This window comes from Butyrivibrio sp. MC2021 (assembly GCF_000621605.1).
Lineage (GTDB): Bacteria > Bacillota > Clostridia > Lachnospirales > Lachnospiraceae > Butyrivibrio.
On sequence record NZ_JHXX01000001.1, the window covers coordinates 1,095,758 to 1,153,428 of the forward strand.

The following is a 57,671-nucleotide window of genomic DNA, read 5'->3' on the forward strand; positions in this document are numbered from 1 at the left end:
GTAAACCTGTCCTGCGCTCAGATCCTCCCTGCCAAAAATATTGCCATCAAGAAGCTCCATTATCCTGTGATAGGCTGTTCCTCTGTCCGCACCGGAAAGCCTCTTTACAGGCTTATTCGCTGTCTGCTCCGTATTAGCTGCAGGTTCATAGTCTGCTCCTTCCGCAAATTCCGCCTCATGGCCAAAGACTTCTCCCATCTCTTCAAGCATATGCTTTTTAAGCTCTGTAACCGTGGTCTTGGTATATAGCCCCTTAAGGTTCTCAAAGCCATAGCGGCTTTCGAACTTTTCCTTAAGGCGCTGTGCCAGTTCTCTGTCATAGCCTGACTCTACGCCCTGTTCAAGCTCTTCCTTCCTGAGATTTCCAAGGACATCACTGACCATCATCTTTTCCTTGAGGTCCTTATCGCAAAGAGCCGTGAGCTTAAGTGCGGGCACATCATCTTTTACCCCGAACTTATCAAAGTTTTCGGGATCCAGATAATATTTCTCTATTACCTCCCTAAAGGCCGGATGCCCCGCCAGAGCATTTATGGTCCAGTCAAAATAGCTGGATGCTCCCAGCCTTACGGAAAACGGAAGAAGAAGCTGCTCCTGCACCAGAGGAAGTCGTGATAAAGCTTTGTTCAGCTTTCCCTCAAGATTTTTAACGGAAGCGGTCATAATGAGCTTTTCCTTGGCTCTTGTAAGGGCAACATAAAATACACGAAGCTCTTCACCAAGGCTGTCTTTAGTCATCTTGTCCGCGATCATAAGGCGCTTTAAGGTGTCATATTTAAGCCTGTGCTCCAAATCTATGCATTTAACCCCAACGCCCATATCCACATCTGCGATGAGGTCTCCCTTGGTATCCCGGAGGTTGAAGTTCTTGTTCATGCCTGCCACAAAGACCACGGGGAATTCCAGTCCCTTACTCTTGTGTATACTCATGATCCTGACCACATCGGCATTTTCGTCGATGATGCCCGCTTCGCCGTAGTCCACCTGGATGAGCTTGATGTGCTCGATATATCTTACAAAATGGAACAGTCCCTTAAAACTGCTCTTTTCGAAGGCAACAGCCTTTGATAAAAGCTGTTCCAGATTGGCCTTTCTCTGACTTCCTCCCGGCATGGCGCAGATATAGGCATCAAAGGAGGTTTTGTCTATTATATACTCCAAAAGCTCATGAACAGGGGTATAGACGGACATGTCCCTGAGTTCTTCGATAAAATCCGTGAAGGCTCTGAGCTTTTGAATCTCGCTGCTGCCAGCATCTTCTTTCCCAGTGATGACTCTTATAGCCTCATAAAATGAATCCTTTTCCCCGGCCTCTTCGTCCTCTTTTACCAGAACTCTGATCCCGGCCAGCTCCTCATCGGAAAAGCCGCCTATGCAGGAGTGCATGACACTTACCAGGGGAATATCCTGGGTGGGATTATCAAGAAGGCTAAGAAGATTCAGCATCACCGCCACTTCATAGGCCTCGAAATATCCGCTTTTTGACTCCACAAAGGCAGGAATCTGCTGGCCCTCAAGAACTCTCTTAAAGCAGGTGTCCCAGCCGCTGGTGGATCTAAGAAGGATGACGATATCCTTGAACCTGAGGCTGTTATCCTCCTGCATGAGCTCATGGATCCTCTCTGCTATGGCCAGTGCCTCTTTCTCCCTGGGGCTGTAGCCGTCATAATCAGAAAGGTCAAAGCTCTCAGTGTTTTCCTCCTGCTCCGGAGCGTCAATCACCTGCTCAGTGCCCTCGGTCTCGGAAACAGTATCAGTATCGTCAAAAGCTCCTCCCGATGTATCTACCATAATAAGCTCCGGGGTCACATCATAGGTTGAGGGTCCGTAGCTCTCTTTGGCGCCGTACACGAGCCTTGCATCCTGGTCGTATTCAACTCCTCCCAGGTCCTTGCCCATGATCCTGTCAAAAATGTAATTGGTTATATAAAGAACCTCTTTGCGGCTTCTGAAGTTCATGTGAAGATCTATTCGTCTGTCGGATGCTCCCGGGGTCTTATCATAGGTCCCCAGCTTTTCCATAAATATCTCAGGTCTTGCCAGCCTGAACTTATAGATACTCTGCTTCACATCGCCAACCATAAAGCGCTCCGAAACATCCGGGGTCTCACCGGAAATGGACTTAAGGATGAGCTCCTGAACATTATTGCTGTCCTGATACTCATCGATAAGAACCTCCCTGAAATAGTTCCTGTACTCCAGGGCCACCGCTGTGGGGGTGCACATTTCTATTATCTCTTCGCAGGTCTTTCCCGCACACTCTTCCTCTCCGGGGTGATCCACAAGGATTCTCAGGGCGAAATGCTCCATGTCGGAGAAGTCAATGAGGCCCTTTTCTCTCTTTTTCTCATCAAATAGGGTCTTGAACTTCAGGGTCAGTCTGCAGAGCTCCTTCACGGCGCTGTCGCAGAGCTTCATCTGTTCCATGACTGTTCCGGAGGGCAGAGCCAGGTACTTTTCCATCATATCCTGGCGCTTTTTCTTGGCTGCGTTTCTTATCTTCTGAACCTCTTCCCTCTTTTCCTTGGAGACACTGTCGTCCTTGGTCCTGGGAAGGGTCTTGAAATCAATGCATCTAACCGCATCAAAGAGCTCGTCGTAGGTCTCCTTTTTAAGTACGGCTTCAAACTGCTCTGTCTCGTCCTGAAGATTGTCACCGTACATATAAGGTCCCTGAGGCTCGCAGCAGATTTTCTCCGCAGCCTTAAGGTCATCCCTGCACTCGGAAAGAATCCTTTTTACCGTGGAGATGCAGTCCTTAACCCAGGGAAGCTCCTCAAATTCTCCGTTGCACTCATAGTCCCTCATTCTGTCATTTATATAGTCCTCAGGCCAGGGCATACTCATGGAAAAATCGTAAATGTCCATGATATAGCCAATGGCAGCCTCATCGCTGCTGCCGGTGCCGAAGTAATTCATGCAGTACAAAAAGTCAGGGTTCTCCCCCTCCCCTGCAAGAGCGTATTCCTGCTCCAGCATGTCCTGCATAACCTCCTCCTGGATAAGCTTCAGCTCTCCCTCATCTCCCACTCTGAAGGAGGGATCCAGGCCGATATTGTTGAAATTGTTCTTAACAACATATTGGCAAAATGAGTCAATGGTGGTTATCTGGGCATTGTGGATAATGGTCTCCTGCTTCTGAAGATGCTTGTTTTCCGGCTCTTCCAGGAGCTTATTCTGAATTGCCAGTGTTATTTTTTCCTTCATCTGGGAGGCTGCCGCCTTGGTAAAGGTAACCACCAGGAGATGGTCGATATCAAGGCCCTGGCCTATCATCTGAATAATCCTCTCCACCAGAACCGCTGTCTTTCCTGAGCCTGCTGCCGCAGAAACCAGTATATTTGATTGTCTGGCGTCAATTACCGCCTGCTGTTCATCTGTAAACTTAATCGCCATATTACCACCTTAAGTTTCCTGTTCCTTGTATTTATTTCTGATGGCCTCAAGAGCTGCCTCATTGTCCATATCCAGGGTCCTTTTTGAATATCCCGGGATCTTGTCGTCGTAGCCGCAGACAGACCTGTAGTCGCAATAGGTGCAGGAGCTCCTGTTTCCGGCTTCGTAGGGGTTAACGGAGATATCACCCTGAAGGATCCGCTTTCCGTACTCTCTGACCTTGTCATTTACATATCTGGAAATGTACTGATAATCCTCACTTCCGGCCACGCCTGAATCCTTGGAATAGCCCCCCTTCTTAAGGAGCTTCACCGGGATCACATCGGATCTGCCATCCAGGCCCTCATGGAGCAGCTGAACCACGGTATCATCCGCATTTACAAGGCCTGTGGTCCTGAGTTCATTTCTGATGAGGTCATTGATAGCATCCGGTTGCATATCTTCCTGCCCTCCGATAATAGGATCGTCCACATGGTAGTACAGGACTGCTGCCGGCACGATTTCCTTATCAGGATTTTTTGCTTTTTCCATTGCCCGGGCCACATTCATATACATCACCAACTGCAGCGAAAGCCCGTGGTAAAGCGACGCGATGCTGAATTTCTTTTTGCCGGATTTAAAGTCTATGATCTTGATGTAAACATGATCCGGATCTTCGTACAGATCAACCCGGTCAATTCTTCCTCTGAGCTTCATTTTTTGGAGAATATCGCCCTTTTCTTCCTCTGAAAGCTCCACGTTGATATCCGCTATATCACCGGCCTGGCGGAAGTCCATTTCCACAAATGCAGGCTCAAAGCGGCCTTTGGACAGCTGATATTTTAATGTATCAACCGTTCTCGAAAGAATCCTGTAGATACGGTCTATCAGGAACTGATTTCTGGCGCTGCTGTACAAAATTGTATTTCCGTATTTGTCAGCACATGTTGTTAAAGCCTGTTTTAATATTTCATCAGAATCCTCTTTTGACATACTCCTAAAGTCCAGCTTCCTGCTGATGACTTCAGAGGTATACTTCTCCAGAACATCGTGGTACACCTCTCCCAGGTCCGCCACGTCGAATTTGTACTCTTTTCTCTCCTGAAGATCCAGGCCGTACCTGAGGAAATGGGCGTAGCAGCAGGAGGCAAACTTCTCCAGGCGGCTTACGCTGTTTTCCAGGATGGCTCCGTAGAGAGCCCTGGCCAGCTCTTTTGCCAGAGGTTTATCCTCATAGTGTGAAAAGGCCGCATCTTTAAGCCTCTCCAGCAGCTGATTTTTGTCGGAATAATCCTGAAGCACCTTGTAAAGGGTATAAAAATCCCGGATCTTGTCCTTATAAAGTGTCCCCGCAGCGTAGCTTCTGAGCATCTCGGAGAGCGTATCGCAGCTGTCTGCCACGGACACGTTCTGGGACTCAAAGGAGCCCTCCTGGGGTCTTTCCACGGTAAGTCCCTCAAACATCTGCATAAGCTTTGGAATAAGATATGCAGGGCGAAGGGATTTACCCTCCTTGTCGATCTCCGAATACGACAAGAACAGCTTGTCCGTGGGCTTGGTCAGGTTCATATAAAGATAAAGTCTCTGAATATACATTTGCTGCCTGGGTGTGGGCGCCAGCTCAATGCCGGTGTCCAGCTCCGACAGAAACTGCCTGTCTATATCGGACAGAATTCCGCCGCCCCCGGCGCTTTTGGGGATCGCGCCGTCATTGACTCCCATAAAGAACAGGACCCTGATCTCCTTGAGACGGCTTCTTTCTATATCTCCCACGATTATCCTGTCAACGTCCTGGGGAATGGTTCCCACCTCTATCTTGCCAAAGCCCACCTCGAGAATATCCCTGTACTCAGGCAGAGTCAGGGTCTCTCCTCCGATGAGGCTGTCCATCTGAAGAAGGAGGTTCATGATCTTTTCATAGATCTGGTCATACTCCCTGGCTTTTCTGTTATTGCCGGCTTTCTTGAATCTGTCCGCGTATTGCTGCAGCTTCTCCTCTGACCGGTTCTTTTCAATGACTGAGATAATAGCCGAGGTTATATCCTTCACGGTGCCGCTCTTTTGGTCAAAAAGTGGCTTTAGCTGCTCCGTGATCCTTGATCTCATATCCTCAAGCCTTGCCAAAAGCTCCACTTCCTTCAGGTCCTGATCCTCGTTCTTTGGCTTAAAACGTCTTGGCATGCGGCGAAGGAACTTGTCCTCCCACTGCTTTGTCCCGCTTATTCCAAGGGCCCTGACGTAATTCTCCAGGATATCCGTATCCTCCCTGGAAAAATCAGTCATTCCGCTTCTCATATAGTGGAAGACGTCCTCGTACTTATAGCCTGAGATAACGATATTTATTGCACTTGTCACATATTCCACAAAGGGGTTCAGAAGAAGGCTCATATTCCTGTCGATATAAACCGGGATTCCGAACTTGTCCGCCTCTCTGCTGATGATATCCCCGTAGTCCTCCAGAGATCCGCAGACAATGGCAATATCCCTGTAGGAGAGATTCTTATCCCTGACAATGTCCGTGATCTTGATCATGGTCTGTCTTATCTCCTCCGCAGGGTTTCCGGCGCTGTAGACCTCTATGGTCTCGTTTTCTGCCGTATATTTTTTGTTGTTATATCTGAAAAGATTCTCTTCGAGGAAAGAAGCGGGAGCGTTACCTTCAAGTCTGTAAACCGGCTTGTGGGTAAGTCTTATATCGCCGCTTTCTCCCTCCCTGCGAAGCTTCCTGTAGGTCTCAAAATCAGGAAGACTTCCCACAGAGGCCATATTTTCCTGCTCCACCTGATACATAAGTTTTTCCAGGTCTCTGACGGTCTTTTTGCCCAGCATAAAGAGCTCCTGCTCCTCAAAGCCGGGATCATAAGGATCCTCCTCAGGGCTTATGGTCACAGAGACCATGACCTCACTGCAGGTAGCCAGAAGCTTTTTTATTACCCTGTACTGAATGGGGGTAAAGCCGGTGAAGCCGTCGAAGATCACAACGCTGCCCTTAAGGATCCGGGAGCTGTCTATGGCCTTGCAAAGAAGGTCCAGAGTCTCCTCGGTGGTTATGTAGTTGCCCTCTATATATTTAAGGAATTCGCTGTAGAGAAGTTTGAGATCCTTAAGCTTGGAGCTGAGAGCCCCCTTGCCGGAGCTTTTTTCCAGTAAAACAGACAGCTCCTGATCTCCTATGCCATATTGCATGAATTCAGATATTGTAGACTTGACTTCATCGATGTAGCCTGGCTTATGCATGTTCTTTCCGATAACCGGAAGCCTCTCCCCCAGGGTATCCGCCACATGGCGAAGCACAAGGCTTTTTCCCACATCGTCAAGCACAGAAAAAGAGCCAAGGCCTGTTTCCTCAAAAATTCTGTAGGAAAGCCTGCCAAAGCTCAGTACATCAATGTTCATTATTGCCCCCAGGGGATGCATTTTCACCACATCCATCTGGGTCTGCATCGTAAACTGATCAGGAACTATAATAAAAAACTGCCCGGTATTATCCTTAAGACTCCTGTCAATAACGTCTTTGTATAATGTGGTGCTCTTTCCCGCACCGGATGCCCCAAAACAAAATCTTAACATACCCCAAGCTGCAGCTCAAAAAGCCGCATTCCTCCAACATGTTTCAGCCATTTTCCTAGCTGTTTCCGTAGATAAGCTCATCACTGATCTCATCAGCATATCTGCAGCAGGAAATGTACTTCCACCTGTTATTATAATAAAAAGGAAGTATCATGTACATCTGCATTCTTCCCCCGTCTCCCGGTATGGCGGAGTGGTAATAATCCACAATATACTGCCTTCCGGACTCTTTTACCCTGTCGTTGGCGGTGGTAATATCATAAAACTTTCTGAATCTCTCTCTTTCTTCCTTGTAGAGATACATATTTGAGTACAGCTGTACCGCCATCACCGCATTTCTCTCCACATCGGTGACAGGAAGCTGATCACCGTTAAGGAAGATATTATCAACGGTTCCGTCCTCATCATAGAGATCCACTCTGAAATACTGGCTAAACACATGGGCCATGGCCACATGAATATTATCAGCCAGCTTGCTGTCTCCGTATACCGTAAGATTTCTGGTGACTATGGCAACAGCGGCCTTTTCTCCATGTCTGGACAGGAACCTCATCTTGGTGCTGAGGACACTGCCGTTTACGATAAAATCGCCTTCCGCCCTGTGGTTATAGGCCTTCTCAGCGACCTTTGCCATCTCAAGAAGCCTTTTTACCTCATTCAGGTCACGATTGGCATTCCTTTTGTCAGCCTCCGCAAGGCTGGATATGCCAATGGAGCTGAGGACCTCCTCATAAGCGCTGTTGGCATAAAGGAAGCTCATTTTGTCATCAACAATCTCAAGAACTGCTATGGGAAGGTTATTAAAGACCTCCATATTCTTCTCACGAAGAGGAGTTGTTCCCATGAAGTTAACTTCGCCAATATCATCATAATAGCCGTTTAAAGAGCAGTCTTCACAGTTTTCAAAGCTGTATTCCTGGGCAAAATCCATCTCATCCACAGGCTTGGGTTTTCCAAAGAGATACCCCTGTAGCCTCTCGCAGCCGATCCTTCTCAGGAATTCATACTGTTCCCTGGTCTCCACGCCCTCTGCCAGGGTGTGTATTCCCAGCTCTTTAGCCATATTAACTATGGATGAAAGAATAACCTTGGTCCTTTGATTGGTCTCAAAGTCCCTGAGGAAATTCATATCAATCTTAAGCATGTCAAAATCATAGATCTTCAGGTTGTTCAAAGAACTGTAGCCTGCCCCGAAATCATCCATCCATACCTGATAGCCTTCTTCTCTGAACTTTTTTATCTGGTCGTTCAGGAAATTCTCACCGGCAGCGATGGCGCTCTCTGTGATCTCTATATTTATGAGATTTACTGGGATATCATATTTTTCTCTGCACTTATTTACCTCTGAAAAGATATCGCAGAGCTCGAAATCAAGCCTCGACAGATTGACGGACACCGGCATTACAGCCAGTCCATAGTCTATATCCTGCCTAAGGTCATGGCACACCTGCTCAATGATGTAGGTATCCAGCTTGTGTACCAGGTGTACACTCTCCAGAACCTCCACGAAGATTGCCGGGGAGATGATGCCATACTGAGGGTCTATCCACCTTGCCAGGGCCTCGTAGCCGCATACTTTTCCCGTAAGGGCTCTGACCTCTTTCTGGTAGTAAACCTTGAAATAACGCTGTTTAAATGCGTTTTCGAAGTTATCTATAACATACTGCTTAAGCTCATTCTTTTTGCTGAGCTCTTCGCTGTAAAAATTGTAATCCTTATCATATACCCTGATGACGTCGTCGCAGGCAATCTTGGCCCTGTCTATAAGGATAACACTGTCCTGCTCTTTACCTGTGGCCTGATAGATGCCGGCCTTTATACGCAGGTGAAGCCCCTTTTCATACTTAACGGCAGCTTCATCCAAAGCTTTCAGTTTTTTTAGTATTTCCTCTTTTTCCAGGGATTTTGTGAGAATTATGAACTGATCTCCGCTTGTGCGGGCAGCAAAATCATCAGAAAAAATGCCCTGAATCTCCCGAGCCAGGCCTCGAAGAAACTCATTTCCTCCGGCAAAGCCGTACCTTTGGTTAAAGGCCTTGAAATTCATGACATTCAAATAAATGATGACAGCACCTTCATTTACCAGGTCCTGACCTCCGTCCCGAATCACATCCAATATTCCGGTCAAATTAAGCAAACCAGTAAGTTCGTCGATGTTTCCCGCCTTACCGGTTTCGCATTGATCCAGATTCACCATACTGCCCCTCATGATAAAAATACGTATTCACGCTATAATTTTATCATAATATTATTACAGCAATTGTTAAATTTCTCTTATATATATCAAAAGGCCACGGACTTAAGAATCTTAAGAGATGCGGGAAGTTTGGCCAGATCTATGTTTGAATAATCAAAAATAAATTTGCCGGTGTTTTCGGGTTGTGTTCCATGATAAAAATCAGATACTGCCGATATCTTCATTTTTTTCTTAAAAAGCTCTTCCTCCAGCTTTTTATCCGAAAATCCCGTATTAAGTTTCAGAATAAAATGAAGTCCTGAGTCATTCTCCTCTATTCCGTATTTGCCGTTTTCCTGATCCCCCATGATCTCCTGGATGGTACTTAGCACCTGCTCTCTTTTTTTGCTGTATTTGATGCGCATGCGGTTTATGTGCTTTTCGAAGTAGCCCTTTGATATGAAATCCGCCAGGGTATACTGGTCAAAGGTAGAAACGGTGCAGGATAAAAAAGAAAACTCATCGAAATACCTTTTTGCCAGATGGAGCGGCAGCACCATGTAACTGATTCTGATGGTGGAGGTCAGGGATTTCGAGAAGGTATTCATATAAATCACCTTCTCGGAGTTGTCGATACTCTGTAAGGTAGGTATCGGGGTTCCCCTTAGCCTGAATTCACTGTCGTAGTCATCCTCTATGATATAGCGGTCCTTCCCCTTCCCTGCCCAGGAAAGAAGCTCGTATCTCCTGGTGATAGGTGTTGTGATACCTGTGGGGAAGTGATGTGTTGGACTGATATGAGCCACATCCGCATTGTTGTCCTCCAGGTCTCTGATGCGGATTCCTTCCTCATCCAGGTCCGCGAAGCAGTAATCTATACCCTCCATGTCGTAAACCTGCCGTATCTTCCTGTATCCGGGATTCTCCAGGCAGTAATTTCTGTTTTTCCCAAGTAATTTGATTATAAGGCCGTAGAGGTACTCGGTTCCTGCCCCTACAACGATCTGCTCCGGAGATACATCCATTCCTCGAAATGAGGACAGATGCCCGGCGATTGCCTGCCTTAGAGGTAATACTCCCGTGGAAAAAGAGACCTTTAGGAGCTCTTCGCTTTTTTCGGAGATCACATTCCTGCTGACCTTGGCCCATACAGAAAAAGGGAAGTTGGAAAGCTCAGGTCTTCCTGATGAAAAATCAAAGTAATCGGAGGATGAGCTTGCTGTTGAACTATCTGTATAAACCTTGTTTTTGGCTATTCCGGCGGCCTTCTTCTCAGGAACAGCGACGCGGCTCAGCTTTTCTACAAAATAGCCCTTCTTTGGAAGAGAATAAATATACCCCTCCTCCAGGAGCTGGTCATAGGCGTTATCCACCGTAACGGTGCTCACTCCAAGGTTATTGGCAAAGCTTCTTCTGGAGGGAAGCTTATCTCCGGCCTTGAGGCTTCCCCCGGTTATATCCTTTTTTATCAGTTCATAGAGTGTTTGATACTTCGGCCCCTTGGCAGTACTCAGGTTGTATGTAAGCATGATTTTTCCTCTTGAAATCTGGTATTTAAATATTTATCAGTTTTGTATATTTTTATAATACCAACATTGTAGTATATTCTTAGGAAAATGGAAAGAAGTATCCGGAGGAGAGAATTATGAGTTCAGCTATTTCAGACACAAACGCACAGACAAAATCATTCAGAGCCAAGAACCCTGTCAGATGGCTTACCATCACCGCCATTTTCATGGGACTTAACATCATTGTTTCCAGCTTTGGTATTCCCGTTCCCGGCGGTCACCTCTATTTATGCGACACCATAATCTGCACAGCGGCCCTTTTGCTTGATCCGGTAGCAGCCTTCATCGTAGGCGGCGTTGGTTCATTCCTGGGAGATATGCTTTTTTATCCTGCTCCAATGTTCGTTTCCCTGGTGACCCACGGACTTCAGGCAGCAGCTGTATCCCTGATTGCTCACTCAGCTCTCGCAGGCAGATCTCCAAGATCACGTTTTACCGCCGGCCTTGTTGCAACCCTGGTGGGCGGCGTTATAATGGTAGTTGGTTATACTCTCGGTAAGATCTTCGTATACAGCACTTTGGCTGATGCCATTGTTAAGCTTCCTTACGAGATTGCCCAGGCACTTCTCGGCGTTATCGGTTCTCTGCTTCTTTGCTTCAAAGGCGGCCTTAACAGGATCTTTGCCAAAATGGAGTATAATTAAAATAAAAAATATCAAGAAGGATTATTATCATGGATTTTAAAGAAATTACAGCCCAGAGCCGTCAGGCGGTAGAAGAAATACTTGAGGCAGCCGGTGTTTCCAAGGGTTCCATCTTTGTAATAGGCTGCTCTTCCAGCGAAATACTGGGAGACCAGATAGGAACAGCCACCAACCTGGATTCTGCCAATGCAGTTTTTGACGGCATCATCCCCGTCCTTGAGGAAAAAGGCATATTTGCTGCAGCCCAGTGCTGTGAGCATTTAAACAGAGCCCTGGTGGTTGAGAGAGAAGCCATGGAGCGCTTTGGCTTCGAGCAGGTCAATGCCATCCCTCAGCCCAATCACGCCGGTGGCGCCTTCGCAACAGTATGTTATCAGAGATTCAAGGATCCTGTCCTTGTGGAGTCCATCAACCAGAAGGCTGATGCCGGCATCGATATAGGCGGAACCATGATAGGAATGCACATGCACAATGTTGTAGTACCTCTTCGCATCTCACTTCGTAAGATTGGCGAAGCCCCCATCATCTGTGCCAGACATCGTCCCAAATATGTGGGCGGACAGCGTGCCATCTATGACGAGAAGCTGATGTAATTTCATTGATGATACAGAATTGATATAAGCAGTGATAATCGCAGTCTGCAACTGATTATCACTGCTTTTTTCGTAATCATTGACATTTATTGTCAAGGCCATGTATCATATACTTTCGATATAAGTAATAAATATCATTTCTGTGGAGGAAAATGACATGACAAAGAGGACTTTTGGTGGGGTTTTAGTAGTAATCGGACTTTTTATGCTTTTTAAGATGGCAAGGATTTCTTCCTTCGGCTTTTTCAGATTCGGTTCTGTGAACACATCGGCCATCATACTGATACTGCTGATTCTTTCAGGAATAGCCGTTGTTGTGAATAAGAACCGTTTTACAATGGGATGTCTTATCTCTTCCCTTTGCCTGTTGGTTTTATCCCTTGTCCTTGGAACAGAGATTTATTTCGCATATACCTCTCTTGTGAACCTGCTTCTTGTATTTGTTCCCATCATCATCGGAACAGGCCTTATTATCAAGGGCTCCTTGGAGAGAAGAAAGAAATTTGAAGATTAAGTATCACCCCACAAAAACTAAGGGCCGTAGCAAAAGCTACGGCCCGTTTTCATGCATATCAATATTCAGATAAATTCAATCAGAAGATGAGGTCCTTGATCTGGATTCTGCAGGTTCCGTGATATACGAAGAATAAAGGATGTACTCCGTTAACTGCATCGAAGGATACCTCAAACTCCTTCCAGGTGTTGTCTACTCCGCCTACGGAAAGCTCTGCGATAGCAGGTCCGTTCTCAGCAAGTCTAACTTCAAGCTTGGCATCAGCATCAACAGGATCGTTGTTGTTAACATCAAGTCTTGCTCTTACCTTAAGGCTTGTAACATCCTTGAAGTCGAAGTACTTGTATCCGATAAGTGTTCCCTCACAGATCTCGTCGATATACTTGTCATCACCGTCGTTGTTAACGTTCGGGAAGGAATCTGTAAAGATTCTGTTGCAGCCGTGAGGCATCTTGCCGTTGGTGATGTTGCAGGCGATAGGTGCAGGATACTCACCCTCAGCTACAAGAGGACCGCCGTTAAGACCACAGCTGGTGATCTCAACCTGATCGATTGATCCGTCGGGCTTGATTGTGATCTTCTCAGCACATGCCTGTCTTGAGTAGTCAGACTTGTGTGTAAGTCTGTGGTAGAATACATACCACTCGCCGTTGATGTTCTCAATACTTCCGTGGGTTGTACCTGTCATATTCATCTTCTCTTCCATGGTCTTGCCATTGAAGCCTACGTCACCGTTGGAAACAAGAGTTCCGCCGAAGGTGAAGTCTCTGTCCGGATAATCACTGGTAGCATAGCAAAGCTCGTGATTCTGCTGTGATGAATAGATGTAGTAGTACTTATCTCCTACCTTACGCATTGAGCTGGCCTCGAAGAAAGGATGCTCCTCAAAGCTTGTGCCCTTGATGTTGTAAGGAATAAGGTGCTTAGCAGGTCCCTTGAGGGTCATCATGTCATCCTCAAGCTCCATAACGATAGGGCCCATAACGCTGCCCTTCTTAGCCTTCTCAAGGATCTCTTCTCTTGAGCGGTTGAACATTGTCATCTCAGACTTGATGGACTCCTCATTCTCAAAGAAGTCATCAGCCTCTTCATACTGATACTGAGTTCCGGAATAAAGGAAAATTCTGCCGTTGTCGTTAAGAAGACCGGGATCGAAGCAAACGAAATCCTGAGCAGGTGTTCCGTCGGGGTTCTTAACAAATCCGAGATACTTGAACTCTCCTGCAGGCTCGTCGCAAACGGCTACCTGGATAGGTCCGAAATATCCGCCCTGTCCGAAGGGGCCTGACATAGCATAGTAAAGATAATACTTGCCGTCATTACCTCTTACGCAGTCAGGAGCGTACATGTAAGGTCTCTCCTTGTAATCAGGGTCCTGGCTTGCCTTGTAGATAACGCCCTCTTTTCTCCAGGACTTAAGGTCATCCACAGGAGCAGAATATACTGTATAATCCAGCATACAGAAGGTTTCTCCGCCTTCCTTGTCATGTGAACCGTAGATATATACTCTGTCACCAAATACGTGTGGCTCGCCGTCAGGGATGCACTCCCCAAGAGGCAGGATTGGGTTAAAAATCTGTTTTTTCATGTTTCCTATACCTTTCTGTTGCTAATCGTTTCTTAATAATAACCATAAATGGCCTGAATTGTCTTGTTACATCTTGCCAATTCATGTCCTATTATTGCGTTATAAAACCCTCATGGGCACATTGTGAAGATATCCGGCAGCTCTTGCAAAGCCTGCTTCTCTCACAACTATTCTCTCAACCACAACGCCGGGATCTGCTGCCAGTACAGCCAGATCATGCCAGCCCTTTGTAATATCTTTTGTCAAAAGAGTCTCGTGCTGATTATCAAGGACTCCCTTAGCCCAGTCGGGGCAGCTTCTCTCACCGCCCTGATAGCCCTCTCTTACGGTTGAAACTGTTTCAAAGCCTGAATCATCTGTATTCTCTGGATCCATAGCCACCTTTACTCTCAGAAGGCTGTCGGTGCTGAGGGGGTTGCAGGGTGCTGTCACAAGGATAATCTCATACTTGCCGTCCTCAGGCACATAGAAGCTGGTGGTGAAGCATGGTGTATCCTCGGAATCAGCCTTTCCGAAGTCTGCTGTAACAGGGAATGCCTTAACAGCACTGCCGTACTTGCCGTAATTGTTTATTATCTTGTAAACTGCCTCAGCAGCCTCATCTTCATCATCTGAAGCCTCAAATTCCCTGGCTTCTATTGAGAGCTCAAGATCACTCTCTTTTACGAATGGCATAAGGTTCTTGGGAAGTACCGGTACGAAATGATCTATTACCATTTCCTCCTCAGTGAAGTTCCTTGCACATACATAAACCTCTGCCTTGTACATGGCAGCCTTGATCACGAACTTACCGATAACGGAACCTTCCGGAAGCTTGTCATTGGCGGTAACAACTATAAACTCTGTATCGCCTTCCTTAATTGTGCCTTCTGTATCTGAAAGTTCGATCCATTCATCACATTCGATAACCTTCCATTCGATATCTCCTGTGCCGGCATTTTCCATCTCGATCTTTTCAAACAGGCAGTTGGGGCTGCTAAGACCTGTGAGAACGATGGGATGTCTTGTCCAGTCGCCACCCATGGTATATCCCTCGTTATATGCGCAGGATACCACCACTCTGGGTCTTCTTGAAGGAATAACAGAGTGAACCACAGGATATCTGGCTTCCTCATCATTCCAGTGAACAAAGCCCATATGCTCTGAACCCATGATGCCGTCCCACTTGCCGTCAGCGCACTCATAATAGCCCTTCTGAAGCTCCAGATCCCTATCCATGCAGTCTGATATCATCTGACCGTAAATGTTGGCAGATGGCCTTCCCTGAGCTGCCAGGAAATGGTTCTTGCCGGTATAGATCTGCATCTGAAGAAGATTCATTGATGCGCATACAGGGAAGTAAACCAGCTGATAAAAAGCATCCTTAAGAGCTGTGTCTTTAAACTTCTCCCAAAGCTCCTGTGCCTTAGTCAATGAAATATCGGCAATCTGGAGCATATAATCTGCTTCACCGTAATTAACGGGGTGATAGATCTTGTCATTTAATGCCTCAGGACGCCTTACTGAGTTCACATAGGTATAACTGTCAAGAAGCTCCTCAATATCGGCAAAATCATCCTCACAGCCTGCAAACTGTCTCTTAACCCAGCTTGAAAGATATTCTGATGCAGAATCTGTATTTGATGTTCCCCATTTGTCAAAGTCATAGGCGAGATCCATGAAGTAGGAAAGAGGAAGCTCCTGGGGCTTAAGATCCCCCACATTTACGATCCAGATATCCCTTACTCCGGACTCATAGGCCTGTCCCATCTGTTCCCATACCTTGCTAAGGTGTGTGGAGTTAACCCATTCGTAGGAAATTGGATCGCCGTGATAATCGAAGTGGTAATACATTCCCCAGCCGCCCTTGCGGTTCTTTTCGAACTCCTCGGGAAGCTTTCTCATATTTCCGAAATTATCATCGCAGAGCATGCAGGTGATGCCGTCAAGCTCAGACCAGTATCTGAGTCCCTCTGCTGTCTCATCACCATAGAAATACTGCTCTACCTCTTTATAAATTGCCAGCATTCTGGGAACGCTGTTTAAATCCTCGCTGATGGTCTCTTTGATGAGGTTGTTCTGTACTGTGATAACCTCCTTCAGGTAATCGATGTTGTCCTGAAGTGTTGCCTCTCTTCCAAGAACCTCGCTGTCACGCTCACCGCGCATACCCATGGTTACTACGTTCTCAAACTTGCCGTTTCTCTTAAGACCGCCTCTCCAATAGTTGATGAGCCCCTCTCTGTTCTTAGAGAAGTTCCATGCTGAGCCGTACTCAGTGTCATCTCCCTTTATAAGGTCCCACTCTTCGCTGTGACGAAGGCAGGGCTCATGGTGAGAGTTACTCATAACGATTCCCAGTTCATCCGCCAGCTCAGCATTGGCAAGACCCGGGCCGTCCAGTGAAAAGTTGGAAGTCCACATGGCGGGCCACAGGTAGTTACCCTTCATTCTGAGGATCAGTTCAAAGACATGCTCATACATCTCTGCGGTAAAGCCGCCAAAATGCTTGAAGGTCCAGGTTCCGAAAGATGGCCACTCATCATTTATAAAGAAACCTCTGTATCTTACAGAAGGCTCTTTTGATACAAAGCTGTCAGCTTCTGTTACAACGACGCTGTCCTTTTTCTCAGGACATACATCGGCAAAATAAACCCAGGGGCTTACTCCGAGAAGTTCTGATATATGGAACAGTCCGTAAATTGTACCTCTCTTATCGCTTCCTACAATTACCAGGGAAGCAGCATCTGCAGTTTCAACAACCTTAAATGCATAGCACTCTCTTTTGCCTTCAAGCTCGTCCTTTGAAATTCCGGCCTTATCAAGAAGCTCCTCTGCAAGGCTGCTCTTTCCCAAAGTAGCTGCATATATGTTACCGCAAAGTTCTCCTGCAGTTGCACTCTCAGAAAGAGAATACTCAGCTCCTGTAACAAGTCTGATATCCTCCGCTACCTTAGCCGCGATCTTCTTAACTCCGGACCACTCATCATTTCCAAGTACTATCTGTCTGCTGTTTTTTCCAATTATGAAATCCATATATCATACCCTCATTATTGCGTTAATATTACTCAACAACTCCAAAACCGAGAATTGTAAATTTCTTCTTTTCCATTCCTGGAGCAAGCTCGATCTTAACCTCATGCTCCTTGGTTCTCTTGCCGTTATGAATGATAACCGCATTGCAGTGAGTCCAGCCGTTCTTAAGAGGATCTGCCTCCAGAACCTTCTTGCCGTCAACGTAGACTACGGCTGTTCCTGCATTTGGAAGTCCTGAATCCTTGTGAACCAGAAGAAGCTTGGAGCAGGTGATCTTCATAACAAAAGGATCGTTGCTCTGGGCATTCTCTTCATGGCACCAGTTATAAGGGAACTCAGGTACAGGCTTGATCTCAGAATCCATCTCTACATGCTGAAGATCCTTATCTGTATCTGTAAATGAGCCTTCACTTACAATCTCAATTCCAAATCTGCTCTTGAGTCTTGGAAGTTCCTTTCTGTCTACAAGAACTACCTTCTCGAAATCTGCTCCGATGGCAGGCTCGGTCTTCTCAAGATCAACTTCCTCATCATATTCTGATGGCTCAGCATTCACTGCATCGAGAAGATTGACTATACAGTCGCTCATGATCTGATGTCCAAGGTTACTTGGATGATACTGATCATAGAAATACTGGTTCTTGGAAATAACCCTTCCATCCTCCGGAAGAAGCATAAACTGAGGTGATACGGCATCAAGAACACTTACCATAGGGATATGGTAACGTACACCTACAGGACCTAATCTATCCTGGAGATTCCAGTCATTGGAGAATACCGCAAAAAGTATTACCACAGCAGGCTTCCAGGGAAGACTGTAGGCCTTTCTGATAAGACTCTCAAAGCAAACGCCCTTGGTCTCGTCGCCTTCGTCGTTAACTGCAAATTCTACAACAATAAGGTCAGGCTTCTTGATGCCATCCCTTAATACATCTCTCTCAAATCTGATCATGCCAAGCTCTGAAGGAGTTCCTCCGACACCGGCCTTAACAAGGTCAACCTTGCCGCCCTTGGCATATTTCTTTTCAAATTCATCTGCAAAAACTCTTGCATAGCACTTCTCATGGATAGGAATAGCTCCGGCTCCCTGAGTAATGGAACCACCGATAAATCCTAAAGTGATATCCTCTCCTGCTCCGGCCTTGGCCAGAAGCTTCTCAAGTCTGTCTGTATTGCCCTTGAGCTTAAGGCTTCTTGCGATCATCTTCTTGTAATTGTCAGATGCAAAATCTACAAGAGTCTCCTCTCTCTGGATAGGAGCCACAAAACCGTCGTTCAGATAAAATCTTACATCAACAGAAGCCTGAACCCCGGGTCTTGCAAACTCAAATCTGGTCTGACCAATCTCATGGTCGCTGGCAAGCCAGTTTACTGAAGAGAGCTCGATGATATTCTCCATGCCATCCATGGGGAACTCTTTTTCAATATTGGTTGTGGGTTCTCCGGGAGTATTGGGATACATCTGCATTACGAATTTAACCTGCTCATCCGGAACCCTGCCTGATACGCTGACACCGATGGAATGTACCATCTTGCGGAATCCCGCTGTGGTTCTCAGAAGATCAAGCATATAATCATCTGTGATACTTCCTGCAAGTCTTGCAGCATCAATGAGTCTTCCGTCATTCTCATAGATAAACTGAATTCCTCTTCCGTCAGGCTGAGGTGATCCGTATACCTGCTTTCCCTGCATTATAAAGAAAAATGGACGTTTCTTAACCGGGTCCTTTGGCGCAACCGGTCCCCCATTATTTACGTTCTTTGCTGCTTCCATTCAATTATCCTCCACAATGATAAATACTTTATCTAAATTGTTCCCCTATCAGGGCCATACACCGGGTCTTGGTTTGTTAACCTGGACGATTCTTGCCTGTTCAAGATTCCTGAGCAGAAGAAGTCTAGCCTCCCCAACCTTCTCCGGCTTGATCATGAAATAGCAATAGGTCTCAATAAGTGAAAACAGATTGGCGGTTCTTCCTTCAATCTTGAAGTTATTGATTCCGTTAGGCACATATTTCTCCCAGATAAGCTCCGGGGAAACGAAGGTGGAATAATCCTTGATAGTATAAAGACAGTTCTTATCTCCGTATTCACAGTGCCAGGGAATGATGTGCTTTCTCTTCTCGGGAGGGAGCTTCCTATTCTCCTCCACAATCTTCTGGTTCATGCCAATGTTCTTGTAATGATCGCCTCTTCTCTTGCAATCGGGAACACAAACAGCATTAACCAAAACCTCAAGCCTTGACTTATCTGTAATCTGGTCAATAAGGTCCCATTTGTTGTTCATGTTGTAATCAAGAACAACATATTTATAGTCCTTCTCCAGCTCTGCATTGACAGAAGCCACATCCCTTATCTCCTTACAGGTAGTGGAATCAATCCTGTAGGAAGGATAGTTCTTTCTGATGTATTCTTCCAGAATAGGAGAAAAAACAAGAACCTCATTCTTGCCATTATCGCCTTCCTTCAGACAGAAATTACAGAATGGATCCGCTAAATCTTCCTCTTTAATTAAAGGGTTGGTATATGTAAATCTGACAGGAATATTCTTTTTGTTAATAGAAGTGATAACGTTTCTTACAAATCCCGCATCACACTGATCATCACCAAGAAGACGGCCGCCATTCCAAAGTGAAAAAGGAAAAGCTCCAAAGAAAGATGCTATCTCAACACCTTCTCTAAAATACTCTGGATGCTGCTCCAGCATACTGATCCAGAACATATTAAGAGGGAAATTATACCTCAGTCCCGGAAGATGAAATCTTACTTTTTCCATATTTAATACCTCTAAAACACAACCACTGATATCAAGCGCCAATACCGCTTTATTAAACAAAAAAGCTACAAAATTACCCTTTTTTGCTTAATAAAACGGCCAAGGCAAAAGTAAAACTTTTGCCTTGACCGGCATAAATGCAAAGCTACTTAAGACTTACTCAAATTACTTATTGGCCTCGTCAACGTATGACTTCCATGTGTCACGGATAGCTTCAACCTGCTCAGATACAACTGAGTTAGGTCCGATGTTCCATACGAAGTCTGAACCAAGGCTGAGGTTAGGAATCATGCCGTGGAATGCAATTGTTCCCTTCTCTGTCATCATCTGGATTGTCTCATCAACTGCTCTCTCATCGAAGATACCGTTTCTAGCTGTTGAAAGGTATCCGTTGTAATCCTCGTACTCAGCTGAAGGAGCGTTTGTCCAGAGGTTCCAAGCGAATGCAAGCTTCCAAGCCTTGTCTGCATCATAGCATCCAGGGATAGCTACAGGGTTGTTTGACCAAACGTTTACATAATCTGTAGCCTTAGGTCCCTTAGGGAACATAACGAAACCAACTTCGTCCTGCATATCCTCAAGGAAGTTACCAGGGCATCCAGCGTACTCATCTTCTACCATGAATGCAGCCTGTCCGTTAAGGAACTGCTCTTTGTAGTAATCCCACTCAGCACCCTCAGGGTTAGCAACTTCTGCATCATATGTTGAGAAGATCTTTACAGTCCACTCAAGAGCCTCAAGAGTCTCAGGAGACTCAAGGTTGTATGTGTACTTGCCGCTAGCATCCTTACCAATGTAAGAACCATTGTTTGAGAAGATAGCTGCTGTTGTCATGTTACCTTCGTTAAGTGTAAGACCATAAACATCGATAGTACCATCGTTGTCCTTATCCTGCTGAACCTTGCTCATAAGCTCTTCGAACTTATCCCATGTCCATGTTCCGTCAGCCTGCATATCGTAGATTGACTCAGGATCGATACCTGCATCTGTAAGAAGTCTCTTGTTGAAGTATACACCTGTACGAGCCTCTGAATAGCCAGCGAACATAGCGTAGATTGAATTTCCCTTTGAATACTGCTCATGAAGCTTGTTTCTCTGGAACTTAGGAGCGCTGAAGTCAAGGCAATCAAGAGTTGCAAGGTCATACATAAGGCCGTTTGACATAGCTGATGTGATAGCCGGATCATCACGAAGGGTGAAGATGTAGTTCTCGTCACCACCGGTTGTAGCATAGTCTACGAAATCTGCAGGTGTTGAACCCCAGTCAGACATAGCCTGCTCTTTGATTGTGAAGTTGTATGTCTCCTGAATGAAATCTCTGTACTCCTGACGAGCTTCCTCATACTCGTTAGCTGGTTCTGCAGGATCTCCTGACCACCAGTCACGAATGATGATTTCCATACCGCCAAGGTCGATTGGGTTACCAGCATCATCTGTGATAACCTTGTAAGGATCATAATCAGATTCTGCAACTTCCTCTGCAGGTGCCTCCTCTGCTGCAGATGCCTCTGCTGCAGGTGTCTCTGCAGGAGCCTCTGCTGTTGTGTCAGCAGGTGTCTCTGTTGTTGCGCCGCCGTCAGCAGTCTGATTACCGCAAGCTGTCATGCTTACAAGTGTAGCTGCTGCCATAATAGCAGCTGTTGTCTTTGTTGTTAAAGACTTTCTCATACTTTTTGTTCCTCCTTTTGCTTTTACAATAGGTAATATATTGTCCGGTGTCCCCGGTAACAATCTGTTCAAAAATTGTTCATTTTTATTTTACCACATATCCACAAATTAATGGTAAAATATTTATCTTTTTTGTATATTTTTATATTCTGATTACATCTTAATACCAGTACTTGAGATACTTTCTACAAATGCTCTCTGTGCAAAGAGATAAAGGAAAATAAGTGGCATTACGATCATTAGAGTTCCTGTAGCAAGAATACAGTTGGAATAAGCAACTGAAATTGTTGTCTTTACTCCGTTAATTCTCTGGATAAATGCACCAAGACTGTCTACAATTCGTGCAAGTGCTGTGCTGACAAGCTTGGTATTTCCAAGGAACATCTTTGAATAGAAGCCATCTGTCCACTGCCATACAAATGCGAAAAGGAAACATGATGTAATGATGGGCTTAGCCTGTGGAAGCATGATTCTGATGAAGGTCTTAAGTGTTCCGCATCCATCTACGTAAGCTGCCTCTTCAAGGTCTCCCGGGATGTTTCTGAAGTACTGACGGATCATGTAAATATACAATCCGTTCTTAAGTCCCATACATCCTGCACTCATCAGATAGTAGGGAAGCTTGGAACCACGAAGGTTGATTGTCTGACCTGTAACAAGATTGAAGATTCCAAGAATATCAAAGTATCTGAAGTGAAGGTGAAGTGAGCTGGCAATTGTCTGAGGTGGAATAAGGATTACAAGGATAACACAGGCAAACCAGAATTTCTTAAGAGGAAATTCAAATCTTGCAAATCCATATCCAACAAGTGTGCACATTGCGATCTGAAGTCCGGCTATTGTCAAAGAGATAAGGATTGAATTAAAAAGTGCCTCCTTATAACTCATAAGCTCAGCTGCCAATCTGTAGTTGGCGGTTGTAAAGTTCTCCGGGATTGAGATTACGATCGGGTTGTAAAGATCGCTCTCAGTCATAAAACTTACTGAAATCTTATTGAGGATAGGCTGAATGATCATAAAGCACATTCCGAACAAAAGGATGAATCTTATGATGCTCACTGCCTTGTCCATTATTAACTTCTTAAAGACATATCCACCTGATAATCTGTTTCTTTCCCAGAAACCAAGCTTCGCATATCCTGCTTTATTTTCCACATTAGTCATAGTAGTAAACCCTCTTTGAAATGAAGAATGATGTAACTCCCACAAATGCAAGAACGATTACGAAGTAAATCCAGGACATCGCTGATGCATTTCCATACTGCTGCTGATCGATCATAACCTTCTGTATCTTTGTGATTACTCCGTTATCGGATCTCATACAGAAATCTACAACAGTGTAAATCCAGTTTACAAGGAACAGTGAACTGATCATTGGGAAGGTGATCTTCCAAAGGCTTTCCCACTTTGTACAGCCTTCAATGTCTGCCGCCTCATACATACTTGATGAGATGGTCTGAAGACCTGACAGGAAAATAATGATCTGAATACCGGAGGCAAGAGCTACGTCGTAGATGTTATCGATTACTTCGAAGACCTTCTCATAAGCTCTTGTTCCAACGCCTGCTGTTCTGAGGATACTTTCCAGTGCTCCTGTTACGCTTATTCCACTGCTTGACTGCTCAATTGTCTGAGCAAGCTGGGACATAAGCTGGTTGTTTTCTTCAAGTCCTACGATTACACCTGATGAAAGGATAACCGGAAGGAAGAAGATTGCTCTTACTAAAGCTCTTCCCTTAAACTTCTGGTTAAGTATCAGGGATACAAAGAAACTGAATACGATAATCGCCAGTGAATAAACGATCATTCTTGAAATTTCTTCCACAAGAAGTCTTGTGTACTCAGGATCAACTCTGAAAGCAAATATGTAATTGGTAATACCGTTTATTGTTTTTGTAACCTGTCCTGCTGCAAGGTTTACTTCACAGAAACTCATGTAGAAGGATTCAAAAAGTGGTTTGACCATGAAGACCAAAAAACCAATTATGAACGGAGATATGAAAAAATACCCCGATACGGCCTTACGTTTCTGAAGACCGGCTAATTTATTCGTTTGCTTACTCATTCTTTAGGGCGTCCTTTCTCATCTTTTTACTACATAGTCTCTTGCAGGAACAGTAACACCGTCATCTGTCTTGAACTCGCTGTAGCCATAGTTTACATAGACCTTGGTTCCATCTGCATATTCAGTACAGGAAACATCAGCTGAAAGATTATCATGGCCTGTCATTTCCTGATTGAAGGTGTGGCCAAGCTCTGTGTTATATCTGCTGTAGATATTAAGAAGCTTGTCCTTCCAAGCATCATAAGTTGCTCCATAGTACTCTGTATAAAGAGTCTTCTGTGTTGCGAAGGATGTCTCCTCCATAAGTGTGAAGTAAAGGCCTGCGCCATATTCTGCGCTGTATAAAACCTCATCCTCCATGTTTCCACAGATGTTGATTGACTCTCCTGTGTAATTGATTCTTCCATGTACTGCCAGCTGGAAGAAAGGAACACATTCATCAAGGATTGTGTACTCAGAACCTCTGAGATCCATGTCAGTAACCATGCTTGCGAAAGGAATCGCATAATCGTTACCCATGTTGATCATAAGTGGTGTTCCATTGTCTGAGTATCTCTTAAGCTGTTCAACCTGCTTATCTAATACCTGCTGTCTTGAGTAGGTCTTCTTTTTATAGAAGTCTGAAGAAAGATCCATACCCAAATCCTGGAAGGAAGCACCTGCGCCGTACTTACCTGCAGCTTTTACCAGGTTATCGCCCATATTCTCTGCTACATCTGTGTGAAGCAGGAAGTATGTGTTATCGTCATTTTCTCTTTCTGCATAAGTGATGTGGCTGTATTTGTGGAGCTCTGCTCTCTCCTTGGAAATAAGCTTGGCCGCATCTGAATATGAGAAGAATCCATCCAGCAGATTGCTGTCGTAGGCGTACTGTGTGATACCATCGAGGTAAACCTGATTTCCATCAGCTTCTGCATTCTTTACAAAATTCTGAAGATCTTTCTTGCTTCCTAAAGCACCAATTGTTTTAACATTCTTAAGTACTTTCTGTTTAACTCCGCCATTGCACCAGCCTGTATACTTGATGCTCATATTGGAAACGCCGTTAGCTTCAAGATCCTTAACAATAGCATCAGCATCTTTGTAGCTTGTAAGCTTAAGTGGTCTTGATACCGGAATACCAACGATCTGCTTTACCTTATCGATGGCACCTACCATGTTAATGGCAACCGGTGTGCTGTTGTTATTAAGAAGATCCATATATCCTGCATATTCCTTCTGAAGATACTGGCCATAGTTCTTAGCCATATCTACATAGCTTCCGGAATTGATAAATGAATATCTCTGAGTAAGAGTTTCATCAGGAAGATCCTTAACATATTCATAAATATCTGAGTTTGAAATGTCACCTACATCGTACTGTTCTCTCTGACATACGCTGTATTTTGCATTTACATAGTTGTAACTTGAATTCTTTCCTGCAACGTCTGCCTGGATAGCTGCATAAGGACTTCCTTCTTCAAGAATACAGATGAAGGAATCATTTCCCTCGGATACACCAAACACTCCGTAATAAGCTCTTGTGTTATGTACCACCGCATCTCTCCTAAGGCACATATCCCATCCGTATACGTTGGTATAGTAGCTGGCCTGAGCAGTCTTACCATTATTGAAGTTGATAGTTGCTCCACCGCCTTCAGGAACGAACATGAATCCTTCCTGATCGGGACCGCCTGCTCCAAAATATGGAAGAGGAGTGATTGTGTAGATCGGTGTGTCCTTATCATATCCAAGATCCTTGAAAGGAACCTCAACTACAAGATCTTTTCCCTCGAGCTTATAAACAATACTTGCATTAAATACCGGGTTATCAGAGGACTTGCTTGAAAGATCAAGTTCCTTATCAGCAAGGAATTTCTCATAAGTATATCCGGCGTCAGCAAAAAGCTGTTCCATTGTCTTCCTGGTATTTTCCTTGGTCTTATCACGAAGTACGTAGATTACTTCAGTCTCCATAATAGGATAATTAGCAAGAAGTTCATTCTTATCATCTTTTGCGGAAAGTTTGTTGATATCGTATTTCTTGTAATACTGCTTAACAAGATCTGCACTCTTCTTCTCCATCTTACCAAGATAACCGTCAAATTCAGTCTTGGTGATTACAGGAGGAATAGTGTATTCTTTTTCAACATTACCCAGTGAGTAATTAACTCTTATCTCATTTTCTCCGGGTACGATCTCGTAGATACCATTGTTGGTACTAAAGCCCGCTGTTGAATAGGTTGTCTCAAGTCCCTGTGTAATTGAGTAGGACATGATAAACGGTGACTGGAGATATGCCTTGGTATCCTCAAGAGCAAGAGGATCTGATGTAGCTCCCTCAGGATTGGAATACCATACCTTGCCACTGTCCTTAACCTCTAATGAGAATGTGGTAGTCTTGGGATCCATAGTAAGTTTCAATTCACCATTGTCCACAACGATCGGCTCTTCACCACCCTCAAAGGTATAAGGTTCTACCACTTGATCCGTTTCAGTAGCAGGTTTAATGTTAATGATCACTAATATTCCGGCTACAAGGATCAGCGCCAGGATGATCGATGGAAGCATCTTAAATATTGCTTCTTTAATCTTGATAGATTTTTCATTTGTATTTTTCTTCTTATCTGTCTTCAAGTTTTTCACCCCTTGTCATCCTTAGAGTCTGAACATAAATTCCTTAGCGAGGGAGATGAAATATGAAACTCCCTGTGAGATCATGCTAAAGAACACCATCAGGATAAATATCATAACCAACATCGCAAACAAGGTTGCTACCGTAAACAAAAGGTTCTTGCCTGCTGAGTATTCGTGGATCTGTCCCATGGCTACAACAACCAGAATCGCTGCGTAAATCAGGGTCATCGCCGACAGCGTCTCATAAAAGGCGCCCTCCTCCACTGTTACAAAGTTACTGAAAACCATCAGCGGAAATTGGATAAGCGGATATGGGATAAAGGCATAACAGGTTGCCATATATACCTGACCCAGCCTTCCTTTTCCATCAAACAATGTAGTTAATGCCCAGTTTCCTACAACCCATAAGGAAAGAGGAAACAGAATACTTGCAAGATACAAAAAGATATTCAGGTCTTCCCAGTAAACATTCAAAAACAGGAAACTTGTGTAACGAAGTTTTAAAATTCTAACCAAAAGAGAGGCGAACAGAATAGTATTAGCTGCCGCATAGGTTCCTCTCTTTTCATGAGTAAGATCCCAAAAACCATCCATGGGATGTGTCATGCAGTAAAGAGCAAATTTCAGAGAATCAAAATATTTCTCTTTTGGAGTTTGAAACTGTTTTAATTTTGCTATCATAGCCTCACCTGTTTTCATTTAATAGTTAGATATTGAAAATATCTGCTGTATCAATTTCGTATTTAAGTGCCTTAAATTTACCAATTCCAAGAGGTATAAGGAAAAGTGCAAGAATAACGATAACGATTATCGCGATGTTTTCCTCAACCCATTCTTTTCTGTACTGCTTAAAGGCCTTGGAATAGTTATCAGCATCATACTTAAGCTCGAAATACTTCATTGATTCATGGTAGCGTTCCTGACGAAGAAGAGCTCTTCCTATTCCGATATAAGCCAGATCATAGTTACCATTCTGGTTCATAACTTCCTGCCATGCATCTCCGGATTCCTCGTAGTGACCCTTATCGAATTCCTCGATAGCTGTATATACCAGATTACCAAACTGGGTCGGAACAAATGCTGTAATTGAGCAGTCAATACTGTCTAATACATAGAGCTCATGGCCATAATGTTCGATGGCTGATGGTCTTCTGAAGTATCCATCCATATTACCGTTACCACCAAAAGCAAATACCAGTCTGCCCTGATCGTCATATCCAAATACACGTCCTCTGTTCTGGTCAAGACATGCATAAATGTCATTATCTAAAACGGTGACATCTGCGAAGACTGAAGGTCCTTCATATCCACCGCCGGATCCCTTGTAGAGATCACCCTGAACGCCCCAAGCGCCGTTGTGAACCAGGATATCATTACCCATAAGGTTCAGCTTTCTTACAGCGTTCTCATCATCTGCTACTCTTGAATCGTTATCGGTCTTAAGTGGCATTGTTGCATATATGAAACCTTCCTGATCCATGTAGATGTTCTCATACTCTGTAGGAACGAAGGATTCCATCTTAGCTCTCTGTTCCTGTGACGCGAACTTTTTCCAAAGGTAATCGGTCCAGTCGAACTTAACCGGTGTAGCGCCTACGAATCCTGAAAATGTTCCGTCATTCTCGTATTTAACAAGGCCCTTATTGATACCGGATGCGATACAGTAAACACGCTCAGCTGTATCAACCGTAAGCTTGTTAGGTGCAAATACCAGTGAAGGATCAAGAGTATTGTCTGTAGGCTTAATAAATTCCATGATGTAATTAAGGTCTTTATCAAGCTTCAGGATTCTTTCATTGCCCTGATCCGCAATAAATATATTGCCATCCTCTGAAATAGCAAGATCAGTAGGATTACTAAAGGTACTGGGCTCTGCACCCTTGAAGGAATCGATTATGTCTACGACCTCAAGCTTCTCAGGTGAAACTCTCTCAACCTTGATGATACGGTTATTACCGCTGTCGCAGATATAAATGAAGTTTCCTTCTACGAATAATCCCTGAGGATTTTTTAATTTAACATCAAGTCCTAACTCTGAAGATGTAAATACTCTGCAGACTGAGTAGAGGTCCGGGCTCTCCTGAACATCTCCCCACCAGTCGTAGTTATAAGTGTAACCTCCATCGGAAGCCTGCACTGAAAGCGGCGCAAGTAACAGGATGGATGCTGCAATTATTGCCGTTGTGGCTTTTATAAGTAAATTCTTTTTACGCATATTACCTCAACCTTTCAACTTAGTCCTTAAGTCCTGAACTTGCCATTGTCTCAAGAATCTGGCTCTCTGAGAATACGAAGATAAGAATTGGCACGATCATTACTACTACAAGTACTGCAGCGCCCTGACCGGTTCTTGCGATACCACCTGACTGAATCTGCTGAAGGGCATATACAAGAGTTTTTCTTTCTTCTGAATAAATATAAGTAGAAGCCTTGTTATTCCAAAGTCCCTGTACTGAGAAGATGATAAGTGTCATCCACGCAGGCTTAACGTTTGGCATAACGATGTCATAGAATACTTTCCATTCGTTGGCACCATCAATCTTGGCAGCTTCAATAAGTGAAGTAGGAAGTCCTTCCATGAACTGCTTCATAAGGAAGAGTCCCATAGGTGAAGCGAAGGCAGGAATGATGATTGCCCAGTAAGTATCGATCCAGCCCAGTTTGTTCAGGATCAGGTAGTTAGGAATCTGTGTAACCCAACCTGTGAACATCATGGCTACTGTTACTACTTTAAAGAAGGTCCTGTTTCCGGGGAAATCATACTTAGCAAGTACGAAAGCGCCCATGGAAGCAATTATCAGGTGTCCTGCGGTTCCTACAAAAGTAATAAATACTGTATTGAACAGGTATCTTGTGAAGGTAACCCAGGATTTACCCATTGTTACAAACAAATCTGAGAAGTTATCCATAGTCGGGTGCTGTGGGAAAATCCTCGGAGGGAATTTGAACAGCTCATCCAGTGGCTTAAGTGCACTGCTCACTGCGTATATGATAGGGAATGCCATTACAAACGCAACAAGCAAAAGAAATAAGTAAAGGAAGATATCTCCTGCTATAGATCTATTCGGTTTTCTTTTCTTAATCAGTTTCCCACTCATATCAGGTTCCAACTCTCCTTAACAGACTTTGAATTGCTTTGTTGCAAAGAATCATCATAAAGAACAAAATAGTTGCTATTGCGCAGGCATAACCCATCTCGAATCTGGAGAAACCGTAGTCAAAAAGGTGAGTTACGATCGTTCTTGCTGCGTAATCGGTACTGGGATATCCGCAAAGCGCCATGGTAACATCAGCAACACCGAAGGATGCTGTGATTGACATAACGGCACCGAACATAAGCATAGGCTTCATGTTGGGAAGTGTGATATACCACAGCTCCTGCCATCTGTTCTTGATACCATCCATGTAACCGGCTTCGAACTGAGCTCTGTCTACGCCCTGAAGTCCGGCTACGAAGGAAAGGAATCCTGTTCCCAAGCTCATCCAGAGGATAACTATCATACAAATAGGAAGCATGTATTTAGGATCAATAAACCAAAGCTTAGGAGCATCGATAATTCCAAGGTTCATAAGGAACGCATTTACATATCCATATGCATCTCCTCTGAAGAATACTGAGAAGATTACATAGCAGTTACCTGCAATGGAAGGAGCGTAAAACACGATGACAGCGATGCTTCTGATCCATCTTGGCAATTCATTGATAAGCCAGGCAAAAAGGAAGGACAATATGTAACCAAGAGGTCCTGTAATCAAGGCTATCATCAACGTGTTTTTTACGCCTATCAGAAAGATATCGTCCTGGAGCACAAGAGAGATATAATTCTGAAGTCCGATAAATCTCGGAGGTTCCAATATGTTGTAATATGTGAAGCTGTAATAAATTGAAGCAACTACAGGGAACACATAAAACATCGTAAATAGGATTGCGTAAGGTGCAAGGAAGAGGTAACACATCTTGCGGTTCTTTGCTTTTTTAAGTGCTACGTTAAAGTTGTGTTTACGCAGCGTGAAATATTTCTGTACGTATTCCTTCATTTTGAGTTCTCCCATCCGAATAGCCGTCATCAGTAATCTACAGGCATACCGAATTCTTTTCTTTTCTTCTTGATCTCTTCGTCAATTAGGATCGAGTAATCAATTATGGTCTCTCGTGAATCTACCTTTTCGTTGATAACCTTACGAATAGCATTGGAGATGTGACGTCCTGTGAAGTATCCGCCGGGTACCTCTCTGATTCCTGTTGTCTGATCCCACTGCTCATTCAGCACTGCGATATCATCAGTACTCCAGGACAGATTGGAGAAGGCATCTCTGTTTGCAGTTGCATATCTTGCAGATGAACCAAGGAGCGCCTCAATCTCTCTACCGAAACGAACCTGTGTCTCTGCGTTAGCCCACCACTTCATGAATTCCCATGAATTCTGCTTGAGCTGCTCATCATCAGTTGCAATCATCATTGTTGCTGAACCTGTGATGAAGTCTGATCTGTCGATCACTGTCTTGCCATCAACAACTCTCTCTGTTCCGGGGATCAGTGTGAAGTCCCAAAGGCCTCTGATCTCAGGTGCTGATACCATGAGAGTGTTATAGGTTGAATAAGGTGAAATACCAATTGGCATCTCTCCTGAACGGAATCTTGAAACGAAATCATATACTGTAGGAATTCCGTAATCATTGAAGTATCTTACATAATCATCGAAGGCTTCAACTCCGGCCTCAGTATTAACTGTTGTCTTGGTTCCTTCCTCGTTGTACATATCTCCGCCATACTGGAACAGCAGTGAGAAGTACATTGAAAGATCAGGTACATTGGACATGATAGAGGTTGATGCTGCTGCAGCTCCTGAAGAACCTGCCGCTGTAGGAATACCGATTGAGAGGTTGTTTCCCTGAATAGTAGGAAGCATCTCAATAAGTTCCTTCCAGGTCTGTGGAACCTCAAGTTCAAGTTCCTCTAATACGTCCTTTCTATAGAACATAACGTTGAAGGTCTGTGTCTCAGGAATTCCGTAGATGTGATCATCAAGTCTGTACTGCTCGTATGAACTCTCTGAGTAATGTGAAAGAACTTCTTCCCAGCCCTCAAACTGAGTGATATCTTCTGCTGCACCACGGAGTGCGTAGTTAACAGGCTGATCGGCGCCAACTGAAAGAACTACGTTAGGTCCTCTTCCTGCCAGAACCGCATTAAGAAGTGCACCGGGATCAACGATTTCAACGTTGACCTTAACTCCTGTTGATGTAGTAAAGTCATCGTCTACCATGGACTTAAGGATTGTACCCTGGTCACGTCCGGTAAGAACCCAAACCTTAACTACCTTGTCGCTCTTCTCGTCATATACATCACCTACGGAGTTGTAATCAACAAAGAAGGAAGCGATGAAGGACTTGATCTCGTGCCCCGCCTTCATGAAGAAGTTAGCCTTGTCCTTCTTAGGAGTAACTCCTGTACCTGAAATTGTCAGGTAGTCGATATCCAGCTTGGTCTCACTCATGTTAAGAGATGCAGTACCCAGGGAAGTGATGTTATCTTTAAATGTTGTAAATTCAGTTGTGATCTTCTGAGGCTTAGCACAGAATCTTTCAAGCTGCTGAGCAATTGTCTGCGCTGTTGCAATGTTGTCTGCCTTCTGTCCGGAGTATGCAACCATGTCATCGACTATCTTGTAAAGTCTCTTGGCCTCAAGCTGCATAGCTTCCATAATTTCAGGGTAGGTTGTCTCGATGTGATAATCTCTGTATACGTCAGGACTTGCTCCGGTGTATACAAGGATTCGACGATAGATCTGGTTGAGTCTGTAAGTAGAATCTTCCATCTCTTCAAGAATCTTTCCCATACCTCCCAGTGTTGCCTCAAGTCTGATGGTGTGCTGACCTTTTGTAAGATAGAACTTGTAAGGTGTTCCGCTCTCATCTGCCAGATCCATGCAATCCCAATCATTTGAATAAGAGAATGAAATCTCTTCAAGTCCCTTGAAAGGAACCTCACCATCAATTGTTACGCATCTGTTTGAAACAGATCCCCTTGCGTAGTTCTGACGTCCCTTGATCATTACATTGTAGAAACCGTCAGCAGGAACTTCGAAGTTCCATTCGATCCACTGGCCTGAGCTCCTCCAGCTGTCACCACCTACATAATTAAGTACGGTGTGTGTTACGCTGTTAGGAACAGTGGTTGGCGAGGACCGATCAAATTTAGCATAAAGGGAGGACTCTGATCTAAGGGTTGAATCCTCGCCCTGTACCACCTGAATAAACTGAGCTGCTTCATTGCTGTCTGATACAGAACCAAGTGAAGCAAGATACTCTTCGTAAGTAGGTGTCTCTTCAATCGCCTTAACAACAAGCTTGGAAATGATCACCGGCTCATTGTCGCCCTGAAGTGTGAGCTCGTTCTCTCCTTTATTAAAGTAGAACTTATAAGGCTCAGCTTCATATCCCATGCTATCCTTGAAGAAAGCGCTCTGGAAATCATAGTATTCAACCTGTCTGGGTCTTATCTCATTCTGCTGGTTGTCTACCTTCTTCTCTCCGCCGTCCATCCACATTCTTGCGAATGAAATATTTCTGGCTCCTTCAAAAGGAAGTTCTCCATTTATTAATACGGTACGTTCAGCAGCAACTCCTCTTGACTCAGGAATCATATATTCCATATAAAGTCTGTAGAAGCCTTCCTGTGGAACGTTGACCTTCCAGGTAACGGTAGAACCGGTATCTGTGAAAAGGCCATCCGCCTCCTTCTTAACAGTACCCTCAGCCTCAAACTGATCAAGGGAAACTTCTATATCACCCTTAGGCCTGTTGTCCGGATGAAGTGCCAGGTACTTGCTATAGGTACCGGCTCGCTCCATGCCCTGAACATCCATGCTCAGATCCGTGTCCATATATTTCTCGTGAAAGTCCTTGATCTCCTGTTTAGAGAGAACTACACATACCCCCGCGATAAGTGAAACGGATAAAACTGCTGCTATAATTTTCTTAGTTGTCGTATGCAAGAGTTATTCCTCCCCATTTATTGCTTCCCAAAATTTGCTTCAGGTTAATTCAACCTGCACTATAAAGAATATCGGCTTAGCAACCTCGTCGCCTACCAGATGTTGCCTTATGGTATTCAAATATTGCGGAGGGGGATAGAAAAAAGATATGGCATTTTTGTGCACATTTGACAAATCCCCAAGAATTTTGTAGTATGCTTTTATGCGAAATAAGCACGATGTGAAAATTGTTAGCAAGATTTGAGAAGAAGATTTGAGACCAAAGTGCTAAGATATGCGTACAAAACGACGGAAGAAATACTGTATTTCCGCGGTTTGTTTATAGAATGTGTCAATAAAAAGCAATGTTTTTAACGCAATCACATATTGCTTTTTTATGGTTGAAAGTTAATTTTTTATGTGTTGTTTCATTATTAAGGGAGGGGCACGCTTATGATCCTAAGAAACGAAGGGGTAAGTCTGGATTATTACCAGCAGAACACCGACTACGAGAGCCGTTCACTGGATGGTACCAAAGAGAATTCCATATTCCCAAAAGACAGTTCTATAAGAATATGGTACAACGAACTCAATGTGGACTATCCTACACATTGGCACAATGCCCTGGAGATCATAGTTCCTATTGAGAACTACTATGATATCGATGTGGACGGGGAGCCTCATCGCGTTATGCCCGGAGATATTTTCTTTATCCCCCCGAGAAAGTCACACGCACTGCACGCTCCCAAGTCAGGGCAGCGCTACGTTTGCCTTTTTGACATCGATTTTTTCTCTAATGTAAGGGGCTATTCGGGACTTATTACAATGCTCAAGGATTGTATCCATATTACACCCGACACCTTTGCTCCTGTATATAATGAAGTTTATGATCTGTTTTCACAGATCTGGAATGAGTATTTCCAGAAGACCGAGTTCTATGAGTTCTCCATCTACTCTCATCTGTTCCAGATCATGACTATTCTGTCCAGATTTAATCTCAACAGAATGCAGCTGTTTACAGATTCTACTCCCGTCAAGAGACGTGAGTATTTCGATCGACTTAACAATGCCATCGATTATATCGATGAAAACTATGCCAATGACATCACTCTGGATGATGCCGCTGCCTTCAGCGGTTTCTCCAAGTTCCATTTCTCCCGTCTTTTCAAGGAGTATATGAACTGTACATTTTATGATTACCTCATTGGTAGACGTATCAAGGCTACAGAAATCCTGCTCACCAGAGATGACCTGTCCATTACAGATATTGCTCTTCAGGCAGGCTTCTCCAGCATCTCCACCTTTAACCGTACCTTTAAGCTCAAGAAGGGATGCACCCCCGGAGAATACAGAACCCTTTTCTCCGGCGGTTTAGGCAAAGAAAAGGGCGATGTATCCGAAAAGGCTTAAGCCTTTTCTCATTTATTAAATTTCCAACTGAATAATCTGAACTGATCTCCGGAGAATACAAAGTACAATGTGTGTTCTCCGGTTATTTTTGTCTCAAGCTCTGCTGTAATGGTTGTAAGTTCCTTAGCATCAGCGCCGCTGACATCAACATATCCGACAGCCTCTGCATCAGGTGCATCAAGGCAGATCTTGATAGCTCCTGTCCCCTCTGAAAGAGCCTTGACCTCTACAGAAGAAGCGCCTTCTGCTCCGAAATTCACTCCGCTTACACTAACCCAGCTTCCGGGAAGCATATCAGCAAGGATCATATCTCCTGAACCATACTTCTTGGCCACATCTCCGAACTGAACAGTATCTACACCGGACTCATTGGACATTGTAACTGCCTTTGTCTCTGCATATGGATCAAAAGCCTTGAGCTGATCAACACCCTCTTTTGTTCCAACGCTTACAGAAGGCTCGTTATTTTCATTAAGTTCAAGCTTATCGATATGTGTGCTTCTGTAACCACCGTCAATTCCCATCTTCTTCTCAAGCATTCTTGCATGATAGGTAATGTACCACTCACCCTCAAATTCAAAAATGCAGTGATGGTTGTTTCCGCCAACACCAAAGAATCTCTCAGGATTCTTAAGAACCGGATTGCAGGCAGTGAAGGGGCCCATGGGAGAATCAGACTTCATGGTCATGATCTCGCCGTTATCAAAGCCATGCTCCCTGGATGCCTCAGGAGTTACGCTGAAGTTGGTGCAATATGAATAATAGTAGGTTCCGTCAATCTTGTTGATTCCGGAATCCTCAAAAAGATAAGCTACATTCTCGATAGGCTTAGGCTCGCCCTTAAGGCTGATCATGTCATCGCCAAGCTCACAAACTCTTGCAGTTCCGGGATTGGCTGCTGCCTCGGGAGAAGGCACTCCGCCGCCAAAGTAGATATATGCTCTTTGGTCATCGTCCATAAGAACTGCGGGATCAAAAAGCCATGTAACCTCTGCGCAGGTAGGTGTCTCTCTGGAAATAAGAGGCTTGTTGATAGGATCAGTGAAAGGTCCCACAGGTGAATCTGCTGTAAGAACAGCGATTCCATTTCCATTATTGGCAAAGTATAAAAAGAACTTATCCTTGCCGTCTATATTCTTGTAAGCTGCAGCAGGTGCCCAGGAGTTCTTGCCCCAGGTGGAAGCGCCGGTCATTCCGGAAGCAAAGATTGTTCCATGGTCTGTCCAGTTTACAAGGTCATCGGAAGATATAACATTGATGGTGTTGATATTGCCGTAAGTATTCTCTTTTACGGTGCCATCAGCATTGTATGAAGGCTTATCCCCAGTCATATAGATATAAACCCTGCCATCATAAACAAGGGCATAGGGATCTGCGCCAAAGCGTTGAACCATAACCGGGTTGTGATCTTCTAACCCCTTAAGGTTCTTCTCCGGTGTAATATTCTCGAATACTTCTGTAAAATTGAGGCTCTTTGTGTCCATGTCTGTTAATTCTCCATTATCTGTTTCTGATTCATTTGTTACATTATCATCGGCCTGCCCGATATATTGCTCAGGCTGAGCCACATCCTTACTACAGGCAGTCAGAAAAAAGGAAACTGCTACCATACGAAGTAGTATCAGAGTATTTTTGGTATTAAAAATTTTCATCTTTTCTCTCCTGTGAAAAAATGATATTGGATTTATGTATTTTCAATCCACCGAAATGTTGCTGATTTCACTTCAGTAATTGCCAAAAGCCGCCAACTTCGCAACCTTTGCCCATCCACTCGCAATATGTGAATAGACTCATATCTTTTCCGGAATATAAATTAATGAAAAAGGATAAATAATGTATTGGAGAAAAATTATGCTTAGAACAACTAACACTGAAAACGGAAAAGTAAGCGGACTGCCCGGCAGCAATCCGCGAATTACTGCTTATTTAGGCATTCCCTTTGCTGCACCTCCGGTGGGCAAAAACAGATGGAGAGCTCCCCAGCCCGCAGAGAACTGGGAAGGCGTAAGATTATGCCATGAATTCGGCCCCATCTCCTACCAGAACACTCCCGGTGTGGGAACAGATCTTTACTGCAGAGAATGGCATGTGGACAAGGACATCCCCATGAGCGAGGACTGCCTGTATCTCAACGTATGGACTCCCGCCAAGGCAGCTGACGAGAAGCTTCCTGTTCTTGTATGGTTCTTCGGAGGCGGCTTCCAGTGGGGCTACACCGCTGAGATGGAGTTCAACGGAGAGGCTCTTGCCAAGAGAGGCATCGTTGTAGTCAGCGTAGCTTACAGACTTAACTGCTTCGGCTTCATGGCTCATCCTGAGATCACAAAAGAGTCCCCCGAGGCTCCCGCCAACTTTGGTCTTCTTGATCAGAAGGCAGGTCTTCACTGGGTTTACAGAAACATCGCCAACTTCGGCGGAGATCCGGAAAAGATCACTATCTCCGGCCAGTCTGCAGGCGGCTCCAGCGTTATGCACCAGCTGACCCACGAGGGCAACTTTGACATTGTTAAGGGCGCTGCTGTACTTAGCGGAATCATCAGAATGCCCGACCCTCAGGACGACATTTTCCGCCCTCTCAATCTCGAAAAGGCTGAGGCTCTGGGTAAGAGTTTCCTTGATTTCCTGGGCGTGAAGAGCCTTGATGAGGCAAGAGAAATAGATTCCAAGGAACTGCTTGCGGGCTACGACAGATTTGTAGCCTCCAATCCCCGCATGTTCCCTATAAGAGACGGCTTCTTCTGCAAGGGTGATCCCGTTGAGCTCTTTGTGGAGGGCAAGTGTGCCAATGCTCCCGTTATCGCCGGCAATACCACCGACGAGTTTATGATGGGATCTGTTAATACCGTTGAGCTGTCAGTTAAGAGCACCTTTAACGACGCCACCAAGAATGGCCGTGAAAAGAGCTGCTACTACTACCGTTTCGATCCCGATATCCCGGGAGACGGAAACTCCTTCAGAACTCCTGAGGGCAAACTTGTTAACGACAGCCATCCCGGAACCTTCCACTCCTGCGACCTGTGGTTCTTCTTTGACAATGTAAATAAGTGCCACCGTCCTTACGAGGGAAGACACTTCGATCTGGCAAGACAGATGTGTGACTACTTCGCCAACTTTATAAAGACCGGTGACCCTAACAAGGGCGGCTGCGAAAAGATCGCTCTTCCTCAGTGGAAGGCCTATTCCGACAATGATAAGAACGAGATGGAATTTTTATCCAGAGGCGCAAGCCCCAGAAAAGACGGCGGTATCAGAAACGGCTGCAAGAAGCAGGCTGTTAACCCTTACCTTCCCAACTGGGAATATGTGCCTGACGGAGAGCCCTATGTATTCGGCAACAGAGTATATGTATACGGCTCCCACGACATCTATGGCGGCGAGACCTTCTGCATGGGTGACTATGTATGCTGGTCTGCTCCCGTAAATGACCTGGGCAACTGGCACTACGAGGGCGTTATTTACAAAAAGACACAGGATCCTCTCAACGCAGACGGCCATATGTGCCTTTATGCCCCCGATGTTACAGTTGGTCCCGACGGAAGATACTATCTCTACTATGTACTTGATAAGATCAGCATTGTTTCTGTAGCTGTTTCAGAGTGCCCCAACGGACCTTTTGAATTCTACGGATATGTTCACTACGAGGACGGAACCAAGCTTGGAGAAAAAGAAGGGGATGAGCCTCAGTTTGATCCCGGCGTTATGACAGAGGGTGACAACACATATCTTTATACAGGCTTCTGTGGACACGGAGACACCTCAAGACACGGTGCAATGTACACCCTTCTTGACAAGGATATGCTCACAGTTAAGACCGCTCCCAAGATCGTGGTTCCCGGAGCTCAGTACTCCAGCGGAACAGGCTATGAAGGACATGCTTTCTTCGAAGCTCCTTCCATCAGAAAGCGCGGAAATGTTTACTACTTCATCTACTCCTCAGAGGTTATGCACGAGCTCTGCTATGCTACCTCCGACAAGCCTGAGGGACCTTTCACCTACGGCGGAGTTCTCATCAGCAACTGTGACCTTCATATCGGAAGCTATAAGGCTCCGGAAGTTCCTGCAGCCTACGGTGCCAACAACCACGGCAGCATGATCCAGATCGGCGAGGACTGGTACATCTTCTATCACAGACATACCAACGGAACCTGGTACAGCAGACAGGCCTGTGCAGAAAAGCTTCATATCAACGAAGACGGCTCTGTGGATCAGGCAGAGCTCACCAGCTGCGGACTTAACGGCGGTCCTCTTGAGGCCTACGGCGAATATCCCGCAGATATCTGCTGCAACCTCTTTACAAGAGCCCACAAGATGTATGTTGAGCCTGAATCTCCAAGGGTTGTTCAGGAATTCGATAATTCCGGCTACGGCCCCAGCTATATCAAGGGCATTGTTGACGGAACAGCCATCGGATACAAGTACTTCAATTATGAAAATGTTACAGGTATCCGCATCAAGACCAGAGGCTACTTCAAAGGAAAGTTTGATATCAGCTTAAGCCTTGGAGGAGAGATCATCGGAACCATCCTAAAGAACGATTCCTCCAACATCTGGGATATAGGTGAATGCAGATTTAATGAAATAAATGGTACACATGCCCTTTATTTGCGCTATAATGGTTCAGGTAATTGTTCACTTGCATCAATAGAATTTATAAAGGGATGATATTATGAAAAAGAATTTGAAGAAACTCCTGGCTCTTGGCATTGCCGCAAGTTTTGCCATGTCAGGGCTGACAGGATGCGGCGCAGGAAATAATGCACCTGAGGAAACAGTTCAGGAAGCTCCTGCCGAGGCAACCGAGAACACTGAGACAACAGAGGCACCTGCTGAGGCAACAGTTGAGGCTACAGCAGAGGAAGCTTCAGAAGCAGCTTCTGAAGAAGCAGTAGCAGACGAGGCTACAGCCGATGTACCCCTTGAGGAAAAGGAAATGAAGGATATCACACCAAAAGAGCTGGTAGCTAAGATAACTATCGGATGGAATCTTGGTAACACCTTTGATGCCTGGGGTGGTACAGGTCTTGCAGATGAGACCCATTGGGGCAATCCCAAAACCACCAAAGAGATGATCGATGCAATCGCAGCCAAGGGCTTTAACAGCATCAGAATTCCCATCACCTGGGCTGATCACATGAGTGCAGCTCCGGATTATTCCATTGATCCTGAATGGATGGCCAGAGTTAAGGAAGTTGTTGATTACTGTATAGATAATAATCTTTATGTAATCATCAATTCACATCACGAAGAGATGTGGAGAATCCCCGACGATGCGCATATTAACGATTCCTGTGCACAGCTGGCTGCTCTTTGGGCACAGGTTGCTACAGAGTTCAGAGATTACGACTACCATCTTATTTTCGAAGGAATGAACGAGCCCAGAGTTAAGGGCGGAGAGAATGAGTGGAGCGGTGGCACCAGTGAAGTCAGGAAGAACCTTGATACCCTGAATCAGCTTTTTGTGGATACCGTTAGAACAACCGGCGGCAACAACGAGTACAGACTTCTTCTTATCACCAGTGTTGCTTCCTCCCACGTGATCCAGACCATTGCACCTCTTAAGATACCTGAGGATGATCACCTGGCTGTATCCATCCACGCTTACACACCTTATTCCTTCACCTATGAGGATCCTTCAGCTAATCCTTATGACAACTGGGATGGTTCTCACAAGTCAGATATCACTCAGGTGTTCAGCGATATAGACAGAATCTTCTCCACCAAGGGAGTTCCTGTTCTTCTTACAGAGTTCGGCGCTGTTAACAAGAACAACGAAGCAGATGTCGCTGCCTGGGTAACCGATTACCTTACAACTGCCAAGAAGTACGGAATTCCCTGCTACTGGTGGGACAACGGAATCTTCGATAAGGACGGTGAGAAGTTCTCTATCTTCAATCGTAAGGACTGCACCTGGTATCGCGAAAGCGTAGTTGATGCCATGATGGCAGTATATTCAGAGTAAAAATATAGAACCGGAATTCAAAGATCAAATGAATTCCGGTTCTTTTTTATCTCTTTCTTGCTGCCATCTTCTTTGCATTTATCTCTGCAAGACGCTTATTGATCTGATTGCGTATGAAGTCTTCCTCTCCGTCCTTTACAAGGTAGTACAGATAGGAATCAAGGACCAGTTCCTGAGGAAGGCCGCGGCCCACCAGCTTGAAGTTTCTAAATCCCATATCTATATAATCCTTCATCTGCTCCTTGGCAATAAAAGCAGGCTTGTTTTTGCAGTCCTCAAAGGACTTCTTCTCCTGTCTGTTGGGGCAGGCAAAGGGTCTTGCAATCTCGAATTCCAGCTGCTTCAAAGCCTCATCCCGATAGTGCTCAAGACGCCTTGGGCAGTCCGGGAAACAGATCTCATCACAGAGGATCTCCACTCTGTCAGCCACAGGCTTGAGGCTCTCAAGAACCTCCTGATTATGGTTCATATCGTAGTCAAGAACCACCATGAAATAGTCCTTTTTCAGCTCCTCATGGAGCTTATCCGGGTCTTTTATCCTCTTGGTTGTTGAGGATATGAATTTGAAATTCGGATACTCTTTTCTCAGATAATCCTCAAGGACCTGAGTGTTGACCAGAACCTGATTCTCGCCGTTGTCCGCAAGGCGCATAATGAGGTTGCAGAAGGTGTCATTTAAGTGCTTTTCCTCAATAAGAGGATTGGTCCAGGTAAACCTGACAGGAACATGCTTGGAATTAAACATTTTGATGGTGCGCTCTATCTCATTCTTGGGACAGAAGCCCAGAACAGTCCTGCCGCCGTTCCAGATAGCACCGGGGAAGGTCCCATATACACTTCCCACTCTGTAGTTCTCATTAAAGGAATTGGGAAATTCCCTCATTAATTCAATTACGGTATAGTTGAGATCTCTGAAAACAGAGAATCCCGGCAAATGCCAGTAAATATAATCACCCATTGTAACTCCCCTTAGTACACGTTTTTTCAATACGTCTATTGTCGCACCTCAGGAAAGAAAATACAAATAAATAATGGGCTTTGATATGAATTATCTATCAAAGCCCATTTATCTTTATTCTTCCTTAGCTATGCGATCGATCATGGGTGATATCTGTTCAAGAACATTGTGCATATCCTCGAACATGTAACCCTTTTTGGTGATTTTGTTCTTGAGCTGTTTAACGTTCTGTGCCACATCTCTGAAGTAATCCTTGGACTCTTCGATGTTGCCCGCAACGCTGTCCATCTCCTTGTCACAGGTGGAAATTACGACTCCCATCTGCTCACCTTCTTCACGAACACTGTCCGCCACAGTACGAATTGTGTTGATAACCTGCTCTGTCTCGGAAATCCTCTCATGGGACTGTTCTATGGCAACTCTTGTATCCTCCAGGGATGCAACAAGACGATTGTTGTTCTCAAGAAGCTCTGCCATGCTTCCAGCAATCTCATTTACAAGAGCTTTGATCTCCTGAGAAAGGGAATTGACCTCAGTAGCAACAACCGCAAAGCCTTTTCCTGCCTCTCCGGCTCTGGCAGCCTCAATGGAGGCATTGAGAGCAAGAAGGTTAGTCTGATTGGCGAAGTTGTTGATCTGATTGACCTTATCCTTGATATCGTCAAAGCTCTTCTGGAACTCATCGAATACGCTCTGCATGGTGTTGATGGTATCTGAAACCGAATTGGAACTCTCATCAACCTGACGCATTCCGGCATTGGATTCATCCGCAGTCTTTGTCAGCTCTTTTATGATGCTTTCGAAATGATCCGTAACCTCTCTTATGGATCCGAACTCATCCTGGAAGCTGGCTACGCTGCCGATGATGTTTCCGTATTTTTCCTGAACCAGGTCAAAAGAGGCTTCGATGGTCTCGATACCTTCTATGGTCACGGATTCCTCTGCCTGAAGTTTATTCTTCTGCTCAATGGCAAATCTACCAACCTCACGAAGGGGGGCCAGCTGTTCTTTAATGTTCCTTTTTGGAGCTTTTACTTCTGCCTGAACTACTTCTTTTTTACCGAAAATCATCTGCAACCCTCCTTTCTATCACTCAAACACTGCGCAGACCATAGTCTGGTTAACGTGCTGCTTCTTGTACTGCTCGCCGCCGCCCACAACGCCAACGTGGTTGCCCAGTCTGGACATGTCGGTAAGGAAGGTCTTTAAATAATTCTCATTGGTAAAGAATAAATGTCTGTAAATGCAGTTTACCGAGAAAATAAAGGAGATTTTCGGATTCTCGCTCTTTATTCTTTCTCTTGTTTTCTCATTGATGCTTCTGTAATCCAAAAGCTTAAGGAAACATATGGTGTCGTTCTCATATACCTTTTTATAATTCGCAAGGCCGCCGCTATTGCTGACATCATACTGGGAAATAATGTAGGTATCATCTCCCACGATTCGGCCCAGAGGGTTCTTGAATACGTTACCCACGATCTGGCCTCTGCCTACGTTCATCTCATTGGAATAAACATCGGCTGCAGGCTTGCCATCCAGGGAAATAAGGATCTTCTTGTCCAGGTCAACCTTGGTTGCCACATGGGTCTTGGCATTTTCCGGAACGGCGTAAATATTCTCGGAATAGGTCCTGATTTTGCCGGAAGTACTCTTTACCAGCATCCAGGCACAGGCATCCTCATAGATTTTGCCGTTGACGCATACGCGGCTGTTCTGCCCCTTAGGAGCTCCGAAAACCGTGCCCCCAAGAATGGGAACATTTGCCTTTTCCAAGGCAACGTTCATGGAAGTTACAAGCCTTTCCTCGTCATTGGTGCAATACTCAAGACACACGGTATCGCTCTGACCGGGTCTTACCTTGCTCACTGCATTTTCAAGTTCAATTATGTCATAAAGTGGAGTAGTTGATAGATACCTGAGTACGCCTGCCTCTATTGTAGCGCCACTCATAAAAGCCACAACAACAAGAAGTTTGTCGGAGGCCTCTGATTCAATGTAAGAAGTTGCTCCGGTTCCAATGAGAGGAATGCCGGGAAATTGCTGTGAAAGCTGTTCAGAAACACTGTCCAGCTGATCAAAGGACGATTGAAAGAAGATACCCACAGGAGAAGATACTCCTCCGGTAGCTTCCTTTACCGCCAAAGTTACATCCGAATTATGGGATTTTCCGACTTTTACCTGCACGACTACGCCTCCTTTTTATTGACTAACGTTCACAATAATTTTAGCATATTGTCGTGCAAGTATTATCGAAATATAAATTAACTTTCCATAAATCTTATATAAAAAATGAAATATTAATGATGGAACAGACGAAGTCCTGTAAATGCCATCACCATATCATGGCTGTTGGCTGCCTCAATAACGTTGTCATCACGAACTGATCCGCCGGGCTGTGCAACATATTTTACGCCGCTCTTATATGCTCTCTCAATGTTGTCGCCGAAGGGGAAGAAGGCATCTGAGCCAAGGGCAACATCTGTGTTCTTATCAAGCCATGCTCTCTTTTCTGCCTCGGTAAATACAGGAGGCTTCTCCTTGAAGATGTGCTCCCACTTGCCGTCTGCAAGAACATCCATGTAGTCTGCGCCGATGTAAAGATCGATGGCGTTGTCGCGGTCAGGTCTCTTGATGGTATCAAGGAAAGGAAGGTTAAGAACCTGAGGTGCCTGACGGAGGAACCAGTTATCTGCCTTGGAGCCTGCAAGTCTTGTGCAGTGGATTCTGGACTGCTGGCCTGCGCCGATACCGATGGCCTGTCCGCCCTTTACATAGCAAACTGAGTTGGACTGGGTGTACTTAAGGGTGATAAGGGCGATGATAAGGTCGATCTTGGCTGACTCAGGAAGGTCCTTGTTGTCTGTAACGATGTTAGTGAGCATATCCTCGCCGATCTCGATGAAGTTGTGACCCTGCTCGAAGGTTACGCCGAATACCTGCTTCTTCTCAACAGCTTCGGGAACGTAGTTCTCATCGATCTCGATAACTGCGTAGTTGCCGCCCTTTTTGGCCTTGAGGATCTCAAGAGCCTCATCTGTGTAGCCGGGAGCGATGATTCCGTCTGATACCTCTCTCTTTACAAGTCTTGCTGTATCTGCGTCGCATACATCTGAAAGTGAAATGAAATCACCGAAGGATGACATTCTGTCTGCGCCTCTTGCTCTTGCATAGGCGTTGGCAAGGGGGCTGAGCTCTCCAAGATCCTCTACCCAGTAGATCTTTTTCTCGATATCCGTAAGAGGTGTTCCTACTGCAGCACCTGCAGGGGATACGTGCTTGAAGGAGGTTGCTGCGGGAAGTCCTGTGGCCTTCTTAAGCTCTGATACAAGCTGCCAGCCATTAAGGGCATCTAAAAGGTTGATGTATCCGGGTCTTCCGTTGAGAACCTTGATAGGAAGGTCGCTTCCGTTCTCCATATATACTCTTGAAGGCTTCTGATTGGGGTTACAGCCATATTTAAGTTCGATCTCGTTCATTTTTATATTCTCCTTTTTTCCGGGTTCTTAAGCGTTCTTGTTGATGATTCTGCTCTCGTACTTGCCTGTTGCGATCTCGATGTATCTTGTGAAAAGTGAAACCTTGTTGTCTGCATTCAGGGCATTCCAAACGTTGTTGGTGAAGTTGTCGATGTTGCCTTCGATGTTTACAAGGGTAGGCTCTCCCTCGTAGCTGGGAAGTGGATTGCCGTCACCCATGTAGGTGTGGATAAAATAGCCTTCGCCGGCCTTGGGATTCTCGTAGGTAAAGGTGAATCTCTGGCATGAAGAAGGATCGCCGTGATTGCTCTTTAAGATGGACATGGCAAAATCGTACTTGCCGTCCTTAACGTTCATGATTCCGGAAATTCTGGGTGTATAGTTGGGAGCGTCAGGCTCAAACTCTCTTGTTCTGAGGGCCTGCTCGAAGGTCTGTCCCTCCTTCATAAGGTCATATACAGTGTCGGTCTGATCTCCGTTGGTAACGATGGTTGAATCTCCCAGAACTCTTACGGGAGCATAGATGATAAGGCTGGGATCCTCCATCTTTGAAGGGTCAAAAGCCTGAGTGCGGATGCCCTCGCCGTCCTCTACGAATACACGGTTGCGGGAATTCTCAGATCTTCCCATGATGAAGTATGCGCAAGCTGCGTACTTGCCATCGGGTGTGGTGCCGATAACGATACCTCTTCCGGGATAAGTGGTGCTTGAAATCTCTTTAACTAAATCTGTCATACTGCCTCCTTATTTTTCCGCTAAGCTCCCATTTCACAACCCATAACATAGGATTTCGCTTGCGAAATCCTTACGCGCGAGTGTGCATTTCTGGTTTTTTGTTGCGTTTTTTGCAACAAGAAACCGCCTGGGCAAGCCACTACAGCGGCTGCCCAGGCGGTCGACAATTCAAATTATTATCTGTACTCCCATGTGGTTACCCACTTATCCGCCAGTTGTACAGACACCTATAAGATACATGATTTGCCTCTAAAAAACAAGTCATTTTTTGCCCATTAATTTAATGGTCTTGAACATACTTTGAAGGTAAAGGCTTTAGTTCCGCCGTAACTGCCCTTTCCTCTTATCTTGACCATGGCTGTTCCAAGGAAGCGGTTTCCGGTTACGGAAATAATCTCGTAGTCATCGGTGCTCAGAGTCTTTTTGCCTAGCTTTACGATAAGGTCCTCATCCTTGATCGGAATAATTGCTTTTCCATTGGAAAAAGACAGTTTTGAGGGATCCTTGATCTTAACGGTGGCTTTGGTTATATCCATTCCGGGACCAAGAACCCTGTAGGAGCCGCTTAAGGTATAGGTTCCGGCTTTATAGGGGCTTCTTTCGGAGCAGGTGACTGTGAGCTTTATCTCTACCGTAGTTCCTGCAGTAACCAGATCTTCATTAAGCTCTTTTCCGGTGGATGCGTCTAAATAGGTAATGTCCTCCGGGTTGTATGCCTCAACATCTTTTCCAAAGGCCAGCAGTTCCTCGCCATCATAAAGTCTTGGGGCGGATCTGTAGTAGCCCTTTCCGGCATCTTCACTGTAGATCTTATTGTCTGCGGTCAGGGTAACTGTATCAGCCAAAGATGCCTTCCTGATGCTGAATGCGCAGCTTGTGGTTCCGGTGAAATTCCCCAGGCCCTTGATCACTGCGGTGGGAGCCTCGCCCTCGCTGCTATCTGCTACCTTTTTGTTATTCTTGTAGGAAACCTTATAATCAATGCCCTCTCTGAGGAGCATATCTCCAAAGGTTACCGTCAGAACAGTTGCAGCGCCGCCCTGCCTATAAGTGGTATCTGCGGCTGAAACAAGAGCATTTTTGATGTTAGCAGCCTTTACTGTGACGGTCTTAGTTATAGTTCCGGTAAATCTTCCCTTCAGAACAAACCTGACACTGAGCTTTCCGATGGAACCGATGTTATTCATGTCCACATCATAGTCCCTTCCCTCTGTCAGGATATAGTTTTCACCGTCGATGGTGGTATACAGTGTAACTGCCTTGTATCCGGTCTTATCCTCCTTATAAAGGTCAGACAGCCCAAGGACTTTGCCTGTATACTCAGGCTTCTTGTTAAGGCCCGCAACCTTGACCTTGGAAGCGGCTATCCCTGTTATTTCTACAGTTGCCTTCTTTTCACCAAGATAGGTGATCTCCTCTGTGGATGTCTTGGCTATTCCTTTTATGGTGATGCTGTGTTTTCCGGCATCGTAGAGCTTGCCGGAAGAAACCTCGTAATCTCTGCCATATACAAAGACCTTTGCTCCCACCTTGACGGTTGCAACTCCCTCTTCAAAAAGCTTCTGAACACTGACTCCATCGCTGTTCCATGAAATCTTTGGAATCGCAACCTTTGCTTTGGATAGAGATACTGCCGTTGTATCTTTTCCTGCAAGGCAAGTCACATGTATAAGTACCGGCAATTTTCCTGTGAATCCTCCATTTTCAGAGGCTGTAACGCTTATGGTATAGCTCTTTCCGGCTTCTGCCATCTTGGAGGAATCGGTGATCTTATTTCCCTCAGAGACACTTCCTTCATAGTAATTTAGTACCACATCCTTACCTGCTGCCAGCTTCTTTCCCTTATAGGAGACCTCAGGCTTTATCTTGGAGAGCTTTGTTTTTTCGGAAAGGACAATGTTCTCTTCCGAAATAAGCTCCGCCCCTGAAAGATCCGCTTTTTCTATGGAAAACATAAAGGTGGCGGTCCCGGCATAGCTTCCCTTTCCGGTTATGATGACCTTGGGAGCCTTGGCTGCATCAGCTGCCCCAGCCTTCTGATTATTGGCGTAGGACACCCCGTAGTCCCTGTTCTCCCAGAGCTTTCTGTTTCCGTGGAACACCAGGATCTCGTCATCAAAGGTTATCTTGTCGCCTGTATAGGTCTTTTTAAAAGAAGTCACTGAAGAAGCAGAATATACGCTGTAGCCGCCGGAGCTGTTTCCAAAAGCATACCAGAGTCCGTCGGGAATATTGGAAGCATCTCCCAGGACCTTCTGAAGCTTCTTGTCATTAACATCTCCCCAGTCAAAGACAACCACATACTTATAGGTCACAGGGGCACTGTCCTGCAGTCCCTCCTTGCGGGATACAACAGTGATCCACAGGGTCCTGTCAATTCGGATCACATCCTCATAGCGGCTTGTCCCTGCAGAAGGATTGCCGTTTTTATCAAATGTAGGCTTGGCTATGCCGTCAGTGTCGTCGTAATCAATGGTGTAAAAAATCTCAGTGGAAGGATCCTTGGTACTCATAAGGAGCAGGGAATCCTTCTCAGTCTCTCCCTGAGGAAGATTAAGAACCGGTGTCTCTGCCTTGGGCCAGGGATTAATTGTGTACTGACAGGCTGCTGAGTACTTCTTGTCCTTGGTGGAAACGGTTATCTTGATGTTCTTAACCTCATCCACATTTTTAAGAACTGTCACAAGACCCTTTTTCACCTCCAGCACAGAGGAATCAGAGCTTGTCCAGATAAGTTCGCTTTCTTTGTATTTATCGCTATTTAAGGTAGCAATAAGAGTGTCTGTATTGCCGGGCTTGGCCATAAGAACTGCGGTCTTTTTATCAAGCTTGAGAACGCTATATACATCCACCTGCAAAGTGGCAGAAAGCTTGCCCATAGTAGCTGTTATCTGAACGTTGCCCTCCTTGTCAGAAGTCTCCAGCTTGGCGCTGGCACCATTTCCTGTGACACTTAAGATGGAAGGATTGGAGGAAGTCCAGGTGACATCCTTTATCTCCTGAGAGGTCACCTCGGGCTCATGCAAAAGCTTGATATTCTGTGTATTATCGGGCTCCATAAACAGCTTTTCTTTTTCAAAATAGATCCTGGTGATGGGAGCCTCTTTTACGGTTACGTTGATAGTTGCTTTCTTGGAAGTATCCCTGTCAGAGGTAAAGGTGATCTTGGAGGTTCCCACTTTTTTACCTGTAAGTGCGCCGGTTGAGGCGTCATACTCCAGGATCTGAGCATTCTCCACCTGGGCTGTGGTGGCGGAGGAAAAGGTCTTTTTCCCCGCAATGACAGGTATGGCCTCGCCTATAAGATAAATGGTCTTCATGTAAGGAAGCTCAAGAGCCTGGCCGGAATCATAGGTGGTGCCGTTTTTATCAGCCTTGGCATCCTCAATGGAGTTGTACTTTTTGGCCACAACCTTGGCCACGTTTGGCTGATCCTCCACCTTGACCTTCGCTGTGGCAGACTGGCCATCCGCAGTGGCTTTAAGAGTCGTACTGCCCTCAGTAAGCGCCTTGATGGTTTTATTCTTCTTATCAACACTGATGATCTTACTGTCATAACCGCTCCAGGTTGGTGCTATGCCTGAAACATAATGTCCGGATCCCGGCCAGCTCCGGGAGAGAGCGATTTTCTCGTAAACTGTGGGAAGGGACGCTGTTTCATCGGGTTCCAGTTCGATTGATGTGGGATTTACTGTCACAGTTTTTGATGTGATATTGTCCTTATCAATCTGAATCCCAACAGTCTTTACCGCATCACAGGCAGCGGTCTTGTTAAGACTTGTAGCTACAGTGTTGAATTCCTGTACCCAGTAATCGACGCCATCCAGCTGTACATGTGCTATTCCAATGTACTTATAGTCGCTTCCCAGCATATTCCTTCTGTGTCCCTGGCCGCTATAATCATCGTCATCCTCTCTCCATCCTTCAAACACGGCCTGGGCGCTTCTATAACCTGCCGCAATATTTTCTCCGGCTCCTCCAATAGCGGTATAAGCTGTAAAACAGCTCCTTCCGTCAGGTCTTGTGTGATCATAATAAACTGCAATTTCTGCAGCTCTCTGCATTGCCACCTGTTCAAGGCCGTAGTCATACTCCAGCTTTGAGAGATTTTTATAATATACTTTTTTTGAATTTGATGAATCCCAGGCCCAGACTTCAGAACCTGTTCTGAAGGAATTGACGCTGTCCAGCATATTTCTTGACTCAGTCTGTCCGTAGGTCATGTCAAAAGAATAGGTCACATAATCACCGGAATCCTTGAATACTGAAGCAACCTCGCTGACATGATATCCGGAGTCAAAAAAGATCAGGTTTCTGCCCGAATCAAGAACAGCAGCTACCGGAAGAGTCACAGAGCCTGTTTGTCCGTAATAACTTCTGTAGGCTCCAAACATATAGTTGTTATTGGAGCTATTTATAGAAGCAAGTGCAGAATACTGCTTTGCAAAATTAGCAAGACCGTCATCCACATCATCCACATCCATGATAATGATCTTAATGGACTTTTTCTTGTTATCCCTGACAGAAGCCACCTGCTTCACCATGGAATTGGTATTATAGCAGGTCGATCTGCCAAAAAATATAGCGACATAGTCCTCAGAAAAATCGCTGACATGATAGGTCTTTCCATCAGTTGCGACGATGTTCATATTGAGGATATAGCTCTTTGCCGACTCAGCACTCTGGAAAGAAATCTCGGAATCATCATCATCCTGAGGCACCAGAGAGGCTGGCTCATCTATAGAGATCTCCTGATCCTCATCTTCAGGAATTTCTTCAATAATTTCCTCGGAAGCCTCATTATCTTCTATGAGTAATTCCTCTTCCTCCAAGGCAACATCCTCCTGTGCAAAAGAAGTGATGCTGCTGCCTGCAACCATGGATGTTATGTTAAACATCGCCAGCATTATCGCTATACTTTTTCTAATCTTCATCGCCCGCCTCCATAAAATCAAAAACTCATTAGTTCCTGGTCAGCGCAAAATCGTCAATGGTTCCCCAGCTACCCTTGTTGCATACATAATGTACGCCCAGCTTAATGGTGTCGCCTTCCTTTATCTCAATGTCGTCGATAACAGGATTCTTCCACTCGGCCCAGTTGGTGACCATGAAGGTTTTGGTGTAGGTCTTATCTCCCACAGTGGCAAAAAGCTCCAGGTTGGAATCCCCGGACATATCGCCGCCCTGGGCAAAGCACTCCAGCTTGTAGCTGCCGGGCTCAAGCTCTGTGAGCTCCTGGAAAATGGTGAAATCCATAGGGCCGTCTCCGGACCAGAAGTGATAAGCGTAGTCGCCGGTGTGGGCATCATCAGCCTTTTTCTGAAGGTCCGTAGGATTGGAGGAGCCCTCGTAGCTTACCTGCCACATGGACACGTCACCGTCCTCAAAACCGGGGTTCAGAACCACGTTGGGTAGCTTTATCTCCAGATGACACACAATATCGAAGCTCTCGCCATCGCTGCCCTTAACGGTTCCCGGAATGTTGAGGCTCATGGCCTTGGTGTTGTCTATCTTTGAAGCCACATCGGGATCCCACTCCACAGCCACCTTCTGGTTCTTGGAGGTGTCATTGTAGATAACATCAGCCTTTTCGGGAAGCTTGATGTCATCCCCTGTGGTGTAGGTCAGATAAACATCAGGCACAGCGTCGATCTTAAGAGGCGCCTCAGAACCTGTTCTTATAAGTTTAAAAACGTTGAGGGATGCCAGTGGATCCCCGTCAAAGCTGAACATTGCCTGATTGTCCCAGGAACATCCGCCGTAGTAAAGACCTGCATCATCGGGATCATAATCCCCGGCAAAGCTGCTGGCCCAGCCGCTTCCGTAGGTCTCCCATTTCTCGGAATTCTTGTCCGTGGGCTTACCTACAGGGATCCAGGTGCCTTCCCAGTAAAAGATTCCAAGGCCTCCCGCTTCGTTTACAGCCGCCATGGTGTCCCTGAGCATATTGGCCTGGCCCTGGACCGTGGCGGGATAACCGTCAACGATATCTCCCGCTCCGGAGATGCTGTTGCCGGTGCCGTCACCCTCCTCCGCAGTGTAGCAATAGGAGGTCTCCGCCAGCATAACCTGCTTGCCGTAGTCATTTTGTATCATCTTAAGGGCGTCCTGCATTCCTTCGAAATCTCCGTTCCAGAAGGGATAGTAGGAAAGACCTATAATATCGTAATCAACGCCGGAAAGCCCCAGATTGGTCACTCTGTTGGTGAGTTCGTCCTTATCCTGAATATTGGTGTAGTGGATCACAACCTTTATATCTTTTCCGTATTTGTCAGCAGCTTCCCGGACAGCCTTGCTTCCTGATGAAAGAAGCTTAGTCACATTGGCCTGACTCTTCTCGCCGCTCATTCCGTAGTTGATCTCATTTCCCACCTGGACCATTCCAACGTCAACTCCGGCATCCAGAAGCTGTGCCATACTGTCAGCGGTAAACTCATAGAGAGCATCCGCCTTCTCACTAAGGCTCATACCCTCCCAGGCCTTGGGTGCGTGCTGCCTCTTGGGGTCAGCCCAGAAGTCGGAATAATGGAAGTCGATGCAGACCTTCATGCCGTACTTGGTGGCTCTTTTTCCCAGTTCTATGGCTGTGGGCAGGTCATTGTTTCCGCCTCCGTAGCCGTTGCCGTCCTTGTCATAGGGGTCATTCCAGACGCGAAGTCTTATATAGTTGACGCCGGACTCCGCCAGGGTCTCAAAAACATCTGCCGCTTCGCCGTTGTAGTTATAGTAATTAACTCCGCTGTTTTCCTCTGCCAGCACCGCTGAGGCATCCATTCCGCAGATGAAATCCTCGGAAAGTCCCTCGATCTTTTTTACAAAAATCTCAGTATCTACGGGCTCGTGAGGCTCTGCGGGGTTAACTATAGGCTCCGGCTTCTTTATTACTTTTTCAGCGCTCTCTGCCGCCTCCGCCGTAGATGCAGCCTCTGCGGATTTCTCTGCACTTACAGCTTCTGTGGCAGTTTCAGCCTGCTGCTCTGTCACGGCTTCCGGCTCCGCTGTTGCCGGCTGTGCCGTATCCTCGGTGGCACTTCCGCAGGCACCCATTATGCTCATACTCAAGCCGCAAGCCGCGGCAACTATACATTTTGTCCTTCTTTTCATGATTCTCCCCTTACTTTCCTTTGTTTTTGCATTGTCTAATGCTGTAATCCATTTTACACTAGTTTTAACAGTAAAAAAAACAATAACTTATTGAAGTTCTCCCGCTTATAGTCTACAATTACGATTATCGGAAACGTTTCCGACAAAGGAGGAACATTATGCCAAACTGGTTAAAAGATGCTGTATTTTATGAAATCTACCCACAGTCCTTCAAGGACACCAACAGCGACGGTATCGGGGATATCAACGGTATCATCGAAAAGCTTGATTATGTAAAGAGCCTTGGCTGCAACGCCCTTTGGATCAATCCCTGCTACGATTCCCCCTTCAAGGATGCGGGCTACGATGTCAGAGATTATAAAAAGGTTGCTCCCCGCTATGGCTCCAACGAAGACCTCTACAGACTCTTCGGAGAGGCCCACAACCGCGGAATCCACGTGCTTCTGGACCTGGTTCCGGGGCACACCTCAGAGGAGCATGCCTGGTTTAAAGAGAGCATGAAGGCTGAGAAAAATCATTTTTCAGACAGATATGTGTGGACCCACGGCGCCTTCCAGGGCATCGGCGGACACCCCTACATCGGCGGCGAGGCTGAAAGAGACGGCTGCTACATGCTGAATTTCTTCAAGTGCCAGCCGGCCCTTAACTACGGCTTTTTGAACAGAACCGAAGAGTGGCAGATGGCTCCGGACGCCCCCGAGTGTATCGCCACAAGAGAAGCCATGAAGGACGTAATGCGCTTCTGGCTTGACCACGGCTGCGACGGCTTCCGTGTGGACATGGCTGATTCCCTGGTAAAAGAGGATGATGAGAACAAGTCAGCCACAGGAAAGATCTGGAAAAACATAAGAGAGATGCTGGATAAGGATTATCCCGAGGCAGCCATTATCTCCGAGTGGAGCAATCCCCGTCAGGCCCTGAAAAACGGCTTCCACGCTGACTTTTACCTGGATCATCACGGAAACGGCTACAACACTCTTATCCGTGACAACGAGACCCCCGGAGGCGATCATAGCTTCCTAAAAAAAGACGGAAACGGAGATATCTTCAGATTCCTGGACGATTATCTTCCTAAATATGACGAGACCAAGGACTATGGCTACATCAGCTTTATCACCTGTAACCACGACACTCCAAGACCCAGAAAGACTCTTTCCTACAGAGAGCTCAAGGTCGCATATGCCATGTTCCTTACTCTCCCCGGTGTTCCCTTTATTTATTACGGCGACGAGATCGGCATGAGATATCTGGACATTCCCACCAAGGAGGGCGGCTTTGCCAGAACCGGAAGCAGAACTCCCATGCAGTGGGATGACAGCAAGAACCACGGCTTCTCCGAGGCCAATCCCGATATTCTCTACCTTCCTCAGGATCCTGCCGATGATGCACCTACGGTAGCTTCCCAGGAAAAAGATGCGGATTCCCTTCTCAACGAAGTGAAGGCCCTTACCGCTCTTCGCCACAAGTATGCGGATCTGCAGGCGGATGCACCCTTTGAAGTTTTGTATGCGGAAAAAGAAAGCTTCCCCTTCATATACAGGAGAGGCAATCTGATGATCGCCATCAATCCTTCGGAAAAAGAAGCCTCTGTATCCCTTATAGACAATGACCACTATGAGGACCTTGCAAGGGTATCCGATGAATACACCTATGACAATTCCGATATCATCCATTGTATCGGAACCTGCGATGTGACTAATACCAAGATCACTCTCGGCGCACAGTCCTTTGCAGTTATCAAACTGGATTAAAAATCAAGGCTCCGGACTTCACTTATAAGTCCGGAGCCTTTCTATTTCTATATATTATTTTCTGCCGTAGGCTTTCTTGAGATAAGTGTGTACGATGGGAGCGATGATCCAGATCAGCCAGATGCGGCCCCACATGTGGAATACGAAACCGCCCAGCATGAAGATGATAAATACCACGAACCAGAAGTTCTCAAGGATCGTCTCCATAAGAGGACTTGCTTCGCGGCTGCCCTCTGAAGCAGTTCCAGCCACTGTTTCAACAACCTCAACCTTATTACCTGTCATTGTTTCAACGGTTCTTGTAGTCTCTTTTTCCCAGTTATCCATAATCTTGTCATCCTTCTTTCCATTGTCTATTGAAACCACGATGCTCTTGCCATCCTTTGTGTGCTTCTCAATCTTGATGTTTCCGGTGTTCTTGTCTACTGTGGTCCTCTTGATCTCTTTGCTATCTTCCTCATCATCCTCGGAATCCAGATCCTCTCCCAGGTGAAGGAGTCTGTGGCATGCGCCGGTCTTAGCTGAAGCGCTCACAATGAAGAACACTCCAAGGCCTGCCAAAATGAAAAGAAGTGAAGGGGCAAGACCCTCAGTAATAAACTCATTTTTGAAAAGAAACTCTAAAACTGCAACGGGTAAAACACTTAAGGAGCAAAGCACGATTCCCAGGGCCAGTGTGATTCCCTTGGTGATCTGATGTGCGTTAAGCTCGCCCTTAACATACTCTTTTGTCATGTCATCTATGTAGCAGGGCTCTACTCTTAAGTATTTCCACTCTTTTCTTCTGGCATTGGATAAAACTATGAAGCCCACACCAATTGCTACCAGTACGAAGAAGGCTGTAAGTGCAACCGCAAGCACCAGCTTGGAAACTGCATTTATGGCAAAAAGCTTGGCCAGCTCATCGGAAAAGATCGGAGGAACCACCGATACTATGCAAAGTCCAATGCCAAGAGCCAGAAGGAATTTGGAGAAAGCGTGCTCAGCGATATAATCCCTGGCCTCATCGATGCTGACATATCTGCCAACCTTCTCGGTGTACTCGCCATCGCCCTCTGCATCTGACCCAAGTCCCAGGGACTGCTTTATCTCTTCGAGGTTGCCAAACTCTGAAATGATAACCCCAACTGCCTCATTCTCAGGCTTGCCCTCAGCCAGAAGTTCATTAAATTTATCTTCCATCATTGAAAGAAGCTCTTCCTTTGCCCTAAGAACCTCCTCAGTCTTAGGAAAGTTTGCAAACATGTTTTCTAAGTAAATTCTGATTGTATCCATTTTAGTCTCCCTTTATTTTTTCACACACTTTTTTCGATTAAATCAAAAACTTAATGAACTACTCGATAAATCTTTCAATGACATCCTTGGTCAGCTGCCACTCTTCACATTTTTCCCTGTAATAAACCCGTCCTGCCTCGGTTATCCGATAATAGGTCCGGCGCTTGCCGTTCTCAGCTTCCTGACTGAAGGAGGTGATATAACCGTTCTTCTCAAGTCTTGTGAAAGCCGAATAAAGCGTCGTCTCCTTGATCAGATACTTCTCATCGGAAAGAGCCTTGATATTCTTGGATATCTCATATCCGTAGGAGGGCTCCTGAAGCAGGAAATACAGGATAATCGTGTCGTTGTAGCCTCTGATCACATCGCTACTAATCTCCTGCATAGCTTTATTTCCTTTTCTGTGAATTTTATTTATTTTACTACGACAAACATACTACGTCACTCGTACTACGTCTGTCATAGTAAAAATATAATACGACTGTCGTAGTATGTCAACACTTTTTTATTCGCGTTCTTTTCTGCGAACAAAAACACCCCGCAGAGTGCGTAGACTCTGCGGGGTGTGCCCCCAATACATATCGAATTAAAGTGATTTGATACTGTCTGTCTTGATGATGAACTTAACTGAACTGTCCTCATCCTTGGATGCTCCGCCGAAGGAGGTGTAATCCTTACCTGCCTCCTGGATTGCGGTGATCCTGTCAGCAAATTCTGTCAGGTCTCCGTCGAAAGCATCATAGAGCTTCTGGATACCTTCCTGGTCGAACTTGAGCATTCCCTCAAGGAGTTCCTGTACGCCGTCATCAAGCTTGATGGCACCGTCGTTGAGTTGTGAAACGCCGTCATTCAACTCTGCTGCGCCATCGGAAAGCTTCTTGGCACCGTCTGAAAGATCTCCTGCTCCGGAATTGAGCTTCTGAGCGCCTTCGTCCAGCTTTACAGCACCCTCTGAAAGCTTAACTGCTCCGTCGTTGACCTTAACTGTTCCGTCTGAAAGCTTGCCTGCTCCGTCGTTGAGCTTGGAAGCACCGTCTGATAACTTGCCTGCTCCTGCGTGTACCTGGCTTACGCCCTGGGATAACTTCTTTGCTCCTGCGTCAACTGTAGCTGCGCCCTCAGAGAGCTTGTTTGCTCCTGTGTTAAGAGCCTCGGCTCCGTCTGCTATCTTCTTGGCACCGGCAACAAGTGTGCCTGCACCGGTTGAAAGCTTGTCATTGTTGGAAACAAGTGTCTTTGTTCCCTCAGAGAGCTGAGTAGCACCGGCGGAAAGAGTTCCAAGGCCTGTGTTAAGCTCCTTGGCTCCGCCATACAGTGTCTTGATTCCCTCAGCCATCTTGCCGTTTCCTGCTGCCACCTGCTCAGCGCCGCTCTTAAGGTCCTGAAGATCCTTAAGTGTAGCCTCGCTGAAATCAACGGAGTTAAGAGTCTCAAGGGTTTCTCCCAGAATTTTAACTGAAGCCTTAGCTGCTCCGTATACTCCTGAGTAAGTTGCAATTTTCTGAATAAGTACAGTTGTCTCCGCTGTCTTAGCCTTGGTCTGCTCCTCTACCTGGGCAAGGATTGCTGCCTTGGTCTTCTCACTGGCCTCTGCTGCAGCCTTCTGGGCAGCTTCCTTGATCATTGCCTGAAGCTCTTCCATGGTAAGAGTTACTGTTCCGGCGTTCTCGTTGCCTGCGCCGCCGTTTCCATTATTTACATCATCTGTTGCACCGTTGTCACCGGTATTTGTATTATCTTCGGTGTTTCCGTTATCTTCTGTGCTGCCGGTGTTACCTGCATCTGCATTGTCACCGGTATTACCTGCGCCTGCGTTGTCACCGTCATTGTCTTCGGTATTACCGTTTCCTGCTTCATC

The 57,671-nt window shown here is 45.6% G+C and carries 35 protein-coding genes and 1 riboswitch (2 of these 36 running past the window's edge); of the genes, 7 read left to right on the forward strand and 28 right to left on the reverse strand.

Annotated features, from left to right (window positions below):
• The 4 genes from addA to pdxR form a co-directional block, all read right to left on the reverse strand.
• A protein-coding gene (gene addA / locus T359_RS0104535) for a helicase-exonuclease AddAB subunit AddA (RefSeq protein ID WP_026516444.1) crosses the window boundary here: on the reverse strand, positions 1 to 3,396 show its 5' portion. The gene continues 435 nt to the left of window position 1, outside the view; only the first 3,396 of its 3,831 coding nucleotides appear in the window; it begins with the start codon at positions 3,394 to 3,396; the stop codon falls past the left edge of the window.
• Between the two features lie 9 nt (positions 3,397 to 3,405).
• Positions 3,406 to 6,945, reverse strand: coding sequence for a PD-(D/E)XK nuclease family protein (locus tag T359_RS0104540; RefSeq protein WP_026516445.1), 3,540 nt, complete (start codon positions 6,943 to 6,945; stop codon positions 3,406 to 3,408).
• A gap of 55 nt (positions 6,946 to 7,000) precedes the next feature.
• Positions 7,001 to 9,142, reverse strand: a complete 2,142-nt coding sequence (locus T359_RS0104545) for a bifunctional diguanylate cyclase/phosphodiesterase (RefSeq protein WP_026516446.1) — start codon at positions 9,140 to 9,142, stop codon at positions 7,001 to 7,003.
• An 86-nt stretch (positions 9,143 to 9,228) separates the two neighbouring features.
• The gene (pdxR, locus tag T359_RS0104550; protein ID WP_026516447.1) at positions 9,229 to 10,650 is read right to left on the reverse strand and encodes a MocR-like pyridoxine biosynthesis transcription factor PdxR; all 1,422 of its coding nucleotides are present in this window, start codon (positions 10,648 to 10,650) and stop codon (positions 9,229 to 9,231) included.
• A gap of 116 nt (positions 10,651 to 10,766) precedes the next feature.
• Between pdxR and T359_RS0104555 the strand changes: the two genes are divergently transcribed.
• The 3 genes from T359_RS0104555 to T359_RS0104565 all read left to right on the forward strand — a co-directional run bounded on the left by T359_RS0104555 (position 10,767) and on the right by T359_RS0104565 (position 12,440).
• Positions 10,767 to 11,333 (forward strand): ECF transporter S component, encoded by a 567-nt coding sequence (locus T359_RS0104555; RefSeq protein WP_026516448.1) that lies wholly within the window; start codon positions 10,767 to 10,769, stop codon positions 11,331 to 11,333.
• Positions 11,334 to 11,362: 29 nt separating this feature from the next.
• Positions 11,363 to 11,926 (forward strand): TIGR01440 family protein, encoded by a 564-nt coding sequence (locus T359_RS0104560; RefSeq protein WP_026516449.1) that lies wholly within the window; start codon positions 11,363 to 11,365, stop codon positions 11,924 to 11,926.
• Positions 11,927 to 12,083: 157 nt separating this feature from the next.
• The gene (locus tag T359_RS0104565; protein WP_026516450.1) at positions 12,084 to 12,440 is read left to right on the forward strand and encodes a hypothetical protein; all 357 of its coding nucleotides are present in this window, start codon (positions 12,084 to 12,086) and stop codon (positions 12,438 to 12,440) included.
• A gap of 79 nt (positions 12,441 to 12,519) precedes the next feature.
• Here T359_RS0104565 and T359_RS0104570 read toward each other — a convergent pair whose 3' ends face one another.
• The 13 genes from T359_RS0104570 to T359_RS0104630 all read right to left on the reverse strand — a co-directional run bounded on the left by T359_RS0104570 (position 12,520) and on the right by T359_RS0104630 (position 33,166).
• Positions 12,520 to 14,028: a family 43 glycosylhydrolase gene (locus T359_RS0104570; protein ID WP_026516451.1), complete on the reverse strand. Its 1,509-nt coding sequence runs from the start codon at positions 14,026 to 14,028 to the stop codon at positions 12,520 to 12,522.
• A 99-nt stretch (positions 14,029 to 14,127) separates the two neighbouring features.
• Positions 14,128 to 17,043, reverse strand: a complete 2,916-nt coding sequence (locus T359_RS19315; protein ID WP_051544926.1) for a glycosyl hydrolase 115 family protein — start codon at positions 17,041 to 17,043, stop codon at positions 14,128 to 14,130.
• Positions 17,044 to 17,071: 28 nt separating this feature from the next.
• On the reverse strand, positions 17,072 to 18,817 hold the full coding sequence (locus T359_RS0104580; RefSeq protein ID WP_026516452.1) for an SGNH/GDSL hydrolase family protein: 1,746 nt from the start codon (positions 18,815 to 18,817) through the stop codon (positions 17,072 to 17,074).
• Between the two features lie 48 nt (positions 18,818 to 18,865).
• Entirely contained in the window at positions 18,866 to 19,819 is a 954-nt protein-coding gene (locus tag T359_RS0104585; RefSeq protein WP_026516453.1) for a hypothetical protein, read from the reverse strand.
• Positions 19,820 to 19,984: 165 nt separating this feature from the next.
• Positions 19,985 to 21,487, reverse strand: coding sequence for an ABC transporter substrate-binding protein (locus T359_RS0104590; protein ID WP_026516454.1), 1,503 nt, complete (start codon positions 21,485 to 21,487; stop codon positions 19,985 to 19,987).
• A gap of 153 nt (positions 21,488 to 21,640) precedes the next feature.
• A complete protein-coding gene (locus T359_RS0104595; protein WP_026516455.1) occupies positions 21,641 to 22,651 on the reverse strand; it encodes a carbohydrate ABC transporter permease in 1,011 nt (336 codons plus the stop codon).
• Entirely contained in the window at positions 22,644 to 23,552 is a 909-nt protein-coding gene (locus T359_RS0104600) for a carbohydrate ABC transporter permease (protein WP_026516456.1), read from the reverse strand. The genes T359_RS0104595 and T359_RS0104600 overlap by 8 nt, the downstream gene beginning before the upstream one ends.
• Positions 23,553 to 23,570: 18 nt before the next feature.
• Positions 23,571 to 26,177 carry a DUF5696 domain-containing protein gene (locus tag T359_RS0104605; RefSeq protein WP_197027052.1) on the reverse strand — a complete coding sequence of 869 codons (2,607 nt, stop codon included), beginning with the start codon at positions 26,175 to 26,177 and terminating at the stop codon, positions 23,571 to 23,573.
• A 12-nt stretch (positions 26,178 to 26,189) separates the two neighbouring features.
• Positions 26,190 to 26,849, reverse strand: a complete 660-nt coding sequence (locus T359_RS0104610) for a YIP1 family protein (protein ID WP_026516458.1) — start codon at positions 26,847 to 26,849, stop codon at positions 26,190 to 26,192.
• Positions 26,850 to 26,874: 25 nt separating this feature from the next.
• Positions 26,875 to 28,383: an NHL repeat-containing protein gene (locus T359_RS0104615; RefSeq protein ID WP_026516459.1), complete on the reverse strand. Its 1,509-nt coding sequence runs from the start codon at positions 28,381 to 28,383 to the stop codon at positions 26,875 to 26,877.
• Between the two features lie 19 nt (positions 28,384 to 28,402).
• Entirely contained in the window at positions 28,403 to 29,266 is an 864-nt protein-coding gene (locus tag T359_RS0104620) for a carbohydrate ABC transporter permease (RefSeq protein WP_026516460.1), read from the reverse strand.
• Position 29,267: 1 nt separating this feature from the next.
• Positions 29,268 to 30,206 (reverse strand): carbohydrate ABC transporter permease, encoded by a 939-nt coding sequence (locus T359_RS0104625; protein ID WP_026516461.1) that lies wholly within the window; start codon positions 30,204 to 30,206, stop codon positions 29,268 to 29,270.
• 29 nt (positions 30,207 to 30,235) lie between these two features.
• Positions 30,236 to 33,166: an extracellular solute-binding protein gene (locus T359_RS0104630; RefSeq protein WP_026516462.1), complete on the reverse strand. Its 2,931-nt coding sequence runs from the start codon at positions 33,164 to 33,166 to the stop codon at positions 30,236 to 30,238.
• 432 nt (positions 33,167 to 33,598) lie between these two features.
• Here T359_RS0104630 and T359_RS19320 point away from each other — a divergent pair, with 432 nt between their 5' ends.
• The gene (locus T359_RS19320; RefSeq protein ID WP_035783551.1) at positions 33,599 to 34,555 is read left to right on the forward strand and encodes a helix-turn-helix transcriptional regulator; all 957 of its coding nucleotides are present in this window, start codon (positions 33,599 to 33,601) and stop codon (positions 34,553 to 34,555) included.
• Positions 34,556 to 34,563: 8 nt separating this feature from the next.
• Here T359_RS19320 and T359_RS19325 read toward each other — a convergent pair whose 3' ends face one another.
• Positions 34,564 to 36,207 carry a glycoside hydrolase family 43 protein gene (locus T359_RS19325; RefSeq protein WP_051544927.1) on the reverse strand — a complete coding sequence of 548 codons (1,644 nt, stop codon included), beginning with the start codon at positions 36,205 to 36,207 and terminating at the stop codon, positions 34,564 to 34,566.
• A gap of 199 nt (positions 36,208 to 36,406) precedes the next feature.
• On the opposite strand from T359_RS19325, the gene T359_RS23255 reads away from it, so the two are divergent.
• Together T359_RS23255 and T359_RS0104650 are read left to right on the forward strand one after the other, a co-directional pair.
• Positions 36,407 to 39,217: a carboxylesterase family protein gene (locus T359_RS23255; protein ID WP_330370135.1), complete on the forward strand. Its 2,811-nt coding sequence runs from the start codon at positions 36,407 to 36,409 to the stop codon at positions 39,215 to 39,217.
• Between the two features lie 4 nt (positions 39,218 to 39,221).
• Entirely contained in the window at positions 39,222 to 40,514 is a 1,293-nt protein-coding gene (locus T359_RS0104650; protein WP_035783553.1) for a glycoside hydrolase family 5 protein, read from the forward strand.
• A gap of 46 nt (positions 40,515 to 40,560) precedes the next feature.
• On the opposite strand, the gene T359_RS0104655 is transcribed toward T359_RS0104650, so the two are convergent.
• From T359_RS0104655 to T359_RS19335, 7 genes are all read right to left on the reverse strand, one after another.
• The gene (locus tag T359_RS0104655; protein WP_026516465.1) at positions 40,561 to 41,472 is read right to left on the reverse strand and encodes a hypothetical protein; all 912 of its coding nucleotides are present in this window, start codon (positions 41,470 to 41,472) and stop codon (positions 40,561 to 40,563) included.
• A 114-nt stretch (positions 41,473 to 41,586) separates the two neighbouring features.
• Entirely contained in the window at positions 41,587 to 42,543 is a 957-nt protein-coding gene (locus T359_RS0104660; protein WP_026516466.1) for a methyl-accepting chemotaxis protein, read from the reverse strand.
• 18 nt (positions 42,544 to 42,561) lie between these two features.
• Positions 42,562 to 43,656 (reverse strand): FIST N-terminal domain-containing protein, encoded by a 1,095-nt coding sequence (locus T359_RS0104665; protein WP_026516467.1) that lies wholly within the window; start codon positions 43,654 to 43,656, stop codon positions 42,562 to 42,564.
• A gap of 113 nt (positions 43,657 to 43,769) precedes the next feature.
• Positions 43,770 to 44,948 carry a phosphoribosylaminoimidazolecarboxamide formyltransferase gene (locus T359_RS0104670; protein ID WP_026516468.1) on the reverse strand — a complete coding sequence of 393 codons (1,179 nt, stop codon included), beginning with the start codon at positions 44,946 to 44,948 and terminating at the stop codon, positions 43,770 to 43,772.
• Positions 44,949 to 44,975: 27 nt separating this feature from the next.
• The gene (locus tag T359_RS0104675; protein ID WP_026516469.1) at positions 44,976 to 45,683 is read right to left on the reverse strand and encodes an IMP cyclohydrolase; all 708 of its coding nucleotides are present in this window, start codon (positions 45,681 to 45,683) and stop codon (positions 44,976 to 44,978) included.
• A gap of 143 nt (positions 45,684 to 45,826) precedes the next feature.
• Positions 45,827 to 45,912, reverse strand: a riboswitch (ZMP/ZTP riboswitch).
• A 46-nt stretch (positions 45,913 to 45,958) separates the two neighbouring features.
• A complete protein-coding gene (locus tag T359_RS21305) occupies positions 45,959 to 50,617 on the reverse strand; it encodes a CAP domain-containing protein (RefSeq protein ID WP_026516470.1) in 4,659 nt (1,552 codons plus the stop codon).
• A gap of 28 nt (positions 50,618 to 50,645) precedes the next feature.
• Positions 50,646 to 52,787, reverse strand: coding sequence for a glycosyl hydrolase 53 family protein (locus T359_RS19335; protein ID WP_051544928.1), 2,142 nt, complete (start codon positions 52,785 to 52,787; stop codon positions 50,646 to 50,648).
• Positions 52,788 to 52,945: 158 nt separating this feature from the next.
• On the opposite strand from T359_RS19335, the gene T359_RS0104690 reads away from it, so the two are divergent.
• Positions 52,946 to 54,538, forward strand: a complete 1,593-nt coding sequence (locus T359_RS0104690) for an alpha-amylase family glycosyl hydrolase (protein ID WP_026516471.1) — start codon at positions 52,946 to 52,948, stop codon at positions 54,536 to 54,538.
• 54 nt (positions 54,539 to 54,592) lie between these two features.
• Here the strand turns inward: T359_RS0104690 and T359_RS0104695 are convergent, their stop codons facing one another.
• From T359_RS0104695 to T359_RS0104705, 3 genes are all read right to left on the reverse strand, one after another.
• Positions 54,593 to 55,813 (reverse strand): permease prefix domain 1-containing protein, encoded by a 1,221-nt coding sequence (locus tag T359_RS0104695; RefSeq protein ID WP_026516472.1) that lies wholly within the window; start codon positions 55,811 to 55,813, stop codon positions 54,593 to 54,595.
• A gap of 58 nt (positions 55,814 to 55,871) precedes the next feature.
• Positions 55,872 to 56,198 (reverse strand): PadR family transcriptional regulator, encoded by a 327-nt coding sequence (locus T359_RS0104700; protein WP_026516473.1) that lies wholly within the window; start codon positions 56,196 to 56,198, stop codon positions 55,872 to 55,874.
• 201 nt (positions 56,199 to 56,399) lie between these two features.
• Positions 56,400 to 57,671, reverse strand: partial view of a hypothetical protein gene (locus tag T359_RS0104705; protein ID WP_026516474.1) — the 3' portion only. Its footprint extends 1,989 nt past the window's final position; 1,272 of the gene's 3,261 nt are visible here — the last part of the coding sequence; the start codon falls outside the window, past its right edge; it ends in the stop codon at positions 56,400 to 56,402.

Coding starts and splice junctions, on each gene's coding strand:
- T359_RS0104600 (WP_026516456.1), bottom strand. CDS start 23,552: ATGAGTAAGCAAACGAATAAATTAGCCGGTCTTCAGAAACGTAAGGCC.
- T359_RS0104610 (WP_026516458.1), bottom strand. CDS start 26,849: ATGATAGCAAAATTAAAACAGTTTCAAACTCCAAAAGAGAAATATTTT.
- T359_RS0104650 (WP_035783553.1), top strand. CDS start 39,222: ATGAAAAAGAATTTGAAGAAACTCCTGGCTCTTGGCATTGCCGCAAGT.
- T359_RS0104695 (WP_026516472.1), bottom strand. CDS start 55,813: ATGGATACAATCAGAATTTACTTAGAAAACATGTTTGCAAACTTTCCT.
- T359_RS23255 (WP_330370135.1), top strand. CDS start 36,407: ATGCTTAGAACAACTAACACTGAAAACGGAAAAGTAAGCGGACTGCCC.
- T359_RS0104670 (WP_026516468.1), bottom strand. CDS start 44,948: ATGAACGAGATCGAACTTAAATATGGCTGTAACCCCAATCAGAAGCCT.
- T359_RS0104595 (WP_026516455.1), bottom strand. CDS start 22,651: ATGACTAATGTGGAAAATAAAGCAGGATATGCGAAGCTTGGTTTCTGG.
- T359_RS21305 (WP_026516470.1), bottom strand. CDS start 50,617: ATGAAGATTAGAAAAAGTATAGCGATAATGCTGGCGATGTTTAACATA.
- T359_RS0104560 (WP_026516449.1), top strand. CDS start 11,363: ATGGATTTTAAAGAAATTACAGCCCAGAGCCGTCAGGCGGTAGAAGAA.
- T359_RS19325 (WP_051544927.1), bottom strand. CDS start 36,207: ATGAAAATTTTTAATACCAAAAATACTCTGATACTACTTCGTATGGTA.
- T359_RS0104590 (WP_026516454.1), bottom strand. CDS start 21,487: ATGAGAAAGTCTTTAACAACAAAGACAACAGCTGCTATTATGGCAGCA.
- T359_RS0104620 (WP_026516460.1), bottom strand. CDS start 29,266: ATGAGTGGGAAACTGATTAAGAAAAGAAAACCGAATAGATCTATAGCA.
- T359_RS0104545 (WP_026516446.1), bottom strand. CDS start 9,142: ATGGTGAATCTGGATCAATGCGAAACCGGTAAGGCGGGAAACATCGAC.
- pdxR (WP_026516447.1), bottom strand. CDS start 10,650: ATGCTTACATACAACCTGAGTACTGCCAAGGGGCCGAAGTATCAAACA.
- T359_RS19315 (WP_051544926.1), bottom strand. CDS start 17,043: ATGGATTTCATAATTGGAAAAAACAGCAGACAGATAGTACTTGGAAAT.
- T359_RS0104555 (WP_026516448.1), top strand. CDS start 10,767: ATGAGTTCAGCTATTTCAGACACAAACGCACAGACAAAATCATTCAGA.
- T359_RS0104675 (WP_026516469.1), bottom strand. CDS start 45,683: ATGACAGATTTAGTTAAAGAGATTTCAAGCACCACTTATCCCGGAAGA.
- T359_RS0104660 (WP_026516466.1), bottom strand. CDS start 42,543: ATGATTTTCGGTAAAAAAGAAGTAGTTCAGGCAGAAGTAAAAGCTCCA.
- T359_RS0104700 (WP_026516473.1), bottom strand. CDS start 56,198: ATGCAGGAGATTAGTAGCGATGTGATCAGAGGCTACAACGACACGATT.
- T359_RS0104690 (WP_026516471.1), top strand. CDS start 52,946: ATGCCAAACTGGTTAAAAGATGCTGTATTTTATGAAATCTACCCACAG.
- T359_RS0104655 (WP_026516465.1), bottom strand. CDS start 41,472: ATGGGTGATTATATTTACTGGCATTTGCCGGGATTCTCTGTTTTCAGA.
- T359_RS0104565 (WP_026516450.1), top strand. CDS start 12,084: ATGACAAAGAGGACTTTTGGTGGGGTTTTAGTAGTAATCGGACTTTTT.
- T359_RS0104580 (WP_026516452.1), bottom strand. CDS start 18,817: ATGGAAGCAGCAAAGAACGTAAATAATGGGGGACCGGTTGCGCCAAAG.
- T359_RS19335 (WP_051544928.1), bottom strand. CDS start 52,787: ATGAAAAGAAGGACAAAATGTATAGTTGCCGCGGCTTGCGGCTTGAGT.
- T359_RS0104625 (WP_026516461.1), bottom strand. CDS start 30,206: ATGAAGGAATACGTACAGAAATATTTCACGCTGCGTAAACACAACTTT.
- T359_RS0104570 (WP_026516451.1), bottom strand. CDS start 14,028: ATGAAAAAACAGATTTTTAACCCAATCCTGCCTCTTGGGGAGTGCATC.
- T359_RS0104540 (WP_026516445.1), bottom strand. CDS start 6,945: ATGTTAAGATTTTGTTTTGGGGCATCCGGTGCGGGAAAGAGCACCACA.
- T359_RS19320 (WP_035783551.1), top strand. CDS start 33,599: ATGATCCTAAGAAACGAAGGGGTAAGTCTGGATTATTACCAGCAGAAC.
- T359_RS0104585 (WP_026516453.1), bottom strand. CDS start 19,819: ATGGAAAAAGTAAGATTTCATCTTCCGGGACTGAGGTATAATTTCCCT.
- T359_RS0104615 (WP_026516459.1), bottom strand. CDS start 28,383: ATGCGTAAAAAGAATTTACTTATAAAAGCCACAACGGCAATAATTGCA.